The sequence below is a fragment of the Streptomyces pseudoechinosporeus genome (genome assembly GCF_054783935.1).
Genome location: NZ_BAAGPS010000050.1, coordinates 1 through 54,779 on the forward strand (window position 1 = coordinate 1; position 54,779 = coordinate 54,779).

A 54,779-nucleotide genomic window follows, 5' to 3' on the forward strand; every position below is an offset into this window, starting at 1 on the left:
TGGCCTGCGGCCCCGGCAGCGGCCCCGGCACCGGGCGCACCCCGCCCGCCACTGCGGCCGCCGCCGGACGACGACGGCTTCGCCGCCGGACGCCCCCCGCGCCGCGTCTCGATCAGGCTCACGGCCCGCTCGGGCAGCCACGCGGACGCCGTACCGCTGTCGTCGGAGCCGGAGCCGAACAGATGCGGTGCGAGTTGGGCCTGGAGGTCGGCCGGGTTGGGGCGGGCGGTGGCCTCCATCTGCATACAGGACTCGATCAGCGGGCGCAGTTCCTCCGGGAGGCCTTCGAGGTCCGGGCCTTCCCTGAGCAGCATGAAGACGGTCTCGACGGGGTTCGCGCCGTGGAAGGGGGCGTGGCCGGTGGCGGCGAACACGAGCATCGAGCCGAGCGAGAAGACATCGCTCGCGCCGGTCACGCTGCGTGAGTCCTTGGCCTGCTCGGGCGACATATAGGCGGGGGTGCCCACGGCGACATTGGTCATCGTCAGCCGGGTGTTGGAGACACCGGACGCGATACCGAAGTCGATCACGCGCGGTCCGTCCTCGACGACGAGGACATTGGACGGCTTGAGGTCCCGGTGCACGAGCCCGGCGCCATGGATGGACTGAAGCGCCTCCGCGACGCCCGCCGCCAGCCAGCGCACCGCCTGGGCCGGGAGCGGCCCGCACTCGGTCACTATCTCCTCGAGCGAGGGCGCGGGCACGAACGCGGTCGCGAGCCACGGCACGGCCGCGCGCGGGTCGGCGTCGACCACGGCCGCCGTGTAGAAGCCGGAGACGGCCCGTGCCGCCTCGACCTCGCGCGCGAAGCGGACCCGGAACAGCTGGTCCTCAGCCAGTTCCGTACGGACCGTCTTGATCGCCACCCGTCGGCCCGAAGCCGAGCGCGCCAGATAGACCAGCCCCATGCCGCCGGCACCCAGCCGTCCCAGCACCTCGAACGGCCCGATCCGCCGCGGATCGTGCTGCGTCAGCTGATCCACCACTTGCCTGCCACCTCCCCGTACGCGGCTGTGTTTCCAGCCACTGCGCAGCGTCTCACCACCGAACCGCTCCGGCGGCACGCACTCCGATTCTTCCTGGCCCGGCCGTCGGTTGCGAACCCGGGGCCGGACCTGGATGTCTCGGGGCGTTCCGGGACAAAAGCATCCTCAGCGTTGGAGCACCGCGAAAGACGCCCCTTGATTGTCGGTGACGACCGCCACACTTCCGTACGACGTGTCGAAGGGCAGCGCCTGGATTCGGCCGCCCAGTCACCTCACCGTACCGAGTGCGACGTCACAGTCCTCCACCTGGAAGTGGACGAGGAAGTGGGGCGGCATCTCGGCCGGGAAGACGTCGGCGACGGGCGCGCGGCCGGGCTGAAGAGAGTACCGTGGAAGAGCTCGCCGGAGAAGCGCTTGCCCGCCTCCGCATCGGGGAGCCGGGCGTCGAGCCGGCAGGGGACGCCCTCCCCGAAACCGGCGTCAATGGCGGACGGCTCGGATTCGGCCATACCGCCCAAGCTAATCGCCTCCCGCACATCCCGCAGAGCAGTCACACCCCATTTGCAGTCGGCCGAATCGCGCCCCGATCACCCCTCGGTAAGCTGACGTCATGACAGGACAAGTGCGTACCGTCGACGGCCGGGTGGCCGGACGGCGTGGGCAGGCGACTCGACAGAAGCTGCTCGACTGCCTAAGCGAAATGCTCAGCTCGTCGCCCTACCGGGATGTCAAAGTCATCGACGTCGCGCGGAAGGCGGGCACGTCACCGGCGACCTTCTACCAGTACTTCCCGGACGTCGAGGGCGCCGTCCTGGAGATCGCCGAGCAAACGGCCGCGGAGGGCGCCGGGTTGACCGAGTTGCTCGAGGGACGTTCCTGGACCGGCAAGGCGGGCTGGCAGACGGCTCAGGAACTCGTCGACGGCTTCCTCGACTTCTGGCGCAAAAACGATGCCATCCTGCGCGTCGTCGACCTGGGCGCCGCCGAGGGGGACAAACGGTTCTACAAGATCCGTATGAAGATCCTGAACTCCGTGAACAACTCCCTTACGAACACGGTCAAGGAGCTCCAGGCCAAGGGCAAGGTCGACAAGGACGTGAGCCCGGCGGCGATGGCCGGTTCGATCGTCGCGATGCTCGCGGCGGTGGCCTCACACCAGAAGGGCTTCCAGTCCTGGGGCGTCAAACAGGCCGAACTCAAGCCGAATCTGGCCCTGTTGGTGCATATGGGCGTGACCGGCAAGAAGCCGACGAGATAGGTCACTCAGGCACGAGATAGGTCACTCAGATATCTGTTAGTTGTTAGTACGGTTTGGTACCCCCCACTACCCACCCCCCACGCTTTCGTAGGCCCAAATCCTGTCAGGCAGACGGCAGTTCACTTCGGAGTCCGCTCCGGTGGACTGCCGTCCGTCGCGTTACGGGCCCGTCGGCGTCGTACGGCCGACCCCTCAGCGTCGTACGGAGCCCCTCAGCGTCGTACGAGCCGGAAGAGCCGTATCTCGCGAGCGACCCGTGCCTGGTACGTCGCGTACGGCGGCCAGAAGTCCAGCAGCGCCTTCCACACCGTGTCCCGTTCCTCACCCCGCAGGAGACGGGCGGTGACCGGGATGTCCCTGCCCTTCCAGTTGATCTCCGCGTCGGGGTGGGCGAGGAGGTTGGCGGTCCAGGCGGGGTGATCCGTACGCCCGAAGTTGGACCCGATGAGAATCCAGGTTCCGTCGCTTTCCGGCATGCAGGCGAGTGGCGTACGCCGGGGCAGCCCGCTCTTCGCCCCGCGCGCCGTGAGGATGACGCCGGGCAGCAGCTGGGCGCTGAGCAGGACCTTTCCACGGGTGAGCCGGTGTACCGCGCGGTCGAGCGCGGGAACGACGCGCGGAGCGATCCGTGCGAAGGCACGCGTCGAGGACACCTTCTGCACCACCCGGACTCCCACGGAAACGGCCATCAGACCGCCACCTCCCCGCCGCCGAACAGCCGCGCCTCCTGTGCCGCGTACGCCCGCAGCCGGTGCACGGGCCCGAAGAGCAGCTCGTCGCCGGACGCCCGCTTGAAGTACAGATGCGCCTCGTGTTCCCAGGTGAACCCGATCCCACCGTGCAGCTGCACCCCCTCGGACGCGGTGGCGCGCAACGCCTCCAAGGCCTGCGCGAGGGCGAGCGGGCCCACGCGCTCGTCGCTCGCGGCCGTCGCCCAGGCCGCGTAGTAGGCGGCCGAGCGGGCCGCCTGGACCTGCACATACAGGTCGGCCAGCCGGTGCTTGACCGCCTGGAACGACCCGATCGCCCGCCCGAACTGCTCGCGCTGCTTGACGTATTCGACGGTCCGCTCCAGTACGCGATCAGCGGCGCCGACGGCTTCGGCGGCAAGGACAGCGGCGGCGGTGTCGCCGACGCGGGCCAACGCGGACAGCACGGACAGCACGTCTGCGTCCTCCCCGCCCAGCAACTCCGCGTCCACATCCCGGAGTTGGAGGCGGGCCTGCGGGCGGGTCGCATCGAGGGACGTCTGCCGCATGCGTACGAGCCCGTCGGCCCCTGCCCGTACGAGGAACAACAGCGTGCGGGACCGGGAGAACCCACCGCTGTGCGCGGCCACGACCAGCACCCCCGCACTGTGCCCGTCCAGCACCTGATCGACCTGCCCGTAGAGCCGCCAGGTGCCGTCTTCCGAGCGCTTGGCCTGTACGCCCCCCGCTCGGCCCCCGCCCGCCCAGTCGCCGTGGTTGTCGCCGGTCAGGCCGAGGGCGGTGGTGAGACACGTGCCGGGTACGGCGAGGGCGGCGGTGAGGGCGCCGGAGGCGATGCGGGGCAGCAGCCCGGCCCGCTGGGCGTCCGTTCCGAGGGCGAGCAGCAGGGGCGCGGCCAGGACGGCCGTCGCGAGCAGGGGCGAGGGGGCGAGCACCCGGCCCGTCTCCTCGCAGGCGAGGGCGAGCTCGGTCGCCGAGCAGCCGACACCTCCGTACGCCTCCGGAAGCGCGAGCCCGGGCAGGCCGAGCTGTTCGGCGAGGACGGTCCACAGTGCGGGGTCGTGCCCGGCCGGGGTGTCGACGGCGGCCCGCAGTTCCTCCGCACCGCAGCGCTTGTGCAGCAGCTCGCGCAGGGTACGGCGGATCTCGTCCTGTTCGGCGGTGAAGCGGGCGTCCATGGCCACCTCCGGGACGACGACCTACGAGTGATGTGATCTGACGGGCCGTCATGTTAGGGCGGCGGGGCGGGGATGCCCAGAGGCGCGACGCCTGCCACTTCCGACCGTATCTGATGTACCGTCAGATTCATGGTCATGGGAGCCCGGAGGAAAGTGGCCGTCGTCGGCGTGGCCCTCTCGGACTGCGGCCGCGTGGACGACGCGACCCCGTACGCACTGCACGCCCAGGCCGCCCGCCGCGCCGTGGCCGACGCGGGCCTGGACCGGTCACTCGTGGACGGCTTCGCCTCGGCGGGTCTGGGCACCCTGGCCCCCGTCGAGGTCGCCGAGTATCTGGGCCTGCGCCCCACCTGGGTCGACTCGACCTCGGTCGGCGGCTCGACCTGGGAGGTCATGGCGGCCCACGCGGCGGACGCGATCGCCGCCGGGCACGCGAACGCGGTCCTGCTGGTGTACGGGTCCACGGCCCGCGCGGACATCAAGGCGGGCCGTCGTACCGGGAACCTGTCGTTCGGCGCACGGGGTCCGCTGCAGTTCGAGGTCCCGTACGGGCACACCCTGATCGCCAAGTACGCCATGGCCGCCCGCCGCCACATGCACCAGTACGGGACGACGCTGGAACAGCTGGCCTCCGTGGCCGTCCAAGCGCGGGCGAACGCCGCACTGAACGACGAGGCGATGTTCCGCGCCCCGATCACGGTCGAGGACGTCCTGTCCGGCCCGATGATCGCGGACCCCTTCACCAAGCTCCACTGCTGCATACGTTCCGACGGCGGCGCGGCTGTTCTTCTGGCGGCGGAGGAGTACGTATGCGACTGCCGTACACCCCCCGTCTGGATCCTCGGCACCGGCGAACACGTCTCCCACACCACCATGTCCGAGTGGCCCGACTTCACGGTGTCCCCGGCGGCGGTGAGCGGAAAGCTGGCGTTCGAGCGAGCGGGAGTCCGCCCGGAGGAGGTGGACGTGGCCCAGCTCTACGACGCCTTCACGTACATGACGCTCGTAACGCTGGAGGACCTGGGCTTCTGCGAGAAGGGCGAGGGCGGCGCGTTCGTCGAGAAGGGCCGGCTGTTGGTGGGCGGGGACCTGCCGGTGAACACGGACGGAGGCGGGCTCTCCGCCCAACACCCGGGTATGCGGGGGCTGTTCTTGCTGGTGGAGGCGGTGCGGCAGTTGCGGGGGGAGGCGGGGGCGCGTCAAGTACGGCGGAGGGATGGGGAGTTGCCCCAGCTGGCCGTCGTGTCCGGCACGGGTGGATGGTTCTGCTCGTCGGGGACGGTGGTGCTGGGGCGGGGGTAAGGGGCGGGCGAGCTCCTCGTTCGGGTGAACCGGGGGGTGATCCACACTCCGAGGGTTACCGCGTGCACCAACTCTGCCCATGGCTCAGTCGGCACCCGGCCGAGTTGGACACGAGGGAGGGCAAGTGAGCACGGTCAGCTGGGAGGAAGTCAAGCGCAGGGTGGACGAGCAGCGGAAAGCTGCGGGGATCCCGGTGCGGTCGCCCGAGGAGAAGCGGGCCGACAGGGAGCGGCTCCTCGCCGAGGTGTGGGCCTACAAGCTCGCCGAGATCCGTCGTGAGCAGGACCTCACCCAACGGGACATCGCCGACTCGATGGGGGTCTCCACGCCTCGGATCTCGGCGATCGAGCATGGAGAGATCGACCGTACGGAGGTGGCCACTCTGCGCGCCTACGTACGGGCCCTGGGCGGAGAGCTCCGGGTGGTGGCGGACTTCGGGGGCACCGCTTACACGGTTGGCTGAGCCACGCCTCGTGCCATATGGGATCACTAGTCCATCAACCGCTGCCGGTGGGCGCCGGCCGTACTCGCCTATCTGCAGGCGCGAGCCGGCCGTTGCGGCGCGTCGCGCTGTCGGAATACCGACCAGTACGGGGCACGCTGGCTCAGAGGAGCATCGTCCGCATTGTCCGCATCCTGGAAGGCTGAAGGAGACCGACATGGCCCTGAGTCGCGAAGAGCGTGAGCAGTTCTTGGCCGAGCCGCACGTCGCCGCGTTCGCGGTGGATGCCGGGGAGGGACGGGGTCCGGTCACCGTGCCCGTCTGGTACCAGTACGAATCCGACGGCACCGTATGGATCCTGATCGGGCTCGATTCCCGCAAGAACCAGCTGCTCGGCACGGCGGGCCGGTTCTCCCTGCTGGTCGACCGGATCGAACCCACCATCCGGTACGTATCGGTCGAGGGCCCGGTCATCGACACGACCCCCGCCACCATCGAGCATCTCCGGGAACTCGCCGCCCGCTACCTCCCGGCCGACAAGGTCGACGGCTATGTCGACTTCGCCTGGAAGGAGCACGGCGAGCAGGTGATCGTTCGCATGCGCCCAGAGCACTGGCTGTCGTCGGACCTCGGTTCGGTCTGAGACGCGTCGCGCGGGACATCACGTACGGAACGTCACGTACGAAACGTGTGCACGGCGAAGTCCCGTACCGGCCGATAGCCGATCCGCTGGTACAGCGCGTTGCTGGTCGGATTGGCGAGGTCGGTGAAAAGCAGCACCTCGTCGGCGCCCGCGGCGAGCGCGGCGCGGCTGACCGCGGCGGTGGCCGCGCTCGCGTAACCGCGGCCTCGCAAGGCGAGCGGGGTGTAGACGGGCGCGACGCGGATCTGCCCGGCGACCTTCGGGATGGCGCCCGCCATCGCGACGGGCGTGCCGTCCGGCGTCTCCCAGAACGTGATGCCGCCGTGGGCGAGGCGGCCCTCGGCCCAGCGGTCCGGGTCGCGGTTGGCCTTTTGGCCGGTCGCCGCGCCGAACTCGGTGTACCACCGCGCGACCAGCCCGTGGTCGTCCCCGGTGGCGAGCCTCGCCCTGCCGGGCGGGGCCGGCTCGGGTGGTGTGAGCGTGCCGAGCCGGTAGAGCCGCTGGTTCGTCGTGAGCTGGGCGGTGGCTCCGGTACGGCGCTCCCAGGCGGTCGCGAAGGCCGCGACCGTGTCCGCAGGGCCGTTGACGCCGGGGAGCGCATGACCTGTCTCCGAGAGTCGGGCGGCGAGCGCGTCGGCGGCCTCGGGGGTGGTGGCGGTCAGGTTCAGTGGGTGCGGAGGTGTCCGCAGGGCGGTGGCCCGCACGGCACCGTCCCGGTCCGCGAGCCATGCGAAGTACGGCGGCTCCGGCCCGAAGGTGGCCGAGCCCCCTCTGCCCAGCGCGTCGGTGACCGTCAACTGCACGGTGTGCAGGGCGGGTTTCGAGTGCAGGAAGCTCCCGGCTCGGTCGAGGAAGACCTCGAGGTCACGGGTTAGATGCCAGTCGGGCGAAACGGAAGCCATACGCAATGGTCCCGTGGACCGCTCCCGCCACGCACGCGATTTACCTCGGGCCCGGCCTGGCCCGAACCGCCGCTTGCCGGGCATGCAGCCGCCCGCGACCGGCAGGATGCTCCGTCGGGCGATACTCGCCGTATGGAAACGGATCTTCACGAGCTTCTGCGTTCCCTGCGCGTGTGGGACACCGAGTTGCCCGTCTTCGACCCGGCCGAGGCGCCCGAGGAGCCGCTGCCCCTCTTCGCGCGGTGGCTCGCGGAAGCCGTGACGGCCGGGCAGACCGAGCCGCACACGATGTCGCTCGCGACGTCGGACGAGGACGGCCTGCCCGACGTCCGTACGGTGATGCTGCACGGCGCCGACGCGAACGGCTGGTCCTTCGCCACCCACGCCACCAGCCGCAAGGGCCGCCACCTGGCCGCCCGCCCCTACGCGGCACTCGGCTTCTACTGGCCGGCACAGGGCCGCCAGGTACGCGTACGCGGCCCGGTGACGCCCGCCTCACCGGAGGAATCCCAGGCAGACCTGCACGCCCGATCGACCGGCTCCCTGGCAGCGGCTCTGGTCGACCACCAGAGCGAAGTACTGGACTCCGTCGGGGAGTTGGCGCAAGCGTCGGAGTCCGCCTGGGAGCGGGCGCAACGGGAGCCCGAGGCCCAGGTCCCGTCCTGGACCTTGTACCGCGTCCGACCGGACGAGGTGGAGTTCTTCCAGGGTGACGCCCGGCGACGGCACGTACGGCTCGACTATCGCCGTACGGACGGGGGTTGGGCCAGGCAACTGTTGTGGCCGTGAGGACCCGGGAGGCTGGTTTGTAAAAGTGTGACACTTCGCGCCGAAGCGTCACACTTTTACAAACCAGCCCCCGCCTCCCCTCCCCGCAGCCGCAGAGGTGGGGCCGGGCGGACGAGACCTCACCGGTCAGATGGAGACCACGAGCACCGTGCCCTCCAGCCCCTTGAAGTCCTCAGAGTTTCGCGTAAAGAGCGGCAGGCCCCTCACCGAAGCGATAGCAGCGATCATCAGGTCCATGCGCCGTGGGCGGGGATCCCTCTTGGCAACGATGGTCAGCGCCACCAAAGTGCCGTATCTGGCAGCAGCGTCCCCGTCGAACGGCAGGGGGTCGAAGTCGGCGACCGCGGCTCCCAGCTTCTCCATGCGGGCCGCCCTCGTAGCGGGGTCCTTGGCCATGGCCACACCCTGCTGCAACTCGGCGAATGTCACGGCGGTGAGCTCCGGCGCAACGGGAAGGTCCTCCGGGCTGAGCACACCCAGATCGATGTAGGTACAGGTATCGAGGACGCCCTGGGGGTGACGATCAGCCACGCTTGCGCTCCCATGGGTCGTACTCGACGAGTTCATCGCTCCCGAAGACCTCGTCCGCCTCCGCGCGCATCTGCGCGTAGTCCACATGCGGCAGCGTCCGGTGCCGGGCAACGAGTTCCTCGGCGCTCAGCCGGCGCCGACGCGCCAGCGGACGCAGTTCGGCGACCTCTATGCCGTTACGCGTGATGTGGTACGTCTCGCCAGCCTCGACCGCGTCCATGACGGCGGCGGAGTTGTTACGGAACTCCCGCTGGGTGATCGTCTTCATGACGTAATTGTAGCCCGCCGTGTCTCACTGCGCTACAGGCCGGAATCGCGTGGAGATGGGCCGGCGCGCCATGGAATCCCGTACGTCCCCACGCCTCACACCCGGGGCCGGAACACCGGCACCACGACCTCCCCCGCGCCTTCTCCCGCCTCCCGAAACGCCACCTCAAGCCCCATCCCGACCCGCAGCGCACCCTCCTCGCACTCCACCACCTCGGTCATCATCCGCGGCCCCTCGGCGAGATCGACGACGGCAGCGACGTACGGCGTACGACTCCCGAAGGGCGGGAGATCGTTGCGGTGGACGACGGACCAGGTGTAGAGCGTGGCTCGCCCGCTCGCCCGCTCCCAGGCCACGTCCTCGCTCCAGCAGTACGGGCAGAACTCGCGGGGGTAGTGGTGGGCCCGCCCGCACTCCCCGCACCGCCGCACGAGCAACTCGCCACGGCCGGCCGCCTCCCAGTACGCACGCGTGAAGGCATCGACTTCCGGCACATCGAAGCGCGCCGCCCCCATCAGAAGAGCCCCAGCGCGCTGTCCAGCGACCACGTCTGCCACGACATCCCGAACAGGGCCACCAGGGAAATCAGCGCCATCATCGAGTTCTGCCCCTGCTCGGCCCAGTCATGGATCATGAGAACGAGGTAGAGGAGGTTGAGGAGCAGGCCGCCGACCAGGGCGATCGGTGTCAGGAAGCCGACGATCAGGCCCAGCCCCAGGGCGAGTTCCGCATACACGACGACGTACGCCATGGCCCGCGGCCGAGGCGCGACGACGACGTCGAAGCCGCTGCGCACGGCGGTCCAACGGTGCTTCGCCGCGACATCCGCCGCCCACGCGATCCCCGTCCCCCGCTCGAACCACCCCTTCTTGTCCTTGTGCCGCCAGCTCTCCAGCCACCACAGCCCGAGCCCGATACGCAGCACGGCGACCCATTCCGCACCGGTGAGCCAGATCGTGTCCATGGACTTCCCTGCGGTCGAAGGAATCTGACGATACGTCAGTTCAGCGGATGCACGGCAACCGCGCAAGACATGAGAAGCCGAGACCTCTTCCCATGGTCGGCCGAGGAGGGGCCCAGTTCGCCGGTGTTAGCGTTCGGCCGCATGGACGACGGCGTGTACGTGGGCAATGCGGGCAGAGACGCGGCGCTGGACCGCGGATGGCTGCTCGGGCACTTCAAGGGCGAGGGTGATCCTCGTCAGAGCGACGCGGTGGAGATCAAGTGGGGCGTCCACCCAAGTGGTGACCAGCGAGCGCAGTGGGTGCGGGGCGAGAAACGCACGGCCCTGCTGGTTCTCATCAGCGGTCGCTTCCGGGTCGAGCTGCCCGGCCGCAGCGTTCTGCTGGAACGCCAGGGTGATTACGTCGTATGGGGCCACGGAGTGGACCACTCCTGGATCGCGGAGGAGGAGTCGGTGGTGTTGACCGTGCGGTGGCCGTCCGTTCCCGGGTACGCGGTGCCGGAGAAGGAGCGCACGGCTTCGCGTACATGAGCCTCATCGATCGCACACTCTGAGGCGTCTGCGCCACGAATCCCACCCACTCCTCCCACAGCCGTGATCGATTCGCAATCGATTCCGGGCTTGACCGACACCCATCAAGTGACGCGGTGAATACGCTCAGGCACATGGCCGACTCTCCCGACGCGACGCGTTCCCCGGCGCACCACGCGGTGCCCTCCCACGAAGACCGACCCGTGTACGTCATCGGCGGCGGCCCGGGTGGGCTCTCCGCGGCGTACGCCCTGCGCGCCCAGGGCGTACGAGCCGTCGTGCTGGAGAGATCCGAGCACGTCGGGGCGTCCTGGCGGCGGCATTACGACCGGCTGCATCTGCACACGACCCGGCGGTTGTCGTCCCTGCCGGGCCTTGCGATGCCGCGCTCGTTCGGGCGCTGGGTCTCGCGGGACAACGTGGTGCGGTATCTGGAGAAGTACGCGGAGCACCACGAGCTGGAGGTCGTGACGGGGGTCGAGGTTTCCCGCGTGGAGCCCGCCGCGGACGGCACCGGCTGGCTGTTGCGCGCCACCGGCGGTCGTGAGCTGACCGGCAGCGCGGTCGTGATCGCCACCGGCTACAACCACACGCCCCACGTGCCCGACTGGCCGGGCCGCGACGCGCACAAGGGCGAGCTGCTGCATGCCGGCCAGTACCGCAACGCCGCCCCCTACGCCGGCCGCGACGTCCTCGTCGTCGGCATCGGCAACACGGGTGCCGAGATCGCCGTCGACCTCGTCGAGGGCGGGGCCGCGCGCGTACGGCTCTCCGTGCGCACCGTGCCGCACATCCTGCGCCGGTCCACGGCCGGGTGGCCCGCCCAGCGCACCGGGATTCTCGTACGGCGGCTGCCGGTCGGCCTGGTGGACCGACTGGCCGGGCCGGTGGGGAAGATCAGCGTGCCGGATCTGTCGGCCCACGGCCTGCCCCGGCCCGACACCGGGCTCTACTCGCGCGTGAACGAAGGCTCGATCCCGGTACAGGACGTCGGCCTGATCGACGCCGTACGCAAGGGGCAGGTCGAGATCGTGCCCGCCGTCGACGCTTTCGAGGACGGCAAGGTCGTCCTCGCGAACGGCGACCGGATCGACCCGGACGTCGTCATCGCCGCGACCGGCTACCGGCGCGCCCTGGAGGACATCGTCGGCCACCTCGGCGTCCTGGACGAACGCGGACGCCCGGTCGTCCACGGCGCCCGCACCCCGAAGAACGCCCCCGGCCTCTACTTCACCGGCTTCACCAACCCCATCAGCGGCATGCTCCGCGAACTCGCCCTGGACGCCCAGAAGATCGCGAAGGCGGTTGCCAAGGCGGGGGCGCGGAGGTAGCGGGCGCGGGGGTAGCGCCCGCGTCGGTGCGGGCGGCAGCCCGCACGGCGAGTGGCAGCGGGCACGGCGGGCGGCGCGACCCTCGCTTCCGGAGGGCTGCACCGTCCGGGACGTCCGGGACGAGCCGACCCAGCCGACACTCCGGTCGGCCCGCGCACCCGGTATCCGGGGCCGTCTGGCGCCCCGGATACCAACCCGCCACGTTCCTGTGACGACCGTGGCGGGTACCAACCACGTGTCCGCCACAAGTTCTTTGCGTGCAGGCCGGTTCCTGACGTGGCGTCAGTTCAGTAATCTGACACTGCGTCAGTTATTGGCAGTCACACAGGAGCGGGCGGACCGATGCTTGGATCAACCCACGGCACCCTCACCACCGACTCCCGCCGGGCCCGGGTCATCGCCTGCGGCGAGCAACCGGCGCCTGCCGTGCACGGCAGGCCCGCCGCCACCGACGACCTCGACGTCAGCGGCCGGCCGCTGTACGCCGGCGTACCCGACCTCGACCGTTTCTTCCGCCCCGAGTCCGTGGCCGTCGTCGGCGCCTCGGACGCCGAGGGGCGGCCGAACACCGGCATCACAAGGCAGTTGCTCTCCTGGGCCGAGCGGGTCGGCGCCCGGCTGCACCCGGTGCACCCCACCCGTCAGTCCGTCTTCGGCATCTCCTGCGTCCCTTCTGTCGCGGACCTGCCCGAACAGGTCGATCTGGCCGTGCTGTTGGTCTCCGATCCCCTTCCCGTGATCGAGGAACTCGCCGAGGCCAAGGTGAAGTTCGCGGTCGCCTTCGCCTCCGGGTTCGCCGAGACCGGAGCGGAGGGCGCCGCCGCGCAGGCCCGCCTCGCCGCCGCCGTGGAGCGCTCCGGGCTGCGGCTGCTCGGGCCGAACACCAACCTCAACGCCTTCGAGAAGTTCCGCGACGACCTGGACGGGCCGGCGATCGCGCTGATCACCCAGTCCGGACACCAGGGGCGTCCCGTCTTCACGATGCAGGAGCTGGGCGTACGGCTCTCTCACTGGGCGCCCACCGGCAACGAGGCCGACCTGGAGACCGCGGACTTCATCTCCTACTTCGCCGAGCAGCCGGAGGTCGGCGCCATCGCCTGCTACGTCGAAGGGCTGAAGGACGGCCGCTCCTTCATGCTCGCCTCCGACCGGGCCGCCCGGCGCGGTGTCCCCGTCGTCGCGGTCAAGGTCGGCCGCACCGAGACCGGCGCCCGCACGGCCGCCTCACACACCGGCAAACTGACCGGCGCCGACGCGGTGGTGGACGCGGCGATGCGGCAGTACGGCGTGATCCGCGTCGACGGGCTGGACGAACTCCATGACACCGCGGCCCTGTTGGCCCGCGCCCGTCCCTTGAGCGCCGATGGAGTGGTCGTCTATTCGATCTCGGGCGGCACGGGCGCGCACTTCTCGGACCTGGCGACCGAGGCGGGACTGCGTCTGCCCCGTCTGTCGGACGCCAAGCAGGCCGAGCTGCACCAGTGGATACCGGAGTACCTCGACGTCGCCAACCCCGTCGACAACGGCGGGCACCCCGTGGGCGACTGGCGCGGCCGCAAGATCATCGACTCGATCCTCGACGACCCGGCGGTCGGCGTGCTGATCTGCCCGATCACCGGGCCCTTCCCGCCGATGAGCGACCAGCTGGCGCAGGACCTGGTGGACGCGGCGGAACAGACGGACAAGCTGGTGTGCGTGGTGTGGGGATCGCCGGTCGGCACCGAGTCCGCGTACCGCGACACCCTGCTGGGCTCCTCCCGCGTCGCCACCTTCCGCACCTTCGCGAACTGCATCACGGCCGTCCGAGCCCATCTCGACCACGCCCGCTTCACCGCCTCGTACCGCTCCCCCTTCGACGAGGCGCCGCGCACGCACTCGCCCTCCTTCCGCAAGGCGCAGGCGCTGATGCGGCCGGGACAGCAGCTGAGCGAGCATGCGGCGAAGCAGCTTCTGCGGGCGTACGGAATCCGCGTACCCCGCGAGCAGTTGGTGACCAGTGCGGCGGCTGCCGTGCGGGCGGCCGGGCTCGTCGGCTACCCCGTCGTGATGAAGGCCTCCGGGGCGCAGCTCGCCCACAAGACCGAACTGGGCCTGGTGAAGGTCGGGTTGACCTCCGCCAGTCAGGTCCGCGACGCCTACCGGGAGCTGACCGACATCGCCCGCTACGAAGGCGTCTCGCTCGACGGGGTCCTGGTGTGCCAGATGGTCGATCCCGGAGTCGAGATGGTCGTGGGCGTCACGCAGGACGATCTCTTCGGGCCGACGGTGACGGTCGGGCTCGGCGGCGTACTCGTGGAGGTGCTGCGGGACACGGCCGTACGCGTGCCGCCGTTCGGCGAGGAGCAGACGCGGGCCATGCTGGGCGAACTGCGCGGGCGGGCGCTGCTCGACGGGGTCCGCGGGCGCCCCCCGTCCGACCTCGACGCGCTGGTCGAGGTCGTGCTCCGGGTGCAGCGCATGGCGCTCGAACTCGACGGCGAGCTGGCGGAGCTCGACATCAACCCACTGATGGTGCTGCCCAGGGGGCAAGGGGCCGTCGCGCTGGACGCGATGGCGGTGTGCCGCTGAGGCAAGCGGCCCTCGCCACCTCCACCGCCATGCCACCGTGCGAACGGCGCCCACGATCCCGCGAACGGCGCCCACGATCCCGCGAACGGTGCCCACGATCTCGCGTACGGCACCGTCCGTCCCCCGTACGGCGCCCTTCACTCCCCGTACGAAACGGAGTACCCCCATGTCCGACTCCCCCCGTGATTCCCGCGAACCCTCTGACACATCCCGGAGCGCCGGTCCCGACCAGCGCTCCGGCCCCGAAATTTCCCTCGAGTCATTGGTACGGCACGCCACTGACAATCAGGTCGCGTGGATCACGCTCAACCGGCCCGAGGCAATGAACGCCATCACCTCTGACCAGCGAGAACGCCTGATCCAACTTTTTTTCGAGGCCTCCGCCGACCCGGACGTACGGGCCGTCGTCCTCACCGCGACGGGCCGCGGTTTCTGTGCGGGCGCCGACCTGCGCGGTGGACCACTCGCCGCGGAACGGGTCGCCGGCGACGTGGCCCGGGTCATCCGTCTCGGCGCCCAGCGCCTCATCGCCGCCGTCCTCGACTGCGAGAAACCGGTGATCGCCGCGGTGAACGGCACTGCGGCGGGCATCGGCGCGCACCTCGCGTTCGCCTGCGACCTGGTGATCGCCGCCGAACCGGCCAGGTTCGTGGAGGTGTTCGTACGGCGCGGTCTGGTCCCCGACGGGGGCGGCGCGTACCTCCTCCCCCGGCTGATCGGACCGCAGCGGGCCAAGGAGCTGATGTTCTTCGGCGACGCGCTGGGAGCTGCGGACGCGGAACGTCTCGGGCTCGTCAATCGCGTCGTACCGGCCGAGGAACTGGAGAAGACGGCCCGCGAGTGGGCCGAGCGCCTCGCCGCCGGGCCGACCCGGGCCCTCGCCCTCACGAAGCAGCTCGTGAACGTGTCCCTGGACGTCGACCGTGCCACCGCGTTCGCGGCCGAGGCCGCTGCACAGGAGATCAATATGACGACGGCGGACGCGAAGGAAGGGGTGGCGGCGTTCGTGGAGCGGCGCGGGGCCGAGTTCAGGGGACGCTGAGGGTAGCGGGCGCTGAGGGTTCAGAGGGTTCCTATCTGACGGGTCGTCAGGTTCAATGGAGGGCGTGATGGGACATGCAGGGATGGCCGCCGCTGCCGTCCGCTACCTCAGGTCGGCCGGGGCCTCCACCGTCGCGGGGCCCGTGGAGGCCTTGCCGCGGCCGGATCTGCGCGCTGTCGGGGACGACGAGCGGGCGCCGGTCGATCAGGGCGAATTCCGGCGCGTACTGGGGAACTTCGCGACCGGGGTGACCGTTGTCACCGCACCCGCCGCCGACGGCGAGGGCGGCCCTGCCGGTTTCGCCTGCCAGTCCTTCTCCTCCCTCTCCCTCGATCCGCCACTGGTCGTGTTCATGGTCGCGCGTACGTCGACGACGTGGCCGCGGATCGCTCGCGCGGGCGTGTTCTGCGTGAACGTACTGGGGGCGCACCAGGGTGAGTTGTGCCGTGGGTTCGCGGTGAGCGGGGCGGACAAGTTCGCGGGGGTTGTCCATGACGCGACGCCGGTGTCCGGGTCGCCGCGGCTGGATGGGGTGCTCGCGTGGATCGACTGCACGATCCATGCCGTGCACACAGGCGGGGACCATCTGATCGTGGTGGGGCGGGTGCAGGCGCTGGGGACGAGCGGCGGCGACGGTGCGCCTTTGCTGTTTCATCGGGGGCGGTTCGGACGTTTGAGCGACTGATGCGGGGATTCTCCGGAAGCCGTTCATCAGTGCGAGTGATTCGTAAGACCAGGGCTGTCACTGTGCGCAGTGACTGGCTTACCGTCGAGGTGTGAATGAACCAACACGGATCGATATGTCCGAGCTCTCCGAACCGAGCCGGGTGTCCCAGATCGTCGCCGGACCGTACCCGGTGGAAATCACCGACCACGGCGAGGTGGTCCATGTGATCAGCGGCAAGTCCAAGGGGATCACGGCAGAAGAGATGATCGCGTTCTGGGAGTCGGGCGGCGGAATCGACCGCGCGATGCTGGATGAGATCGACGCGATGTTCTCCGACACGGACGAGTACACGGAGCACGGCAGCGAGGACCCTCGGTGATTGCTTCCACCGCCCTCGCGGACACCTCGTTCTTCGTCGCCCGAGAGACGGGCCGCCCCATGGCCACTGCGCTGCCGCGCACGACCATGGTGTCATCGATCACCCTGGCCGAGCTGTCCTTGGGCGTCCAGGCGGCCCGCGACAACGCGACGCGCGAGGCCCGATTGGCCACCCTCATGCTCGCCACCGACCGTGAGATTCTGGCCGCGGACCGCATCGTCGCTTCCGTCTGGGCTCAGTTGATGACGGAGATCGCCAGATCGGGCCGCCCTCTCCCCAAGGCCCGCGTCAACGACGCCTGGATCGCGGCGACAGCCCGCAAACACGACCTCCCCGTCATCACCCAAGACGCCGGTTTCACCGCCTTCCCCGGCGTCCAGGTCATCCGGGTGTGACCGCGAGGCCGGCCCCCGCGGTCGGCCTCCTCCGGATCACCAACGCCATCAGCGCCGCCACCGCGCACAGTGCCCCCGACGCGTACCAGACCACGTCGTACGAGCCGAAGGTGTCGCGGGCGAAGCCTCCGAGGAAGGCGACGAGGGCGGCGCCCACCTGGTGGGAGGCCAGGACCCAGCCGAAGACGATCGCGCTGTCGTCGCCGTACTGCTCGCGGCACAGAGCGAGGGTCGGCGGGACGGTGGCCACCCAGTCGAGGCCGTAAAAGACGATGAAGAAGACCATCGGGAGCTGCACCGAGGGCGCCAGCAGCATCGGCAGGAACAGCAGCGATACGCCGCGCAGGGCGTAGTAGACCGCCAGCAGACGCCGCGGCTCGAAGCGGTCCGTGAACCAGCCGGAGGCGATCGTGCCGACGACGTCGAAAACCCCGATGACCGCCAGCAGCGAAGCCGCCGCCGTGATCGGCATGCCGTGGTCGTGGGCCGCGGGCACGAAGTGCGTCTGGATCAGGCCGTTCGTCGACGCGCCGCAGATCGCGAAGGTACCGGCCAGCAGCCAGAAGGGGCCGGTGCGGGCCGCCGAGAAGAGGACGTTCACCGTGCGGCGGGCGGCGCCGGGCACAGGGGGCGGCTTCTCCACGAACTCCGGTGATCCGTAGGGCTTCAGCCCCACGTCCGCCGGGTGGTCCCGCAGCAGCAGCCATACGAAGGGGACGACGGCGAGGGCCGCCAGTGCCACCGTCACGGCGGCGGGACGCCAGTTGTGCTCCGAGATGATCCAGGACAGCAGCGGCAGGAAGATCAACTGACCTGATGCCGAGGCCGCTGTGAGGATGCCCGTCACCAGTCCGCGCCGCTCGGTGAACCACCGGTTCGTGACCGTCGCCGCGAACGCCAGCGCCATCGAGCCCGACCCCAGCCCGACCAGCAGACCCCAGCACAGCATCAGCTGCCACGCCGCCGTCATCCACACCGTCGCGCCCGAGCCGATCGCGATCACCAGCAGCGCGACCGCGACCACCCGGCGGATCCCGAAGCGGTCCATCAGCGCGGCGGCAAACGGCGCGGTGAGCCCGTACAGCGCGAGATTGACGGACACCGCGAGTCCGATCGTGCCGCGCGACCAGTCGAATTCTTTGTGCAACGGATCGATGAGCAGGCCCGGGAGGGAGCGGAAGGCCGCGGCGCCGAGGATCGTCACGAAGGTGACGGCCGCGACGAACCACGCGCGGTGCACGCGCGAGCGGCGCCGCTTTCTCGCCCCCTCGGACTGCCTCTCGGACGTCCTCGCGGAGTCCTGGACTGCTGAAGCTTCGGTCGTCTCAGTCACGTCATAGAGCTTCTGTGCTGCGATGACCGCGATCGAGTGGCCCGAAAGACAGTATTCGTTAGGATCGGGCCATGAGTGGTTCTCAGGCTCGGCACCGCGTCGTCGTCCTCGCCATGGACGGACTCCTCCCCTTCGAACTGGGCATCCCGCAGCGGATCTTCAGCCGCGCGAGGACCGCCGAGGGACGGCAGCTGTACGAGGTCGTCACCTGCTCGATCCGGCCGCCCGGCCCCGTGGAGACGGACGCCGACTTCGCCGTGCTCGTCGAGAACGGTCCCGACGCGCTGGCCACGGCCGACACCGTCGTGATCCCCGCCTCGTACGAGCTCGGCCCGGTCTTCGAGGAAGGCGTACTCACCGACGAACTGGCCGCCGCCCTCGGCCACATCCGCCCCGGCACCCGCCTCGTCTCCATCTGCACCGGCGGATACGTCCTCGCCGCCGCCGGATACCTCGACGGCCGCCCGGCGACCACGCACTGGTTCCACGCCGAGCACTTCCAGCGGCTCTTCCCGAAGATCAAGGTCGACGCGGACGTGCTCTTCGTCGACGACGGGGACGTCCTCACTTCCGCCGGTGTCGCGGCCGGGATCGACCTGTGCATCCATCTCGTACGGCGCGATCACGGCACCGCCGTCGCCAACGACGTGGCCCGCCGCACCGTCGTACCGCCGCACCGTGACGGCGGGCAGGCGCAGTACATCCAGCGGCCGGTGCCCGAGCCGCAGGTGGCGACCACGACCGCCGCTCGCGCCTGGGCGCTGGCCCGCCTCCACGAACCGATCCAGCTGCGCGACATGGCCGAGCAGGAGTCCATGTCCGTACGCACCTTCACGCGCCGTTTCCGCGAGGAGGCCGGCGTCAGCCCCGGCCAGTGGCTCACCCAGCAGCGCGTCGAGCGCGCCCGCCACCTCCTGGAGTCCACCGACCTGTCCATCGACCAGGTGGCCCGCGACGCCGGCTTCGGCACGGCCCAGTCGATGCGGCAGCATCTCCAGGCGGCGCTAGGAGTCACTCCGACCGCTTATCGGCGGACGTTCCGCTCCTGGAGCGGCCACGGCCGGGCCGTCGGCAGCGGGAACGACCGTATCGGCAGCGGCAGTTGAGCGTACGGCGGAGACCTTCGCGAGCCTGCGCTCCCCCAGCGCACCGATCGCCGTGAGCGCCAGCGTGAGGACAACGCCCGCGAGGATCGCCGTCGACGGGGCGACGAAGTTCAGCAGGGCGCCAGCGAGGGAGCCCGTCGCCGCGTAGCCCGCGCCGGCGGCCGCGTACATCACCGAGTACCCGGCGGCCAGGGCGCTCGGCGGGAGCGCCTCGCCCAGGGAGAGGTTGCGGGTGACCATCGCGCCGGCCTGGAGGACTCCGGCGAGGGCGAGCGCGGCGGCGATCCACGCCGTGTCGGGTATGAGGGCGACCAGCGTCACGCACGCCGAGACGCCGCACATCAGCACCACGCTCCGGGTGCGCAACTGGCCCGGCCAGGAGCGCAGCCCATACAGGAACGCGCCCGCCCCGGAGGCCAGCGCGAACCCGGTGAGCAGCGGTCCCGACCAGCCGACGCCCGTGCCGCGCTGCTCCAGGAGGGCGGGCAGCATGAGTTCGGCCAGGCCGAGGATGCACAGAGAGGCCGCGCCCGTCACGTACACCGGCCAGGCCCGGGCCAGGATGCGGAGCATCGACGTGCCGTCGCCCTCCGCCTCGTCCGCGTCCCAGCCCGCAGGCAGCAGCCACAGGCCCGCTACGGACGAACCCATGAGGACAGCGGCGAGCAGCAGCGGGACCCAGGGGGCGACACCGAGCGCGAGACCGGTGACCGCGGCCGGGGACACCGCCCATATGCCGGACACCAGCATCGACTCGGTGGACAGCGCCTGGGCGACGGCCCGCTTCGGGACGATGCCGGTCAGCAGGGCCCGCAGGCCTCCTGTGGCCGCGGCGGGGGCGGCGCCTGCGAGGAAGGCGAACGCGGCGAGTATCAACGGGTGCGCGTGCGGGAGTACGCCCAGTCCGGCGAAGCCGACCGCTCCGCACGCCAGGCCCGCGGCGAGCTGGGGGCGGGCCCGCTCGGGACGCGTCCGCATGCCCAGCAGCGGGGCGCCCACGATCTCACCGACCACATACGCCGCCGCCAGCGCCGCTCCCAGCGTGTAGCCACCCGGGCGCTCGCGGACCAGGAAGACCACCGCGAGTGGGGCCATGGCGACCGGCATCCGGGCACCGATGGATACGACGGCCCAGGCCAGGACCTGTTTGGAGGCGACATCGCGGTAGGTCATACGAGGACCGTAGGCGACGGGACTGACAGTGCCCCAGGGGATTTCCGGGCCTGTGGAAAACGTCGAACCCGCCCGCAACTCAGGGCATCAACCAAGCCCCGCCGTCAGAACGTCAGCACCCCCCGCGCCACCCGCCCCGCCTCAGCGTCCGCCTTCGCCTTCTCGAAGTCCTCCACCGGATACGTCTCCGTCACCAACTCGTCCAGCAGCAGGCGCCCTTCGCGGTACAGCTGGGCGTACAGGGCGATGTCCCGCTGCGGCCGCGAGGACCCATACCGGCAGCCCAGGATCGACTTGTCCAGGTACATCGACGAGACGCGGAAGGACGCCTCCGCGGTCGCCGGCGGGACGCCCAGCAGGACCGCCTGGCCGTGGCGGTCGAGCAGGTCGATGGCCTGGCGGATGAGTTCGACTCGGCCCACGCACTCGAAGGCGTGGTCCGCGCCCGTCGGGAGGATGTCCCGGGCGCCCTCCGTCGACGTCAGGAAGTGCGTCGCGCCGAACTGCCTCGCCGCCGCCTCCTTCGCCGGGTTCGCGTCCACAGCGACGATCGTCGACGCGCCCGCGATCCGCGCCCCCTGGATGACGTTCAGCCCGATCCCGCCCGTACCGATCACCACCACGCTGTCGCCGTGGTCCACGCGCGCGCGGTTCAGCACCGCGCCCACGCCCGTGAGCACCCCGCAGCCGATCAGCGCGGCGGAGGACAGCGGGATGTCCTCGGGGATGCGGACCGCCTGGACGGCCTTCACCAACGTGCGTTCCGCGAAGGCCGAGTTGGACGCGAACTGGTACACCGGCCGGCCGTCCCTCGAGAACGGCTGCCCCGGCCGCCCGATCGCCTTGCGGCACATCGTCGGCCGCCCCCGGTCGCACTCCGCGCAGGCACCGCAGTTCGCGAGCGTGGAGAGCGACACATGGTCTCCGGGCCGGACATGGGTGACGCCCGCGCCCACCGCCTCGACCACACCCGCGCCCTCATGCCCGAGCACCACGGGAACGGGGAACGGAATGGTCCCGTCCACCACCGAGAGGTCGCTGTGGCACAGCCCCGCCGCCGAGATCGCCACCAGCACCTCGCCCGGCCCCACGTCCCGTATCTCCAGGTCGTCGACGACCTGGGCCTGCTTCCCGTCGAAGATCACGCCCCGCATTTGGCCACCTCAGCCCTTCGGTTCCCTCGGCAGGCCGAGCACCCGCTCGGCGATGATCGTGCGCTGGATCTCGTCCGAGCCGCCGTAGATGGTGTCGGCCCGGCTGAACAGGAACAGGTGTTGCAGGGTGTCCAGTTCGTACGGCTCTGAAGGCGCCCAGTCCACCGGACCGACTGTCGCCTCCGCGCCCCGCACCTGCATCGCCAGCTCCCCGAGCCGCTGATGCCAGCGACCCCACAGCAACTTGGCGATACTGGGAGCCCCCGCGTCCCCGGGTGCCTCCGGCTCCGAACCGCCCCAACTGCCCAGCGTCCGCAACGCATTCCATCGCATCGTCCGCAGCTCGGCCCACTGCCGCACAAGACGATCACGTACGACGGGATCGTCCGCCGCCCCCGTGGCGACGGCCGTCTCCAGAACCCGCCCCAACTCCTGTGCGAAGCCCACCTGCTGGGCCAGCGTCGAGACCCCCCGCTCAAATCCGAGCAGCCCCATCGCGACCCGCCACCCCTGCCCCTCACCCCCGACAACGTGCTCCACGCGCGCGTGCGCCCCGTCGAAGAAGACCTCGTTGAACTCGCTGGTCCCCGTCATCTGCCGGATCGGCCGCACCTCGATCCGCCCCGGCTGATCCATCGGAACCAGCAGAAAGCTCAGCCCGTGGTGCCGCCGCGACCCCGGCTCGGTACGGGCCAGCACGAAGCACCAGTCCGCCTCATGGGCGAGGGAGGTCCAGATCTTCTGGCCGGTCACCCGGTAGGAAGTCCCGTCGCGTACGGCCGTTGTACGTACGCCTGCGAGATCCGAGCCCGCCCCCGGCTCGCTGTATCCCTGGCACCACAGCTCCTCACCCCGGGCGACCGGCGGCAGGAAACGGTCCTTCTGCTCCTGAGAACCATGCGCGAGGAGCGTCGGGGCCAGCAGGTTCTCCCCGACGTGCCCCGACCGGGCGGGGGCGCGGGAGCGGACGTACTCCTCGGCCCAGACGACCTGTTGGATGAGACTCGCGGTGCGGTTCCCGTATCCGCCGACGCCCCATCCGAGCCCGATCCACCCGCCCCGCCCGAGCTCCCGCTCCCACTCCCGCCGGGGCGGGTCGCCGGCAAGGTGCGTACGCAGCCAGGCTCGTACCTCACTCCGGAAGGCCTCGTCCTCGGCGCCGAACCCGAACTCCATAGTCCCCAACCCTCTTAGGTGTTGCCTCTTATGCGTTCGGCCGCGCCTTCTTCGAAGCCGCCCGGGCCATCGCCTCCAACTGCTCCAGCATCGGCATCGGATCCACCCCCACCGTCCCCGGCAGAAAGTCCGCGATCCGCTCCGGAGTCCAGCCCGCGCCCTCCGCGTACGCCGCCCGCAGCTCCCTCGGCTGCGCCCACACCGCGATCTTGGGCCCGGCGATCGTGTAGACCTGCCCGGTGATCCCTTCGTCGCGGGCACGGGCCGACAGCAGGTAGACGACCAGTGCGGCAACGTCCTCGGGTTCGCCGATCTCCTTGAGCTCCATGGGTACGTTCGCCGACATCCGCGTACGGGCGACGGGTGCCACGGCGTTGGCGGTCACTCCGTACTTGTGCAGGCCGAGCGCGGCGCTCCGTACCAGCGAGATGATCCCGCCCTTCGCGGCGCTGTAGTTGGCCTGGGAGACGGACCCCTGGTGGTTGCCGCTGGTGAAGCCGATCAGCGTGCCCGAGCCCTGCTTCCGCATCACCGCCGAGGCCGCCCGGAAGACCGTGAAGGTGCCCTTCAGGTGTGTGGCGAGGACCGGGTCCCACTCCTCCTCGGACATGTTGAACAGCATCCGTTCGCGCAGGATCCCGGCCACGCACACGACTCCGTCGAGCCGCCCGTACGACGACAGCGCGGTGTCGACGACGCGCTGTCCGCCCGCCATCGTCGAGATGTCGTCGGCGACGGCGACCGCGTCACCTCCGGCCGCCAGGATCTCCTTCACCACGGCATCGGCGATGTCGCTGGTCGGTGAACCGCCGTCCACGGAGACTCCGTAGTCGTTGACGACGACCCGCGCTCCCTCGGCGGCTGCCGCGAGCGCGACGGCGCGTCCGATGCCCCGCCCCGCTCCGGTCACGGCGACGACCTTGTCTGCCAAGAAGTTCCCCACACCGGCCCCTTCCCGTCCCAGAGTTTCTGACGGACCGTTAGATTCAGAATTCAGTGAGATTCTACGACCCGTCAGATACCTAGAGACAAGCCCCGGGGAGGACCCATGTCACTGCCGGCCGAGTTCCATGAGATCGCCAAGCGCGTGAACAACTGGGGCCGTTGGGGTACCGACGACGAGATCGGCACGCTGAACCTGATCACCGACGAGGTCGTACGCGAGGCCGCCGCGACCGTCCGCACCGGCCGCCGCGTCCCGCTCGCTCTCCCGCTCCAGCAGGACGGCGTGCAGACCGGGATGATCCCGGGGCGCGTCAACCCCCTGCATGCCATGGTGCAGATCAACCAGGAGATCTTCGGTCCGGGCACGGTGGCGTGCAGCGACGACGCCGTGACGATGGGGCTCCAGGCGGCGACCCACTGGGACGCGCTCACCCATGTCTCGCACTCGGGGAAGATCTACAACGGCCGCCCGGCCGACACCGTCACGGCCCACGCCGGCGCGGAGTTCAGCGGTATCGACAAGCCCCGGCACATCGTCTCGCGCGGCGTCCTGCTGGACGTGGCTCGCGCGCGCGGGACGGATCGCCTGGCGGGCGATCACGCGGTGACACCGGAGGACCTGGAGGCGGCCGAGGAGTTCGCGGGCACCCGGGTCCGCTCCGGCGACATCGTCCTCGTACGCACCGGCCAGATCCAGCTCTATCTGGCGGGCGACAAGCACGCGTACGCGTACCCCTCGCCCGGACTGTCCGTCCGTACTCCGGAGTGGTTTCACGCGCGCGATGTCGCGGCGGTCACGAACGACACCATCACCTTTGAGATGTTTCCGCCGGAAATAGAAGGGTTGTGGTTGCCCGTCCATGCCCTCGATCTCGTCGAGATGGGCATGCTTCAGGGCCAGAACTGGAATCTCGAAGAGTTGTCCACAGCCTGTGGACAAGAATCCCGCTATACGTTCCTGCTGTCGGCGATGCCCGAACCGTTCGTCGGCGGCACGGGAACCCCTGTGGCGCCGGTCGCCATCCTCTGAGTCCGCACCGATGTCACACTGATCCGATGTCGCGTCGATCGGCTGGCGGCGCGCTCCGCTGCCCCGAGCACGGCACTGCGCGCCGCCATCCGGCTCCGGCGCACCCGCCCTGCCCCTCGGACGACCCCCGCACGAGCGAGGACACCCCGTGGCCCTGTAGGAGCCGACGCCGAATCACGACCCGCACTCGTCGAGGGCTCCCCGTCACCGAAACCCTCGTCGTCCCCTCACGGCGAATCGCTGTCCACAAGCGTGATCAAACGGACACGTCACGTCAACACCTGCTCGGGGATTCATCACTTACGACCGTTTTGTGAGCCCACGCACGGAAGCATTGACCGGCGCACTCGGCCTCACCGTCCATCCGGATCCCGGATGACATGCCTTCCGTGCGCTAGACCGCCTCGTACGCCAGGTCCTCGTACGCCGTCGCGCCACCCCGGTACGCCGCCGCGCCGCCCTCGTACGCCGTCGGAGCCGCGTCGGACGTCGCCGTGTCCGCGCTACAGTGCGAACTGCGGTCCACCTCGCACCAGATGCGCTTGCCGGCACCCTCGGGGCTCCAGCCCCAGCGGTCGGCGAGGCCGTCGACGAGCGCCAGGCCGCGGCCGTTGGTCTCGTCGCCGTCCGCGCACCGGGGGCGCGGTGGGCGGGCGCTGGTGTCGGCCACCTCCAGGCGGACGGTGACGGCGGCCTCTCTGTCGGCCTCTCCCGAAGTGCCCTCCTCCGTCGCCGCGTCGCCCGCCGCACCCGGCAGTGACAGACGCAGTACGGCCGGACGGCCGGTGTGCACCACGGCGTTGGTGACCAGTTCGGAGACGAGCAGGATCAGCGTCTCGGCCAGCGGCTCATCGGCTCCTATACCGGACCCGGCGATCCGCGAACGGACCCATCTGCGGGCACGTCCCACCTCTGCGGGGTCGGGCCCGATCTCCAACTGCACTTGAAGCACCTGCACCGTTCACACCATCCGAACCGGCGGACACATCGCCTCGCGGCCAAGGGCCACGATCATGGGCAAAACAGGGGTCACGGATCGTGATTCCCTTGCGTGACAGCATGGTTGACGTACAGTCACCCCAACAAGCGCTTCGGGCATATTCCAGCGCGAAGGAGTATGCGTACGGCATACTGTGCGACGCTCGCCGTGGGGGGCCGAACGGGCTGGACCGGGACTTGATCCCGCCCTGCGAGGGCGGCGCATCGCCGGGTCCGGAGCCGCCTCAGGGGCAACACCGGGATGGCTCGGCCTCAGAACCACTCGCATCCCACACAAGGTACCGGAGCACGCCGCCGACTCCAGGCCGTGACGGATCACACCTCGGACACAACCCGGTATCGACGCACGGTAATTCCGGTATGCCACATTCCGCGGCATCAGTCCGTTTCGGGATGCCACGATCGGCGACAAAGGACTCGCGCGGAGGCCGTTCAAGAGCTCGCCTAACGCGCCGCCGAGGACAGCAGATCCTCGGCGAGTGCCTCCTCTGCGTCCGCCGCGCTGTGGCCTCGCCGGGCCCGCACCCAGGCCCGTTTCAGATGAAGGTGCACGTCGGACTCCCATGTGAAGCCCATGCCGCCGTGCACCTGGAGGCAGTCGCGGGCGCCCTGTTCGGCCGCCTCGTCGGCGAGCAGTCCGGCTGCCACGATGTCGAGCGGGTCAGCCGTGACGGCGGCCGCGTACACCGCGCCGCGTGCCACCTCCACGCGTACCAGCATCTCCGCGCACAAATGCTTGACCGCCTGGAAGGCCCCGATCGGCTGCCCGAACTGCTCGCGCGTCCGGGCGTGTTGCACGGCCAGCTCGCAGGTGCGGGCTGCCGAGCCGAGCTGCTCGGCGGCCGTGAGCAGGGCGGCCACGGGGTCGGCCGGGGCGGCCCGCGGCACCCTGTGGAGGGGTGTCAGCGGGTCCGTCGAGCGCATCGCGACGGCTCCCGTCACGTCCCCGCGTACGACGTCCGCCTCGTCCAGCCACTCCACGAGGGTGCCGTCCACGGCCGCGACGACCCGCTCGCCGGTGGCGGCTCCGGGGACCTCGCCGGCCGCCAGGTGCGTGGCCACCAGAGGGCCGGGCAGCAGGGCGCGGCCCGCCTCCTCGAAGGCCAGGACCGCCTCGGGGAGCCCGAGTCCGACACCGCCGTCCGCCTCGGGGAGCCGCAGCGCGAAGAAGCCCGCCTCGCCCAGCTCGCGCCACAGGGCGCGGTCGAGGCCCGGGGTGTCCACCGCGGCCCGGAGCTGTTCGCGTCCGAAGCGGCCGGTGAGCAGTTCGCGTACGCCTGCCCGCAACGCCCTCTGGTCCTCGGCGAGTTGGAAGTCCATGTCGCCAGGTCACCGCCCCTTCGGGAGGCCCAGGATCCGCTCGGCCACGATGTTCCGCTGGATCTGTGAGGTGCCGGCCGCGATGGTGTACGAGAGGGACGACAGCCGGTCCAGGGTCCACTCGTGGGACAGGTCCAGCGATTCCGGGCCGAGGACCTCGGCGGCGGCGTCGTACAGCTTCTGCCGCGCGTGCGAGTACCTCAGTTTGAAAACCGAACCGCCTATGCCCGGGACCCCACCGGTCCGTTCGGACTCGCTGACGTTCCACTGCGTGAGCCGCCACAGGGCGCGGAACTCGGCGTTCAGCCGACCGAGCCGGCGTCGGAGTGCCGGGTCGCCCCAGCGGCCGTTCTTCCGTGCCTCGCGGGCCAGTTCGCCGAGGACGCGACGGCAGGCCACGACCTCGCCGACGAAGGCCGTGCCGCGTTCGAAGGAGAGAGTCACCATGGTCACGCGCCAGCCGTCGTTCTCGGGGCCGACCCGGTTGGCCACCGGCACCCGCACCTCGTCGAGGAAGACCTCCGCGAACTCGGTGGAGCCCGCGAGCGTACGCAAGGGGCGGACCGTGATCCCCGGAGCGTCCATCGGCATCGCGAGCCAGGAGATGCCCCGGTGTTTCGGCGCCTGAGGATCCGTACGCACCAGCAGCTCGCACCAGTCGGCGACTTCCGCATGGGAAGTCCAAATTTTGGACCCACTCACTACGTAGTCGTCGCCGTCCCGCCACGCGCGCGTGCGCAACGCCGCGAGGTCCGAGCCGGCGTCCGGCTCGCTGAACCCCTGGCACCACACCTCCTCGCCGCGCAGCACGGGCGGCAGCCAGCGCGCCCGCTGTTCGTCGGTGCCCTCGGCCGCGATCGTCGGCCCGGCGTGCAGCAGACCGACGAAATTGGCCCCTACGTAGGGGGCGCCCGCCTTTTCCGTCTCCTCCAGGAAGATCAGATGCTGCGTCGGGGTGGCTCCCTGGCCTCCCGCGTCGACGGGCCAGTGCAGGCCCGCGTACCCGGCGTCGTACAGCATCCGCTGCCAGCCGAGGTCGTACGCGCGCCGGGCCGGCCAGTCGTCGGGGGACGGCTTCGGGGGCAGCGTGGGGAGCACCTTGCCCAGCCACTCACGCAGCCGCGCCCGGAACTCCTCCTCTTCGGGCGTGTAAGCGAGATCCATTACTTGGCGCGGTCCAAGTCAAGGCCCAGCATGCGGATCGCGTTGCCGCGCATCAGCTTGTAGACCGTCTCGTCGTCGAGGCCCTTCACATGGTCGAGGGCGACCTCCTTGGTGTGCGGGAAGGTCGAGTCGACGTGCGGGTAGTCGGTCTCGAAGGTCGCGTTGTCGCGGCCGACCACGTCCAGCGAGGCGACGCCGTGCTTGTCGCGGAAGAAGCAGCAGAAGATCTGCCGGTAGTAGTACGTCGACGGGGGCTCGGGGATCAGGTCGCGCACCCCGCCCCAGGCGCGGTGCTCCTCCCAGACGTCGTCGGCACGCTCCAGGGCGTACGGAATCCAGCCCATCTGCCCTTCGGAGTAGGCGAGTTTGAGCTGCGGGAACTTCACCAGGACGCCGCTGAACAGGAAGTCCATCATCGAGGCCATCGCATTGTTGAAGCTGAGCGAGGCCTGGACGGCGGGGGGCGCGTCCGGGGAGGCGGCGGGCATCTGGGAGCTGGAGCCGATGTGCATGTTGACGACCGTTCCGGTCTCCTGGCAGATCGCGAAGAACGGGTCCCAGTAGCCGGAGTGGATGGACGGCAGCCCCAGGTAGGTGGGGATCTCGGAGAAGGTCACCGCCTTGACGCCGCGCGCCGCGTTCCGCTTGATCTCGGCGACCGCGAGGTCGATGTCCCACAGGGGGATGATGCACAGCGGGATGAGCCGGCCGCCGCTGTCGCCGCACCACTCCTCGACCATGAAGTCGTTGTACGCGCGCACACAGGCCAGGGCCACTTCCTTGTCGTGCGCCTCGGCGAAGGTCTGCCCGCAGAAGCGCGGGAAGGTCGGGAAGCACAGGCTGGCCTCGACGTGGTTGGCCTCCATGTCCTTGAGGCGCTCGACCGGGTCCCAGCAGCCCGGCCGCATCTCCGCGCGCGTGATGCCCTCCAGCGTCATCTCATCGCGGTCGAAGCCGACGGCGGCGATGTTGCGCTTGTACGGGAACTTGAGGTCCTCGTAGATCCACCAGTCGGTCGGCGGTCCTTCCGGGTCCATCGTGATCTGGTACTTGCCGCCCACGTACGCGAGCTCCCCGATGCCCGCGGTCAGCGGCTTGGGCCCGCGGTCCTGGTACTTCTTCGGCAGCCAGGTCTCGAAGAGGTGTGCGGGCTCGATCACGTGGTCGTCGACGCTGATGATCCGAGGCAGTTCGGTCATGGGTCCAGTCCCCTCCGGCGGGCGGATGCGACAGCCCGTATCTGATGGGGCGTCAGAAAGAAGGCTAGCTCCGCACCTCTGGACCGACAAGGCGGCGCGGCCTACGCTCCTGCGTACGATCTGACTAGTCGTCAGTTTTAGGCCTCTTGGGGGAGCCGTCGTGACTGCTGATACCGCGCATGCCCTCGGTACCTCGCGCACCTTCTGGGAGCTCGTCGAGCGTCGTGCCGCGCTCACACCCGGCCGTCCCGTCCTCCTCCAGGACGACCGCACCCTGACTTTCGAGGAGCTGCGTTCGGGGGCGGAGAGGGCCGCTGCGGGTCTGTACGGCCTGGGGGTGCGCCCGGGCTCGGTCGTCGCCTGGCAGCTGCCCACGCGGATCGAGACGGTGCTGCTGGCGATGGCCCTGGCGCGGCTCGGGGCCGTGCAGTCTCCGGTCATCCCGTTCTACCGGGACCGTGAAGTCGCCTTCGCGCTCCAGGAGTCGCAGGCCGCGCACTTCGCCGTGCCGGGCGAGTGGCGCGGCTTCGACCACACGGAGATGGCGCACCGCATCGGGGCGCGGGGCGTCTTCGAGGCGTACGAGACGCTGCCCGACGGCGATCCTGCCGTACTGCCTCCGCCACCCTCCGTCGGCACGGACGTGCGCTGGATCTACTGGACCTCGGGCACGACCTCCGACCCCAAGGGCGTGCTGCACACGGACCGTTCGCTGATCGCGGGCGGGTCGTGTCTCGCGCACGCGCTGCATCTGTCGGCCGAAGACGTCGGCTCGATCGCGTTCCCCTTCGCGCACATCGGCGGCCCGGACTATCTGGTGATGCTGCTGCTGTACGGGTTCCCGGCGGTGCTCTTCGAGAAGTTCGCGCTGCCGGAGTCACTGGAGGGGTATCGCAAGCACGGGGTGACGGTGGCGGGCGGGTCGACGGCGTTCTACTCGATGTTCCTCGCCGAGCAGCGCAAGCAGCCCGGCACTCCGGTCATCCCGACGCTGCGGCTGCTCGCGGGCGGTGGAGCGCCGAAGCCGCCCGAGGTGCACCACGCCGTCGTACGCGAGATGGGGGTCCAGCTCACGCACGGGTACGGCATGACCGAGGTGCCGATGATCACGATGGGGTCGCCGGACGACACCCCCGAGGACCTCGCGACGACCGAGGGGCGGCCTCCTGAGGGCATGGAGATACGGATCGTGGACGGCGAGGTGCGGCTGCGCGGGGAAGCCGTCTGCCAGGGCTACCTGGACGCGGCGCAGACCGCCGAGGCCTTCGACGAGGACGGTTTTCTGATCACTGGGGACCTCGGGCATCTCACGGAGAGCGGCCATCTGGTCCTCACCGGGCGCCTGAAGGACGTCATCATCCGCAAGGGCGAGAACATCTCGGCCAAGGAGATCGAGGATCTGCTGCACCGGCATCCGGACGTCGGCGACGCCGCGGTGATCGGGCTGCCGGACGCCGAGCGCGGGGAACGGGTCTGCGCGGTGGTCGAACAGCCGCCGGGGGCTTCGGCGTTGACACTGGAGACGGTGACTTCGTATCTCCGCGCGGAAGGGCTGTCCGTGCACAAGCTGCCGGAGCAGCTGGAGGTGGTGGACGCCCTTCCGCGCAACGAGACGCTGCGGAAGGTCCTCAAGTACAAGCTGAGGGAGCGTTTTTCGGGCTCTACAGGGGACGCGTCTTCTCCAGGGACCGCATCAGGGCGTACGGCCTCTACGGAGGCGACGAAAGCTACTCCGGCACCGTGAAGTAGCGGGCGAAGGCGGTCACGACCTCCGGCTCGGTGATGCGGCCGTCGGTGTCCGTGTCGAGTGCGCCGGCCGCGGTGGCGGCGATGTCCTCGGGTACGCCGAGGACCTTGAGAACGCGCGCCGTCTCGTCGACGGTCATCGCGCCGTCCTGGTCGCTGTCGGCCACGGCGAGTACCGCGTCCAGGAACGGGCGGGCGATCTCGGCGAACCGGTCCGGGTTGTCGCGCAGCCGCTTGACGGCGCCGTTCACGAACTCCTCGCGGGTGATCCGCTGGTCACCGTCCCGGTCCGCGATCCCGGCCATGCCCTGCCAGAAGGCCTCCGCGCCGACATAGAGGGCCTGTCCTCTCTCGGACCGGGCCGTCGTATCGAACTCGGCGAGCAGCGCCTTGGCCGCCGCGCTGAAGTCCTCGCGGTCTATATAGCCGTTGCCGTCCTGGTCGAAGGTGGCGAACCGGGCGGCGATCCGTCGCTCGTACTCGGTGCTGACCATGTCTTTTCAGGCCGCCTTACACATCAGATGGGGTGCGTCTGGCAGGGAGCGTACGACGCCGGGGGCTCCCGAGGAGCGGAAAACGACGCTTGTACCAAGACCGGGGTAATTCCGCGACAACGGCGTCGCGATGTCTCAAGGGCGATCAACGTTGGCGCGTGACAGAGATCACGCCGACAGGAACCGACCGGAGTGGATGGGTCCGGCAGGGATCGGCCCTGAGGGAATCGTTCCGAAGGGGTTCACGCCGACAGTGGGCTCGACTCGTCGTCCACGGCCGCGCCGACGTCCGGGTAGACGTCGAAGAGGCGGCGGACGCCGAGAGCGCCGAGGACGCGGTTGACGTGCGAGCCGTCCACAGCTCCCTGGGCGGGGAGGATGAGGCGGAGGCGGCCCTGGCAGGAGCGGATCAGCCGGCGGGTGGCTATGAGCACGCCGACGCCGCTGGAGTCGCAGAACAGCACTCCGGAGAGGTCGAGTACGAGGCTGCGTCGGCCGTCGGCCACGGCGTCGTGCACCCGCTGGCGCAGTACCGGTGACGTCACCAGATCCATCTCGCCCGACACCTGGAGCACGGCCCAGCCGCCCTGCTCGCCGTCGGTCACCCTGAGCGTCACGCGCCTGCCTCTCCCTCGACGATGCTGATCTCCCCTTGAGCCCGGACCGAGCCCCAAAAGGTCCCGATAGGTCCGCGAAGACCTGGGAAGGGAAGCGGAAGCGGTTCCTACATTTCCCTGGGTGCGCGGCTGCCCCGCCCTCGCTCCGCGAAACTCTCGGATCCCGAAACGAATTGCGTCCCGGGCGCCCTGTTTCGGTCGTACTCGGTCTACTTCGATCCTGTCTGATCAGACCGAGAAAGGGTAGGCGCATGCACAGCGTGAGGAGGTCACTACCATCCGCGGCCCTCCCAGGGGCGCGCATTGCGGCAAAGGGGCGTGCGCTGCCAGGGGCGCCGACTACATTCGAGAGTATGCCGGAGACAAGAATCCGGTGAACAAGGGACAGGTGCCGGGCACGACCGGGGGTGAGGGGGCCGCATGGCCGACAGGGACGCGCCGCCCCGCTGGGACCGCAAGATGCAGCAGCGGCTCGCACGGGGAGAGGCTGCCGCGCTCGGCGAGCTTTACGACCGCTTCTCTTCACTTGTGCACGCACTTGCCCATCGCGTACTCAATGACGAACAGGCCGCCGACAGCATCACCCGCGAGGTCTTCACCCACGTCTGGGAGGACCCGGAGGCGTACGACCCCAGGCAGGGCCCCCTCCGCTCCTGGATCGCCACGCTGACCCACCGCCTCGCCGTGCAGCGCCTGCGCCAGACCGAGACCGCCGCCCTCGCCCGGGGCGGCGGTGGCAGCACGGAGGAGTTGGAGCGCAAGGTGCGCCGCGCCTCGGTGGCCGCCCGCGCCGACTACATCGTCACGGCCATGCCCGCCCCGCTGCGCGCGGCTCTGGACCTGGCGTACGTCCAGCGCCGCGACTACCGCCAGGCCGCCGCCGACCTGAACGTCACCGAGGACGAGGCCCGCCGCCGGCTGCGTCTCGGCCTCCAGTTGCTGGCCACCGCCCACGACAGCGGACCGTCCGGGGCCCCGCCCGAACACGGGGGTGGACGGTGAACGACGCGGACCACTTCGGGGCGCACGACGGCGACGAGAAGGACGACGCCCACGACGCGCCCGGGGAGAAAGCGAAATCGGAGGAGGAGCACCACGGCCCTGTGGGTGCCCAGGGCAACGGCCCACCCGGCCGGGACGGTGGGGATGGCCGGGACGGCGGGGACTTCGGGAACGGACCGCAGGGACCGGGCGACGCCAAGGGCCCCGGCAGCGGTCAGAAACCCGACGGGCCGCCGCGCATCCCCATGCCCCGTTCCTCCGTGGAGGACACCGGGCTGCCGCTGCCCGATCCGCCGCCGACGCCGCTCCTGCTCGAACACCGGGTGCTGAAGTCACTGCTCGGCGCCTGGGCGCTGGCCGCGTGCTCGCCGCAGGAGACGGCGGCCGTGGAGGAGCACCTCGGCGTCTGCGGAGCCTGCGCGGACGAGGCGCTGCGGCTGCGCGAGGCCGTCGGGCTGCTGCACAAGCCGGAGAGCCTCGACCTGGATCCGACGCTGCGCACCCGGGTCCTCGAGGTCTGCCTCGGCCGGCGCCCGCCCCGTATCCCGGTGCCCGAGTGGGCGGCCCCGTACGACGCGGAGGCCGCCCGGCTCGACGCGCTGCTCCAGGACTTCGGCGACGCCGAGTGGCACGCGCCCGTACGGCTGCACTGGTTCGAGGGCGACAAGCCCACGAACCGGCGTACGACCGTCGCCAAGGTCATCGCCCACCTGCTGGCCGTCGACGGCTTCGTCGCCCTCGCCCTCGGCCTCGACGACCCGCTCGGCGACATCACCGCCCCCGCGCAGAACCCGGCGGGCCGCACCGAGGCCTTCTGGCACGCGGCACACTTCCCGCACACCCGTTCCGTACGCGGACCGTGGCGCGAGCAGAGCCACGACCTCGTGCGTACGGTGTCGTTCGCGGCCGGAGGTTCCGGGCAACTGTCCGTGCCGTACGGCGACTTCGAGCTGCCGCTGCGGGACGCGATGCTGGACCGGGCCTTCGAGTGCTGGGTGCACGCGTGGGACATCGCGGAGGCCGTGGACTATCCGTACGAGCCGCTCGCCCCGCGGCAGTTGCACCGCATGATCGACCTCGGGGCACGCATGCTGCCTGGGGCGCTGGCCGCCCGCCGGCGGGCGGGGCTCGCCAGGCCCGGCCGCGCGCGGCATCTCGTCCCGGCCGGTGCGCCGGGCCGCAGCCTGCGTCTGGAGATCGAGGGTTCCGGCGGCGGCGAGTGGCTCATCCCGCTCGACTCCCCCGGCGCGCTTCCCTCCGCCGACCACGAAGTGGCCCATGTGGCGCTCGACGGGGTCGAGTTCTGCCGTCTGGCGGCCGGCCACGTCTCGCCCGAGGAGGCGGCGGCCGGGCAGAACGGGGACCGGGCGGCGATCAGGGACGTACTGTTCGCGGCGGCTTCGATGAGCCGGATGTAGGGCGCGTACGCCCAATGGTCAGGCCTCAGGTCGCTTCTGAAGCGCGCTGAGCGGACTTACCGAAGTCCGGTGCTATCGCGCCCCGTAAGGGGCGCGGGGCTGTATCGATTTGCGGCTCCGCCGCGATGGGGGTCCCCGCTCGAGCGAAGCCGAGAGTGGGGAGGAGCCGAGAATGGGGGAGCGACCAGCCACGACGGACCCGCAGCTTCGAACCGCATTTCCAGCGGAGCGCTTACGCGAACACGACCGTCCGCCGCCCGTTCAGCAGAATCCGGCGCTCCGCATGCCACTTGACCGCCCGTGCCAGCGCCTGGCACTCCACATCGCGCCCCACGGCGACGAGTTGGTCCGGCGTGAGTTCGTGGCCCACGCGCTCGACCTCCTGCTCGATGATCGGCCCCTCGTCGAGGTCGGCCGTCACATAGTGCGCGGTGGCGCCGATGAGCTTCACCCCGCGCGTGTGCGCCTGGTGGTACGGCTTCGCGCCCTTGAAGCTCGGCAGGAAGGAGTGGTGGATGTTGATGATCCGGCCGCTCAACTGCTTGCACAGGTCGTCGGAGAGGACCTGCATATAGCGGGCGAGGACGACCAGCTCCACCCTCTCCTCGCGCACGATCTCCAGGAGCTGCGCCTCGGCCTGCGGCTTGTTGTCCCTGGTGACCGGGAGGTGGTGGAAGGGGATGTCGTACGAGGCGACGAGTTCGGCGAAGTCGGTGTGGTTGGACACCACGGCGGCGATCTCCACGGGCAGCGCACCGGTCCGGGCGCGGAAGAGCAGGTCGTTCAGGCAGTGGCCGAACTTGCTGACCATGAGGACGATGCGCATCTTGTCCTCGGCGCGGTTGATCTGCCAGTCCATCTGGAAGGAGTCACCGATGGCGGCGAAGCTGGCGCGCAGCTTGTCCAGGCTGACCGGCGGTTCCGCGGAGAAGTGGACCCGCATGAAGAACAGTCCCGTGTCGTGGTCGCCGAACTGCTGGCTGTCCTCGATGTTGCACCCGGTCATGAAGAGGTAGCTCGACACGGCGTGCACGATCCCCTTCCTGTCCGGGCAGGAGAGGGTCAGGACGTACTGGTCGGCGGCGGGCTCGGCCCCGCGGACGGACTGCTCGGTCATGCAGGCCAGGGTCCCATACCGGTACGACGCGGAGAGCGCACGTCCCACTCCACGGACGTACGGCCGGACGTACGGTCAGGCCGACCGCGTCATGATGCGGAGCACCTCGAGCGTGCGCGGTGGTGCGTCCGGGTCCTCCCCGTCGCTCGCCGCCATCCGCACATGCGCGTCCCGGGCGGCCCGCACGGCCTCCGGCCACGCCTGGTGCTCGAGGTACGCGGAGACGGGCGCGTCCGGCCCCACCTGGTGCATGATCCGCAGCACGCGCAGTACGGCGCTGTCGACGAGCGCCGCCTCCTGCGAGTCCCGGAAGATCGTGCCGACGTATTTCTCGGCGGACCAGTTGTCCAGCCAGGTGTCCTCGACGAGGCGGTAGACGGCGTCGGTGACGTCGCCGTATCCGTCCACGCCCGCGAGCCAGACGTTCTGCTGGAAGCCGGGGTCGGAGAGCATGTGCAGCGCGGAGCGCACATTGCTGCGCCAGCGCCACCACGGCATGTCGTTGAGTGGCATGCCGCCCATGGTGGATGAGCGGCGGCCATGACGGGAAGAGTTCTCCGAACCTTGCACAGTCACCGATCGTACGTTCCCACCCGAATCCATCCGCGTGGACCCCTGCTATTCACCTTGGCGTCACCGAATGTTGAGCAAGGATCACACGAGCATTTGGAATGTGGCGGAATCGTGCGTGTTCATGACCGGCAGGCGTAGCACCCCCACCTCTCTCCGCCCCCGAAGCATCAGGGCCACCATGCTGTCCGCGGGCGCGCTGGTGGCGTGTGCGTCCCTGGCCGTTGGTTGCGGGGTCGTCTCCGGGGTCACGGGGGGCTCCGGAGACGACCCCGTGACCGTCATGACCATGGCCCCGGAGAAGACCAAGGCGACGAACAAGCCCGGTATGCCCGCCATGGCGAAGACCTACGCACGCTGGGTCAACAAGGGCGGCGGCATCAACGGCCGTGAGCTGAACGTGATCACCTGCAACGAGCGCAACGACTCGGTGGGCGCCGCCGAGTGCGCCCGGCGCGCGGTCGAGGAGGACGTCGTCGCGGTCGTGGGCTCGTACAGCCAGTACGGCCGTTCCTTCCTCTCCCCGCTGGAGGCGGCCGGCATCCCGTACATCGGCGGGTACGGCCTCACCGACGACGAGTTCACCAGCCCGCTCTCCTATCCCGTCAACGGCGGCCAGCCCGCGCTGCTGGCCGGCCTCGGCCGGGAGCTCGCCAAGAACTGCGGCCCCGTCACCCTCGTACGCCCGGACACGATCGCCGGTGACGAGCTGCCGGTGCTGCTCGACTCCGGGCTCTCCGCCGGAAAGCACGCGGAGGCCGCCGACCTGCGGGCCGCCGACGACGCCACGGAGTACTCACGGCATGCCGAGCAGGCGATCGAGCGGGCTTCGTCCGACCCCACGGAGAAGGGGTGTGTGGTGCCCGCGCTCGGCGACCGCACCAGCACCTTCATGGACTCCTTCCGGCGCATCACCGACGACTACCCGGCGGTGCGGACCGCGACCGTGCTCGGCAGCGTCGACCAGTCGGTGATCAACGCCACGGGCCGTACGTACGAGGGGTCGTACGTCACCGGCTGGTACCCCGCGTCGAGTGACGCGCGCTGGGATGCGATGCGCGATGTAATCCAGAAGGAAGCCTTCGGCGACAACCGGATCGACGCCTCGGACGCGGGCGTGCAGACCACGTGGATCGCGTACACCGTCCTGAGGAAGACGATCGAGTCTCTGGGCGACGGTGAGGTGTCCGCGCGCACGGTGCGGCGGGCGCTCGATGACGGGCTGAAGATCGAGACGGGCGGGCTGACGCCGACGCTGAGCTGGGCCTTCTCGGATCTGATCGCGGCGAGCGGGTTCCCGCGGGTGATCAACTCGAACGTGACCTTCCAGGTGGTGCGCGACGGTCAACTGGTCGCGGCTCGGAAGGGGTTCACGAATGTGTCTCGGATTCTGGAGAACGCGAGTTAGCTCCGCTGGTTGTGCGGTTTTTGGGTGCGGGTGCGTTGTGGTTGCTCGCGCAGTTCCCCGCGCCCCTGGGTGCGTGGTGGGTCGGGGCCGTGGGCCGGTGCGTCAGCCCGTCGCAGGCCGGGCGTACGGCCCTTTGCTGGTACAGGGTGCGGGTGGCCTGAGACAGAACCTACGCGACGGGCATACGACGCACCGGCCCACGGCCCCTCCCGCCGGTGGGAGGCTGCGGGTAGTTGGGGGTGCGGGCTTGTTCGGGGCGCGTGCTTTTCGGGGCGCGGGTAGCCGCAGGCTTTTTAGGGGCGCGGGGAACTGCGCGACAAGCCACGACGGGCCTGCAGTCGCCCATGGACCGAACCCACCCACCCCGGTAGGCGCCCCCGTCAAAGCTGGGTCGGCTGGCGTTCTGTCAGGCCGTAGGTCTGGGCTATGGCGTTCCACAGCGGAGCGGCCTTCGCCTTCTGGGTGGTTGCGGTGCCGCTTTCGCGGTTGCCTGCGCGAGTCTGGGGCGTGGTGCGGGCCTGGCCCTTGGGGCAGCCCTTCTTGGCTGCGACCTGGTCGGCCCAGGCCGCGTAGTGGGTGTCCGCCGAGGCGGAGGCCTTCCAGGCGCTGTTGAGCGCGGCGGTCAGCTGGGCGTGGTTCGGCAGCTTGTCGACGGGGAGGCCCGCGAGGCTGGTGACCAGTCCGTTGCGCTGCTTGGCGGCGTTACGCAGGTCGGTGGCGGCCTGGCCGAGGTTGGTGCACGCCCGTACGTTGGATACGGCCCTGATCACCGCGTCACGGCTGTCGTTGCTGTCCGCCAGGAGCTTGTCGAGAGCTACGGCTTGCGCTTTGGCCGGGTCGGCGGAGGCGGACGAGGATGCGGACTCCTCGGCGGTGGGGGCGGTGGCTGCCACGGTCTTGTTCTCGTCGCCGCTGTCGTCGCCTCCGCCGCCGCTGAGCAGGGCGCCCGCTCCGATGCCGAGCACGGCGATGCCGACGCCTACGGCGGCGATGAGGGGTATGCGACCGCGGCTGCTCTTGCCGCCGCCGTTGCCGTGGCCGCTGTCTGCCGCCTCGCGCTCGCGCCTGGCGGCGCGTCCGCCGGGCGCCGACTGCAGGTCGAACTGCGGCAGCTGTTGCGTGGCGTCCGGGCCGTCCGACGCCTCCCGGAAGAGGTTGTCGAACTCGGCCGGCGGCTGCCGGTCGCCCGGCGCGCCTGGGCGTATCCCGTACGCCGCGCCTCCGCCTCCGGGCTGCGCGGGAATCGGCGGGATGTACTGCGTGGCCTGGGCGTCCGGGTCGGCGGCCGGAGGCATGGGCCCGGCGCCCGCCCCTGCGGCCGTGGCTCCTGCGGCGGGCATCGGCCCGGGACCGCCCTGCCGAACCCGGCCGAGGAACCGTGTCGCCTCGGCGTCGGAGGGTGCGGGGGCCTCCGGCGGCAGAGCACCCGGGCTCACGGGAGGGATGTACTGGGTGGCGCCCTCATCCCCGGACGCTCCGGTCGGGACGGGCGGCAGGTATTGGGTGACGCCTTCGTCTCCACCGGCTGCGGGAGGCAGGGGCGCGGAGTGCCTGCCCTGCCCGGAGGGCTGCGACTGCGGCTGCGCCGCGCGCTCGGCCGGGGGAAGGGGCGCCGCGTGACCGGCTGAGGGCTGGGAGGGGCCGTCGTACGCGGCTGGCGTCCGGGAGGCTGCGGGGTCGCCGACCCCCTGTGGGGTGGCGTAACCGCCTTGGGCCTGTGGGGCAGCAGGACCGGCGGGCCCCTGCGGGGCACCATGCCTGCCGGATCCCTGCGGGGTCGCTTGGCCGGCGAAGTCCGGTGAAGCGCCGTATCCGCCCTGCGCCTGCGGCCCTGCGGAGCCACCTGGCGCCTGCGGCGTGCCGAATCCGGCCGTCCCCTGCGGCGGCCCGAATCCGTTCGTCCCCTGCGGCGCGCCGTACCCCTCCGCCCCCTGTGGTGGCGTGGTCGGGCCCTCCGGGGGGAGCCCTCCCGTGTCAGGCGACTGGTGCGGTTGTGGGGCCGGTGCGTTGGCCGGAGGGGGCTGGTGGCCCTCTCCTCCGCTCGGCGCCGACGGAGCGCCCCACTGGGGCGGGGCGTCGGCGCTCTGCGTGCCGTACTGGGGTGCCGTGGCGGAGCCCTGCGCTCCGTACCCCGTGCCCTGGTCGCCGTTCCAGCCGGACGTGGGGTCGGGCGGTGTGCCCCAGGACGGAGCAGGGGCATGCCCGTCTTGTGCCGGATCCTGCCAACCCTGGCCCTGGCCTTGGTCCTGGCCCGGCGGAGCCTGCGGTGGCTGGCCAGGGCCCCAGGGCTGGTCCCAGGACTGGCCGCCCGCCGGCGTCGTGTGGTCCGGTGGGGTGCCCGGCAGGAGGGGTGCGCTGCCGTCGGACGGCAGCACGATGCCTTCGCGCGCGGGGCGCGGCGAGGGCTCCTCGCCCTGTCCGTTCTGCGTCACCGGGACTCCTACTAATGGGGGACCTACGGAATCATCGGTTCACGCTACCGGGTCCCCACAACCCGATGCCACGCAGCTCAGGACGTGACTCTCGCCCCACCGCGCGCGCGTAACAGAATCGCCGCGCGGGACGCTGTTAATGGCCCCGTTACGCCGCGGCCTGTAGATCCAGCCGCGCCCCGAACTCCCGTACCACCGGCTCGTCCTGGTACGGCTCCAGCCGCTGCTGGAAGTCCTCCAGGTACTCGGCGCCACGGTTGGAACGGAGCGTGTTGAGGAGTTCGACCGCCTTCATCCCCGTATGGCAGGCCTGTTCCACCTCACGCTGCTGCACCTGCGCGGTGGCCAGCAGGACGAACCCGATCGCGCGCCGCCGCGCGCGCGACTCCGGATGCCCGGCGAGGGACTCCTCCGCGCACCGCGCCGCCGCCTGAGCCTGCCCGAGGTCCCGATGACAATGCGCCAACTCATCGGCCAGATACGCCTCATCGAAGTGCGCGATCCACCGCGGATCGTCCCCGGAGGCACCGTCGGCCGCCTCCATGGCGTTCACGGCCCGCCCCGACGCCACCTGGGCCGCCCGCGCGTCGCCCATGAGCGCGTGCCCGCGCGCCTCCGCGGCGTGGAACATCGCCTCCGCGCGCGGAGTGACCCGCCCGCGCGCGCCTTCCTGCGCCGCCCGCGCCAACTGCGCGATCTCCCGCGGATTCCCGAGCTGCGCGGCCAGGTGGCTCATGGACGCGGCCAGTACGTATCCGCCGTATCCGCGATCCCCTGCCGCCTGCGCGAGCCGCAGCGCCTGGATGTAGTAGCGCTGCGCGAGCCCCGGCTGCCCTGTGTCGACGGCCATATAGCCCGCCAGCTCCGTCAACCGCGCGACCGCCGCGAACAGTTCGCGCCCGACGGCTTCCCGGTACGAGCCCGCCAGCAGCCCGGAGACCACGCTGTTCAGGTAGTGCACGACCACCGGGCGTACGTGCCCGCTGCCGTACTGGTGATCCAGATCCACCAGCGCCTGCGTCATCGCCTTCACGGCCGCCACGTCGGCCGACCCGACCCGCGGCCCCGTCGAGCGCGCCACCTGTGCGTCCGGCGAGGAGATCAGCCAGTCGCGGCTCGGCTCGACGAGCGCGGAGGCGGCGACGGACGAGCCGGACAGGAAGTCCCGCCGCCCCACGTCACTGCGCCACAGCTCGCAGACCTGCTCTATGGCGCCGAGCACGGTCGGCGAGAACTGCAGGCCCACCCCGGAGGCGAGGTTCTTGCCGTTCGCCATCCCGATCTCGTCGATCGTGACCGTCCGGCCCAGCTTGCGGCCCAGCGCCTCGGCGATGATGGCCGGCGCCCGCCCGCGTGGCTGCTGTCCGCGCAGCCAGCGCGCCACGGACGTCTTGTCGTAGCGCAGATCGAGACCGTGTTCCGCGCCGCACATGTTGACCCGGCGGGCCAGCCCGGCGTTCGAGCAGCCCGCTTCCTGGATGAGCGCTTGCAGCCGTTCGTTCGGCTGCCTGGCGACGAGAGGCCTTGCGGCCATGGCGTACCCCCTGTGGCTGCGGTGCCTGCCCACGCACCGAGTTGATGTGTCCTCAGCGGCCGGAACCTCCTCCGGCTTCCGTGAAAGGAACGAAAAGATCCGGCCTCGAAGAGCAATGCCCCGCGGACATACCGAAGATGCGAGACATGCGAGGATTGCCGGGGTAAGAACTGTTGCCGTACCCCACACCTGGCTACCCAGCCCCCGCTGCCGTTGCCCGTGCGCGCCCCCACCCATGCATCCATGCGCCCCACATGCGAAAACGGTGCTCCCCCACCGCGCACGTCGGGGCCGTAACGCCGGGTGGGTGCGGGAGTTGAGTTGTGCATGGAAGAGACCATCACCAGCACCGAAGCCGCGCGGATCCCGAAGCAGCGCGGGGAAGCACTGGAAACACTGCAGGACATCGCCGTGCGCTATGCCGAAGAGCGCCACTGGGACGTGTTTCCCGGCACTTGGCTGGAAGCCGTCGACGGGGTGCAGCGCTGCTCGTGCGGCGAGCCCGCGTGCGCCGCACCCGGCGCGCATCCGGCACGTGAGGACTGGCCGACGCAGGCCACGGGCAGTGCGACCGTCGCGCGCCGACTCTGGGCGAAGCAGCCGGCGGCGTCGATCCTGCTGCCTACGGGGCGTACGTTCGACGCGATTTCCGTCCCGGAGACCGCGGGGTTTCTTGCGCTGGCCCGGCTGAAGCGGATGGAGCTGTCGCTGGGGCCGGTGACCTGTACTCCGGATCGGCGGGTGCAGTTCTTTGTGCTGCCGGGGGCGACTGCGAAGGTGCCGGATCTTGTACGGAAGTTGGGGTGGTTGCTTGCCTCACTTGATCTGGATGTGCTCGGGGAGGGGGCGTATGTGGCTGCGCCGCCCACGCGGTTCGGGGCGCACGGGCGGGTTCAGTGGGCCTGTCGGCCCACGCCCGCTAATCGGTGGCTGCCTGATGCGGAGGAGTTGATCTCGCCGATCGCTTACGCGTGTGGGCGAGACGTTCGCCGTTCGCTCCGCGGGTAGGCGGTACGAAGCGCTCCGCGGGTAGGGCGGTACGAAGTCTGCGGGTTTGTATGTGGCTGGTCGCTCCCCCACTCTCGGCTCCTCCCCCACTCTCGGCTTCGCTCGAGTGGGGGGACCCCCATCGCGGCGGAGCCGCAAATCGACAACAGCCCCGCGCCCCTACGGGGGCGCCTCCCCGTATCGTGCCCCCCTATGACGGAGGGAGCCGACGTGGGCGCTGTTGCCGTGCGCGTGCAGGGGTTGTGGAAGCGGTTCGGGGAGCAGGTCGCCGTCGCGGGAATCGATCTGGAGTTGCCCGCGGGGCGGTTCATCGGGCTGGTCGGGCCGAACGGGGCCGGGAAGACCACCACCCTGTCGATGGTGACCGGTCTGCTGCGGCCCGACCAGGGGTCCGTCGAGGTCGTCGGGCATGACGTGTGGCGTGATCCGACTGAGGTCAAGGCCCGTATCGGTGTCCTGCCCGAGGGGCTGCGGCTGTTCGAGCGGCTTTCGGGGCGGGAACTCCTCGCGTACACCGGGCGGTTGCGGGGGCTGCCCGGTGCCGAGGTCGACAAGCGGGCCACCCAGCTCCTGGACGTACTCGACCTGGCCGGTGCCCAGCACAAGCTCGTCGTCGACTACTCGACCGGGATGCGGAAGAAAATCGGGCTCGCCTCCGCGCTCCTCCACAACCCCGAAGTCCTCTTCCTGGACGAGCCGTTCGAGGGCGTCGACCCCGTTTCCGCGCAGACGATCCGTGGCGTCCTGGAGCGCTACACCGCCTCCGGCGCCACCGTCGTCTTCTCCTCCCACGTCATGGAGCTGGTCGAGTCGCTGTGCGACTGGGTCGCCGTGATGGCCGCGGGCCGTATCCGCGCCCACGGCACGCTCGCCGAGGTGCGCGGCGCGGAGCGCTCCCTCCAGGAGGCGTTCCTCGAACTCGTCGGGGCGAACGGCCGCGACACCGCCTCCGACCTCGACTGGCTGGGCGGCGGCGCCCGATGAGCACGGCCACCTCCGTCGGCTCGGTCACCCCCGTCGTCGTACGCCTGAAGCTGTCCCTGCTGCGCAACGGTCTGCGGCAGTCGGCCGGGCGGCGGGCCGCGTACGTCGCGTCGATCGTCGTCGTCCTACTCTTCGCCGCGCTCCAGCTCATCGGCCTGATCGCGCTGCGCGGCAACACGCACGCGGCGAGCGTCACCGTGCTGCTCACCGCCATCCTGGCGCTCGGCTGGACCGTGATGCCCCTGTTCTTCGCCAGCGGGGACGAGACGCTCGACCCCACCCGACTGGTGATGCTGCCGCTGCGCCCGCGCCCGCTCGTGCGTGCCCTGCTGGTGGCCTCGCTGGTCGGTATCGGGCCGCTGTTCACGCTGTGCATGTTCGCCGGTTCCGTGATCGCGATGGCGCACAGCACGGCCGCGTACGTCACCGGGGTCGTCGCGATCGTCCTCGCGCTGCTCGTCTGCGTGGCCCTCGCGCGTGCCGTCGCGACGGCCAACATCCGGCTGCTGACCAGCCGTAAGGGCCGCGATCTCGCCGTACTCAGCGGACTGGTGATCGCCGTGGGCGCCCAACTCGTCAACTTCGGGGCGCAGAAGCTCGGTTCCTCGGGCCTGTCCACGCTGGACCCGGCAGCCGAGGTGCTGCGCTGGGTGCCGCCCGCCTCGGCGATCGGCGCGGTGGACTCGGTGAACGAGGGTTCGTACGCCACTGGAGTCGCCCAACTCGCCCTGAGTGCCGGGGCTTTGGTGGCCCTGCTGGCCCTCTGGCAGCGGAGTCTGACCCGGCTGATGACCTCGCCGGACGGCTCAACGCTCCAGGCCGCCGAGCCCACGCGGGACAAGGCGGGCCGCTCGTCCGGCCTGTCCCGGCTGCTGCCCGCGGGACGCACGGGCACAGTCATGGAGCGCAGCCTGCGCTATGTGTGGCGCGACCCGAAGACGAAGGCCGCGTGGGTGACGTCGCTCGCGATCGGGCTGATCGTGCCGGTGTTCAACGCGCTGCAGGGCACCGGCTCGATCTACTTCGCCTGCTTCGCCGCCGGGATGCTCGGGATCCAGATGTACAACCAGTTCGGGCAGGACACGTCCGCGTTCTGGATGGTCGCGCTGACCATTTCGTCCACGCGGGACGCGTATGTCGAGCTGCGGGGGCGGGCGCTGGCGCTCCTGCTGATCACGCTCCCGTACGCGACGCTCGTGACCGTCCTGACGACGGCGATGCTCGGCGACTGGCCCGCCCTGCCCGAAGTCCTGGGCCTGTCCTTCGCGTTGCTCGGCGCGATGCTGGCGACCGGGGCCTGGTCCTCCGCCTGCTTCCCGTACTCGATCCCGCAGGAGAGCTACAAGAACGTGGGCCCCGGGCAGGCGGGCCTGGCCGGGTTCTCGATCTTCGGCGGCATGGTCGCGGCGGCCCTGCTGTGCGCACCGGTCATCGCGATCGCCATCTGGCTGCATGTGTCGGCAGGCGGGGAGGAGTGGACCTGGCTGCTGCTGCCGCTCGGGACCGCGTACGGCGCGGGGATCACCCTGCTGGGGCTACGGCTCGCCGCACCGCGGACGGCACGGCGGCTGCCGGAGATTCTGGCGGCGGTCAGCAAGGGGTGAACCCCGCGAGAGCGTGTCTCGCGGGTGAGCCTCGCGGGTTCGGGTGCTCGGCGCTCGCTTTTCACCGCGCCTCCGGCGGAGCGAGCCCGTCCAGGAACGGCTCGATCGCCGCCCGCCAAGCGTCCGGCTGGTCGTAGTGCACGAGGTGGCCGGCGTCGGCGACCTCCGCGTACTGGCCCTGGGGCAGGACGCGGACCATCTCCTGGGACTCGGCGCGACCGAGCTCGCCGTCGAGGCCGCGTACGACGAGGGCGGGGCAGCGGACCTGGGCCAGCTCCTCCCAGTGGGCGTCGTACACCCAGGTCTCGCGGGACTTGAGCATCTGCTCGGGCTCGAAGACGGGGCGCCAGCCGTCGTCGGACTCGGCCATGACCTCGGCGTAGAACTCGCCACGGGAGGGGTTCGGGCGCTCCACCCAGGGGTCGTCCTCGCCGAACCACTTGCGGACGTCGGCGAGCGTGGCGAAGGGGACGGGCCAGGACTTGAACCACGCCTCCCATTCGCGCTGTGAGGCCGCGCCGAGTGCGGAGGCCCGCATGTCGCAGATGATCAGGCCGCTTACGAGGTCGGGGCGCTTGGCGGCGAGCTGCCAGGCGGTCAGCGCGCCCATGGAGTGGCCGATCAGGACGGCGGGGGCGAGACCGAGTTGTTCGAGCGCGGCCTCGGCGTCGTCGACGTACGCCTCACGTGTGTACGGGCCCTCGGGGGGCTTGTCGCTCTGGCCGTGGCCGCGCTGGTCGAGTGCGACGGCGCGATGCCGCTCGGAGAGCCAGCGGGCGGTGGACGCCCAGTGTGAGGCACGGCCCATCAGGCCGTGCAGTAACAGCACGCCCGGCGTCCGCTCGACCTCCCCGGTCTTGGGAGGATCGGCGAACTCCCAGGCGGCGAGGCTTACGCCGCCCGCTCCGGTCACGTCGATGCGCCGCACCATACGTTGGCACCCCCCTTGATCCACTCGGCCCGCTCGTCCCGCACGAGTCGGCCGTCGCGTTCGTACTGGCTCGTCGTACCGCTGCTCCTGCTGGTTGTTGCCGCTGCTGTGCTCGCTGGTTGTGCCTGTTGAATGTTCCTGCGTCCTGTGCGGTGGTTCCGTCACTCCTACATTATCGAATGCCCGTTCGAAAGCGGGGTCCTTGCACGGTAACACCCCTCGTTCGAGTGACCTCCTTCAGGGATTGATCGCCGCCGCTGAGGGGAGATCTTCAACGGGAGGCGGGCCGCTCGGGGAAATCGGTCCGAAGGGGATGACCCTGGGAGCTCGGGGCTCCGGGTCAGCACAGGGGAGGACAGGCCCCGGCGCCGCAGGGCGCCGGGGCCCTCGAACGTTCCGCGATGCATATGCCTCCCCCTCCCAGGGACAGACTTACACGCAACCCGTGAATTCGCTGCGCTTCGGATTGGTCAACTGCCCGAAAAGAAAGGCGAGTTGGCAGTCGGGTCATCGATGGCTTCGATGAACGTGGTGCGTCCGGTCACCACAGTGGCCGGGGTGAGAGACCGGGCCCCGCACCTCCCTGATGGGCGCCCGGGGCAACCGCCCCATGCCGGAGTCGCCCCTTCGACGACCCCTGCAAGGAGGTTGGAACCCTAACCCGCCCGATCACTCGCCGTCAGCGCTTCGCTACGAAAACATGTGAGGCGGTGTCCGCCTCCAGCTCTGCCGCCTCGCCGCCGCTGCCCACCAGGACGCCGCCCGCCGACTCCGTCACGCTGACCACCGAGCCGGGCTGCACGCCGGCCCGCCGCAGCGTGTACATCAGCTGGGCGTCCGTCTGGATGGGCTCGCCGATGCGGCGTACGACGACCGTCTTGCCGTCCATCCCGGGGTCCAGGTCGGCGAGCGAGACCATGCCCTCGTCCAGGAACGGGTCCGCGCCGTCCTTCTCGCCCAGCTCCTCCAGACCCGGGATCGGATTCCCGTACGGCGACTCGGTCGGGTGGCGCAGCAGCTCCAGGACGCGGCGCTCGACCGCCTCACTCATCACGTGCTCCCAGCGGCAGGCCTCGGCGTGCACCTGCTCCCACTCCAGACCGATCACGTCGACGAGCAGGCACTCCGCGAGACGGTGCTTGCGCATCACGCGCGTGGCCAGCCGACGGCCCTCCTCCGTGAACTCCAGGTGCCGGTCGCTGGCGACCGCCACCAGGCCGTCGCGCTCCATCCGCGCCACCGTCTGGCTGACGGTCGGCCCGCTCTGGTCGAGCCGCTCGGCGATACGGGCGCGCATGGGGACCACACCTTCCTCTTCCAGCTCGAGGATGGTGCGGAGATACATCTCCGTGGTGTCGATCAGTCCGGACATACGTGCCCCTCGATGAGATCTGCCGGAGGCTGAGTGGCTCACCGGCGTGTGCGCTGGCCCTGACGTCAATTCTGACGCATCCCGGTGACAACCGTGCCGCGCGGCAAGAACCCATGACGGAACCGCCCCACCGCAGTACTGGGACCGCCTCCGAGCCCGCCCCCGTGGCCGTATTGACAGCGCACTGGTCCAGACCGCAACGTGATCCGCGGCACGACGGGAGTACGGCTGGGGCGGGGCGCCGGTTCAGTGGCTCCCCGAAGGGTTCACCGACGCGACTTCGAAGGGGCTTCGCCGATGAGCGGGAGCGAGCTGGCCGGGCGGTTCTTCGACGCCGCGATCGGCCTGCTGGAGCGGGTGCGGGACGAGGAGGCCGAGGCCATCACGGCCGCCGGCACGCTGATCGCCGACACCGTCGCCGCCGAGGGGCGACTGTTCGCCTTCGGCGCCGGGCACTCCTCGCTCGCCGCGCAGGACGTCGTCTACCGGGCGGGCGGCCTCGCGCTGATGAACCTGCTCGCCGTACCGGGTGCCGTCGGCGTGGACGTCATGCCCGCCACGCTCGGCTCCGCCCTGGAACGCGTCGACGGCCTCGCGACCGCCGTCCTCGATACGAGCCCCGCGCGCGCGGGCGACGTACTCGTGATCATCTCCCTCTCCGGCCGCAACGCCCTCCCCGTCGAGATGGCCCTGCACGCCCGCGAACTCGGCCTCAAGGTCATCGGGGTCACGTCCGTCGCGTACGGCTCCGAGACGAAGTCCCGGCATTCCTCGGGCACGTACCTGAAGGACCACTGCGACGTCGTACTCGACTCGAAGATCGCGGTCGGCGACGCGGAACTCACCCTCGACACCGTCCCCGCCCCCTTCGCCCCCGCCTCCACGGTCGTCACATCGGCCCTGCTCCAGGCGATGATGGCCACGGCGGCCGGCACCCTCGCGGACCGTGGCATCGAGCCCCCGCTCCTGCGCTCGGGGAACGTCGACGGGGGCCACGAATGGAACGGCCGCGTCTTCGAGGAGTACGCGGACCGGATCTTCTATCGGCAGTAGGGGCACCGGCGGTGACGTACCAGCGGTGAGGCGGGCGGTGGTGCGCCGCGGCTTCTGGATGGCGGCGCGGCTCAGCCCTGCTCCCGCCGCTCCTCCGCCAGGTCCAGCAGCGTGGCGATCCGTACCGCCACATCCTCCGCGTACATCGCGTCGGCCCGCTCGAACTGCGTACGGCTGGCGCCCCGCAGGAACGTCACGACGCCCAGAGTCCGGCCCCGGCTGCGCAGGACCGTGCACAGGGCGTGCACCGCGTCGGCAGGCCACTGCCGGGCGATGGCCCACTCGCGGATCTGCTCGGGATCGGACGCGCCCGCGCTCGCCCGTACGGGACCGATCCGCTCCACGCACTGGAGGGCGGGATGCCCCTCGGCGTACCGCACGGGCAGTCCGGCGCGTCCGTCGGCGGGCAGGCTGGGGCCCGGGGCGCCCGAAGGCGTGGCGGCGACCCGTACGAGCCGTACCGTCCCCTCGCCGTCGGGCACGGTGGCACCGGACACCCGGTCGATCAGCGCATGGTCGGCGAACCCGGCCAGCGAGAAGTCCAGGTGGACGACCGCGGCCTCGGCCGGGTCCTCGCACTCGGCCGCCGCGCGCGCGGCACGGTGCAGCTGGTTGGCCCGGAACCGCAGCTGCGACGCCTCCTGCTCGCTCTGCTTGCTCTCGGTCACGTCCTGGAAGAGCCAGCCGACACCGAGCGGAACGGGCTCTTCCGCGAGCGGCGAGGACAGCCGCAGGAAGCCGCTCCGCCAGCACCGCCGCTTCTCGCCCTCCGGCGTGCGCACGGCCACCCACATCTCGGCGGGCGCGGGCGGCGCCCCCTCGGCGAGCACATGCGTGAGCGCGCTCTCCAGCTCCTCGACACCCTGCGCGAGCAACTCGCCCAGGGGACGCCCCAGTACGGCCGTACGCCCTATGCCGAGCGCGCGAGCCGCGTGGGCGTTGACGACGGCGGGCCGCAGATCGGCGTCGACGAGCACGACACCCCAGGACGCGTCCTCGAGCAACGCCTCGCTCAGGGCGATCGACCGCTCCAGATCGATCTGCGCGTGCACCTCGCTGAAGGCGCAGTAGACGCCCGCGGGCTTCCCGTCCGGTCCGCGTACGGCCGCGGACTGGGTTCGTACGAGGACCCGTCCGCCGTCCTTGGTGAGCAGCGCGAACTCGTTCACCTGCCGGCCCGGGGCGTGCATCACCGACATCAGCCGGCTCTCGACCTCCTCGGCGTCCGCGGTCCGTACGGCCCAGCCGGCGAACCCGTGCCGCCCGACCGCTTCGTCCGCGCTCCACCCGAGAATCCGCTCCGCTTCACGGTTCCAGTGGGTCACAACCCCGTCGGCGTCAAAAGCGCACAACGCGGCGTCCATCCCGTCCAGCAAAGCGGCAAGCAGATCGGACCCGTCCCGCTCGGGCTCCTGCGGCCCCAGCTCGTCCGTGGTCCCACTACGCCGGGAAGCACTCACCTGGCACCCCCTGCAGGCCGTGTCGGCGTGTCGTGCGCGGTACACCCGCGCGTCAGTTCCCTCACTGCGAATCACTCACTAGGAATCATTCAACTCGAACGTGACGCAGCACACACCGGGTTCCCACAAGATTGAAGAAAATCGTTGCACGCCAGAAACGGAAGCGCTCCGCTGGGAGGGCAGTTCGAAGCTGCGGGTTCGTTGTGGCTGGTCGCGCAGTTCCCCGCGCCCCTTCGGGGCGCTGCCGAACCGCACCGGACTTCGCCGGACCCACTTATTAGGTCGAGTCCCCAAGCCGCCGCTGCCACCACTCAGGCGCCTCCGAAGCGGCCCACGTCCAGTACAGCCCCAACTCGTCCGCCAGCCACTCCGCGAGGTTCTCCCCACCACAGGCCCACACCTCCTGCAGCCCGACCACATCCGGCCGCAAGTCCCGCAGCACGGCCAAGATCGCCTTCCGCCGCTGCTCCCACGGCCCGAACCGCCACCACACGTTCCACGTCACCACGCGCATGCGCTGCCCGCCTTCCAAGAGTCCGCAGATTCGTGGCGTCCCCAAAAACCGGTTGAACGAAGTCCGACCGGTTCCTAGGGTGTGGCTAATCCAGAAGGGAGGTGGTTCGGCAGATGTATCAAAACCGGACAGGAGAGGTGGCTGCGGGCTAGCGGCCCGTCACCACACCCAGTGCGGTGCCGGACCAGCGCGGGATAGATACGCGCAGCCGGCCCAATCTCAAGCAGTCACCCGACCCGCGAGCTCGCCGGTAAGTCCGGCCGGCTCCCTCCTCGGAGGGGACCAGAGCTCGCGGGTCGTCTGCGTTCCAGCGCTCCAGGTACGCGAGGGCTCAGTGCGCGATGTCCTCGTAGCCCTCGATCTCGCGCGGGTCGCGCGTGCCGGGGCCCACGTAGCGGGCCGATGGGCGTACGAGGCGGCCCGTGCGCTTCTGTTCCAGGATGTGTGCGGACCAGCCGGCCGTGCGGGCGCAGGTGAACATGGATGTGAACATGTGGGCCGGGACCTCGGCGAAGTCGAGGACTATGGCGGCCCAGAACTCGACGTTTGTCGCCAGGACGCGGTCGGGGCGGCGGGCGTGGAGTTCGGCGAGGGCGGCCTTTTCCAGGGCTTCGGCGATTTCGAAGCGGGGGGCGCCGAGTTCGCGGGCGGTGCGGCGGAGGACTCGGGCGCGGGGGTCTTCGGCGCGGTAGACGCGGTGGCCGAAGCCCATGAGGCGTTCGCCCTGGTCGAGGGCCTGTTTGACGTATGCCTCGGCGTCTCCTGTGCGCTCGATCTCCTCGATCATGCCGAGGACGCGGGAGGGGGCGCCGCCGTGCAGGGGGCCGGACATCGCGCCGACCGCGCCTGAGAGGGCGGCTGCCACGTCCGCGCCCGTGGACGCGATCACGCGCGCCGTGAAGGTGGACGCGTTCATGCCGTGTTCGGCGGCCGACGTCCAGTACGCGTCGACCGCGGCGACGTGCTTGGGGTCGGGTTCGCCGCGCCAGCGGATCATGAAGCGTTCGACGACGGACTGGGCCTTGTCGATCTCGCGCTGCGGGACCATGGGCAGGCCCGGGCCGCGGGCGGACTGGGCGACGTAGGAGAGGGCCATGACGGCGGCGCGGGCGAGGTCTTCGCGGGCCTGCTGCTCGTCGATGTCCAGTAGGGGTTTCAGGCCCCAGACGGGCGCCAGCATGGCGAGGGCCGACTGGACGTCCACGCGGATGTCGCCGGAGTGGACGGGGATCGGGAAGGGCTCGGCGGGCGGCAGGCCGGGGTTGAAGGCGCCGTCGACGAGTAGGCCCCAGACGTTTCCGAACGAGACGTGGCCGACCAGATCCTCGATGTCGACGCCCCGGTATCGCAGGGCGCCGCCCTCCTTGTCCGGTTCGGCGATCTCCGTCTCGAAAGCGATGACTCCCTCGAGTCCGGGTACGAAGTCGGACATCAGGCGGCTCCTCATGATGTGGGCGACAGATTGGCGGGGGTGCGTTGTGGGGGTTGCGTTGTGGGGGTGTGCGTACGTCGGTGATGGGCGGGGGCCGACGTGCGGTTCCACGGTCGCTGGTGGACTCGCGGTCCGCACGTGCGTGCGTACCCCCGTGATGCCCGGTCCGGCGGGCGGTCACCCGTTTCAGCAGCAGGACGATATCCCTTGGTGCCATCTTTGGGGAGAGTTCGCGGCACTCAGTGCCACGTGTGACGAAGCACACGCCCGCCGGGTAACCCTCGGTATGCGGCGATCGGGATACGGCAAGATGACCGCGTGACCGACCATGACCATGACCCTGTCCTCGACCCGGCTCTGATGCGCAAGCAGTACCGGGCCGAGGGACTCGACGAGACCGAGCTGGCCGACGGCCCGATGGAGCAGTTCGCGCGCTGGTTCCGGCAGGCGGCGCAGGCCGCGCTGCAGGGCGCGGTGTACGAGCCGAACGCCATGGTCGTGTCCACGGCGGACGCGGAGGGCCGGCCGAGTTCGCGGACGGTGCTGCTGAAGCAGTACGACGAGCGGGGCTTCGTCTTCTACACGAACTACGAGTCCCGCAAGGCGCGCGACCTGGCGGAGAACGCGTACGTCTCGCTGCTGTTCCCGTGGCATGCGCTGGCCCGCCAGGTCGTCGTCAGTGGTGTCGCGCGGCGTACGGGGCGTGACGAGACGGCGGCGTATTTCCGGACCCGCCCGCACGGCTCCCAGCTCGGCGCCTGGGCCAGCGCGCAGTCCGCTGTGGTCGCCTCGCGGGCCGAACTGGACGCGGCGTACGCCGAGTTGGCCGCACGTTACCCGGAGGGTGAACAGGTTCCGGTGCCGCCGAACTGGGGTGGTTTCCGTGTCGAGCCGCAGGCGGTCGAGTTCTGGCAGGGGCGGGAGAACCGGCTGCACGACCGGCTGCTGTATGTCGCGACGCCCGGGGGCGGGTGGCGGGTGGAGCGGCTCAGTCCCTGAGCGGTCGAGGTCTGTGAGCGGTCGGGTCCGTCCGCGGTCGGTCAGTCCAGTACGTCGTCCAGGAGCTTCGCCCACTGCGCGACGATCCGCTCCCGCCTCACCCCGTCGTCCGTGAGCAGGTTCGCGAGGCCGAGGCCGCGGGCCATGTCGAGGAAGCCCTGGACGGTTTCGCGGACGCCGGGGCGGGATTCGTCGGCGCCGAGGAGGTCCACGGCGATGTGGTGGGTCTCGCGGCCGACGCGGGCCTCCAACTCTGTGACGCGGGGGCGGAGTTGGTCCTCGTTGGAGGCGGCGACCCAGAGGTGGAGGGCAGCTCGGAAGAGTGGGCCCGTGTAGAGGTCGACCAGGGCGCAGACGACGGCGCGGCGGTCCGCGGGGCCGTCGGGGAAGAGGGCGCGCAGGGCGGTGGAGCGCTGTTCGGCGACGTACTCGACCGCTGCTGTGAAGAGGTCCTCGCGGGTCGGGAAGTGGTGCTGGGCGGCGCCGCGTGAGACGCCGGCGCATTCGGCGACGACGGAGACCGTGGAACCCGCCCAGCCGTGCTCGGCGAGACAGGCCACGGCGGCTTCGAGCAGGCGTTTCCGGGTGGCGCGGCTGCGGTCCTGCTTGGGGGCGCGGTCCACGACGCCGGTGTTCACAGCACCCATGCGGGATCCCGTCGTTCGAGGAAGGCCGTCATTCCCTCGCGGGCGTCGGCGGAGGCGAACAGCCGGGCCGAGAGCCTGGCCAGTTCGCCCGCCTCCTGGTCGAAGGATTCCAGCACCTTAGCCGTGAGCAGCCGCTTCGTCTCCCGCAGACCTTGGGGGGAGGCACGGCGCAGGCCGTCGAGGACGGGTTCGAGCACCTCGTCGACGTCGCTGCCGGCTGCCGTCAGCAGGCCGATGCGGGCCGCTTCGGCTGATCCGAAGTCCTCGCCTGTGAGGTAGTAGCGGGCCAGGGCGCGCGGGTCGGTGCGGGGCAGGAGCGGCAGCGAGATGACGGCGGGCGCGACGCCGATGCGTACCTCCGTGAAAGCGAAGGTGGCCTCGGCGGAGGCGACCGCGATGTCGCAGGCGCCGAGCAGGCCGAGGCCGCCCGCCCGTACGTGCCCGGTGATCCGGGCCACGACGGGTTTGCGCAGCTCGATGATCTGCCTGAGCAGCCGGACCAGCGCCTTCGGTTGTGGAGGGTCGCGCAGGTCGGCGCCCGCGCAGAAGGTGTTCCCGGTGTGAGTGAGGACGGCGGCGCGTACGTCGCTGTCCTTGCCGCACTGCTTCAGCGCGTCCGCCAGTTCGGCCACGAGGGCGGCCGACAGGGCGTTGCGGTTGGCCGGTGAGTCGAGGGTGAGGGTGGTGATGCCGCGCTCGTGCGAGCGTCGCACGAGGGTCATGCGCGCTCCCTCAGTTCGCGCCGCAGGATCTTCCCGGAGGCCGCCCTGGGCACGCCTTCTATGAAGTCGACGTGCCGGATCTTCTTGTACGGGGCGACGCGTTCGGCGACGTACTGCATGACCTCACCTTCGGTGAGGTCGCCTGCCGACGGCTGGCGCACTACGTAGGCGTGCGGGACTTCGTTGTTGTCGGAGTCGTAGACCCCGATGACGGCGGCGTCGGCGATGCC

Annotated in this window: 53 protein-coding genes and 2 pseudogenes (1 of these 55 running past the window's edge); 23 read left to right on the top strand and 32 right to left on the bottom strand. The window is 70.5% G+C overall.

Features of this window, described 5'->3' with window-relative positions:
• Together ACYVO6_RS34015 and ACYVO6_RS34020 are read right to left on the bottom strand one after the other, a co-directional pair.
• The coding region (locus tag ACYVO6_RS34015; protein ID WP_461068014.1) for a serine/threonine-protein kinase at nucleotides 1–986 on the bottom strand (986 nt) is incomplete at its 3' end.
• 165 nt (nucleotides 987–1,151) lie between these two features.
• Nucleotides 1,152–1,417, bottom strand: a pseudogene (locus tag ACYVO6_RS34020) (VOC family protein); the annotation flags it as partial.
• Between the two features lie 179 nt (nucleotides 1,418–1,596).
• Between ACYVO6_RS34020 and ACYVO6_RS34025 the strand changes: the two are divergent.
• Entirely contained in the window at nucleotides 1,597–2,244 is a 648-nt protein-coding gene (locus ACYVO6_RS34025) for a TetR family transcriptional regulator (protein ID WP_461068016.1), read from the top strand.
• A gap of 212 nt (nucleotides 2,245–2,456) precedes the next feature.
• Here the strand turns inward: ACYVO6_RS34025 and ACYVO6_RS34030 are convergent, their stop codons facing one another.
• A complete protein-coding gene (locus ACYVO6_RS34030) occupies nucleotides 2,457–2,933 on the bottom strand; it encodes a nitroreductase family deazaflavin-dependent oxidoreductase (protein ID WP_461068018.1) in 477 nt (158 codons plus the stop codon).
• Entirely contained in the window at nucleotides 2,933–4,132 is a 1,200-nt protein-coding gene (locus ACYVO6_RS34035) for an acyl-CoA dehydrogenase family protein (protein WP_461068020.1), read from the bottom strand. The genes ACYVO6_RS34030 and ACYVO6_RS34035 overlap by 1 nt, the downstream gene beginning before the upstream one ends.
• A gap of 135 nt (nucleotides 4,133–4,267) precedes the next feature.
• On the opposite strand from ACYVO6_RS34035, the gene ACYVO6_RS34040 reads away from it, so the two are divergent.
• The 3 genes from ACYVO6_RS34040 to ACYVO6_RS34050 all read left to right on the top strand — a co-directional run bounded on the left by ACYVO6_RS34040 (nucleotide 4,268) and on the right by ACYVO6_RS34050 (nucleotide 6,519).
• Complete coding sequence (locus ACYVO6_RS34040; protein WP_461068594.1) at nucleotides 4,268–5,434, top strand: thiolase C-terminal domain-containing protein; 1,167 nt, start codon at nucleotides 4,268–4,270, stop codon at nucleotides 5,432–5,434.
• A 124-nt stretch (nucleotides 5,435–5,558) separates the two neighbouring features.
• Entirely contained in the window at nucleotides 5,559–5,897 is a 339-nt protein-coding gene (locus ACYVO6_RS34045) for an XRE family transcriptional regulator (protein WP_461068022.1), read from the top strand.
• Nucleotides 5,898–6,093: 196 nt separating this feature from the next.
• Complete coding sequence (locus ACYVO6_RS34050) at nucleotides 6,094–6,519, top strand: pyridoxamine 5'-phosphate oxidase family protein (protein WP_461068024.1); 426 nt, start codon at nucleotides 6,094–6,096, stop codon at nucleotides 6,517–6,519.
• 32 nt (nucleotides 6,520–6,551) lie between these two features.
• Here ACYVO6_RS34050 and ACYVO6_RS34055 read toward each other — a convergent pair whose 3' ends face one another.
• Nucleotides 6,552–7,421, bottom strand: a complete 870-nt coding sequence (locus ACYVO6_RS34055; RefSeq protein ID WP_461068026.1) for a GNAT family N-acetyltransferase — start codon at nucleotides 7,419–7,421, stop codon at nucleotides 6,552–6,554.
• A 132-nt stretch (nucleotides 7,422–7,553) separates the two neighbouring features.
• On the opposite strand from ACYVO6_RS34055, the gene ACYVO6_RS34060 reads away from it, so the two are divergent.
• Nucleotides 7,554–8,210, top strand: a complete 657-nt coding sequence (locus ACYVO6_RS34060) for a pyridoxine/pyridoxamine 5'-phosphate oxidase (RefSeq protein WP_461068028.1) — start codon at nucleotides 7,554–7,556, stop codon at nucleotides 8,208–8,210.
• Nucleotides 8,211–8,336: 126 nt separating this feature from the next.
• On the opposite strand, the gene ACYVO6_RS34065 is transcribed toward ACYVO6_RS34060, so the two are convergent.
• The 4 genes from ACYVO6_RS34065 to ACYVO6_RS34080 form a co-directional block, all read right to left on the bottom strand.
• Nucleotides 8,337–8,741 (bottom strand): type II toxin-antitoxin system VapC family toxin, encoded by a 405-nt coding sequence (locus ACYVO6_RS34065; RefSeq protein ID WP_461068030.1) that lies wholly within the window; start codon nucleotides 8,739–8,741, stop codon nucleotides 8,337–8,339.
• Nucleotides 8,734–9,009, bottom strand: a complete 276-nt coding sequence (locus tag ACYVO6_RS34070) for a type II toxin-antitoxin system Phd/YefM family antitoxin (RefSeq protein ID WP_461068032.1) — start codon at nucleotides 9,007–9,009, stop codon at nucleotides 8,734–8,736. The genes ACYVO6_RS34065 and ACYVO6_RS34070 overlap by 8 nt, the downstream gene beginning before the upstream one ends.
• Nucleotides 9,010–9,104: 95 nt before the next feature.
• Nucleotides 9,105–9,524 (bottom strand): Zn-ribbon domain-containing OB-fold protein, encoded by a 420-nt coding sequence (locus tag ACYVO6_RS34075; protein WP_461068034.1) that lies wholly within the window; start codon nucleotides 9,522–9,524, stop codon nucleotides 9,105–9,107.
• Nucleotides 9,524–9,973 (bottom strand): DoxX family protein, encoded by a 450-nt coding sequence (locus tag ACYVO6_RS34080; RefSeq protein ID WP_461068036.1) that lies wholly within the window; start codon nucleotides 9,971–9,973, stop codon nucleotides 9,524–9,526. Before ACYVO6_RS34080 ends, ACYVO6_RS34075 begins: the two co-directional genes overlap by 1 nt.
• Nucleotides 9,974–10,114: 141 nt before the next feature.
• Between ACYVO6_RS34080 and ACYVO6_RS34085 the strand changes: the two genes are divergently transcribed.
• The 7 genes from ACYVO6_RS34085 to ACYVO6_RS34115 all read left to right on the top strand — a co-directional run bounded on the left by ACYVO6_RS34085 (nucleotide 10,115) and on the right by ACYVO6_RS34115 (nucleotide 16,886).
• On the top strand, nucleotides 10,115–10,504 hold the full coding sequence (locus tag ACYVO6_RS34085; RefSeq protein WP_461068038.1) for a cupin domain-containing protein: 390 nt from the start codon (nucleotides 10,115–10,117) through the stop codon (nucleotides 10,502–10,504).
• Nucleotides 10,505–10,638: 134 nt separating this feature from the next.
• Nucleotides 10,639–11,835 carry a flavin-containing monooxygenase gene (locus tag ACYVO6_RS34090; RefSeq protein WP_461068040.1) on the top strand — a complete coding sequence of 399 codons (1,197 nt, stop codon included), beginning with the start codon at nucleotides 10,639–10,641 and terminating at the stop codon, nucleotides 11,833–11,835.
• Nucleotides 11,836–12,177: 342 nt separating this feature from the next.
• Nucleotides 12,178–14,403 (top strand): acetate--CoA ligase family protein, encoded by a 2,226-nt coding sequence (locus ACYVO6_RS34095; protein WP_461068042.1) that lies wholly within the window; start codon nucleotides 12,178–12,180, stop codon nucleotides 14,401–14,403.
• A gap of 166 nt (nucleotides 14,404–14,569) precedes the next feature.
• On the top strand, nucleotides 14,570–15,445 hold the full coding sequence (locus ACYVO6_RS34100) for an enoyl-CoA hydratase/isomerase family protein (protein WP_461068044.1): 876 nt from the start codon (nucleotides 14,570–14,572) through the stop codon (nucleotides 15,443–15,445).
• Nucleotides 15,446–15,512: 67 nt separating this feature from the next.
• Nucleotides 15,513–16,130 carry a flavin reductase family protein gene (locus ACYVO6_RS34105; RefSeq protein WP_461068046.1) on the top strand — a complete coding sequence of 206 codons (618 nt, stop codon included), beginning with the start codon at nucleotides 15,513–15,515 and terminating at the stop codon, nucleotides 16,128–16,130.
• A 91-nt stretch (nucleotides 16,131–16,221) separates the two neighbouring features.
• Nucleotides 16,222–16,491, top strand: a complete 270-nt coding sequence (locus ACYVO6_RS34110) for a hypothetical protein (RefSeq protein ID WP_461068048.1) — start codon at nucleotides 16,222–16,224, stop codon at nucleotides 16,489–16,491.
• Entirely contained in the window at nucleotides 16,488–16,886 is a 399-nt protein-coding gene (locus ACYVO6_RS34115; protein ID WP_461068050.1) for a PIN domain-containing protein, read from the top strand. Before ACYVO6_RS34110 ends, ACYVO6_RS34115 begins: the two co-directional genes overlap by 4 nt.
• On the opposite strand, the gene ACYVO6_RS34120 is transcribed toward ACYVO6_RS34115, so the two are convergent.
• Complete coding sequence (locus tag ACYVO6_RS34120; RefSeq protein WP_461068052.1) at nucleotides 16,873–18,219, bottom strand: MFS transporter; 1,347 nt, start codon at nucleotides 18,217–18,219, stop codon at nucleotides 16,873–16,875. The genes ACYVO6_RS34115 and ACYVO6_RS34120 overlap by 14 nt on opposite strands.
• 71 nt (nucleotides 18,220–18,290) lie before the next feature.
• Here ACYVO6_RS34120 and ACYVO6_RS34125 point away from each other — a divergent pair, with 71 nt between their 5' ends.
• Nucleotides 18,291–19,325, top strand: a complete 1,035-nt coding sequence (locus tag ACYVO6_RS34125) for a GlxA family transcriptional regulator (protein ID WP_461068054.1) — start codon at nucleotides 18,291–18,293, stop codon at nucleotides 19,323–19,325.
• Here the strand turns inward: ACYVO6_RS34125 and ACYVO6_RS34130 are convergent.
• The 4 genes from ACYVO6_RS34130 to ACYVO6_RS34145 all read right to left on the bottom strand — a co-directional run bounded on the left by ACYVO6_RS34130 (nucleotide 19,224) and on the right by ACYVO6_RS34145 (nucleotide 23,771).
• Nucleotides 19,224–20,498, bottom strand: a complete 1,275-nt coding sequence (locus tag ACYVO6_RS34130; RefSeq protein ID WP_461068056.1) for an MFS transporter — start codon at nucleotides 20,496–20,498, stop codon at nucleotides 19,224–19,226. The two genes, ACYVO6_RS34125 and ACYVO6_RS34130, sit on opposite strands and share 102 nt — an antisense overlap.
• Before the next feature lie 104 nt (nucleotides 20,499–20,602).
• The gene (locus ACYVO6_RS34135; RefSeq protein WP_461068058.1) at nucleotides 20,603–21,652 is read right to left on the bottom strand and encodes a Zn-dependent alcohol dehydrogenase; all 1,050 of its coding nucleotides are present in this window, start codon (nucleotides 21,650–21,652) and stop codon (nucleotides 20,603–20,605) included.
• A 9-nt stretch (nucleotides 21,653–21,661) separates the two neighbouring features.
• A complete protein-coding gene (locus ACYVO6_RS34140) occupies nucleotides 21,662–22,828 on the bottom strand; it encodes an acyl-CoA dehydrogenase family protein (RefSeq protein WP_461068060.1) in 1,167 nt (388 codons plus the stop codon).
• A gap of 28 nt (nucleotides 22,829–22,856) precedes the next feature.
• Nucleotides 22,857–23,771: an SDR family oxidoreductase gene (locus ACYVO6_RS34145; protein ID WP_461068062.1), complete on the bottom strand. Its 915-nt coding sequence runs from the start codon at nucleotides 23,769–23,771 to the stop codon at nucleotides 22,857–22,859.
• Between the two features lie 105 nt (nucleotides 23,772–23,876).
• On the opposite strand from ACYVO6_RS34145, the gene ACYVO6_RS34150 reads away from it, so the two are divergent.
• Nucleotides 23,877–24,803, top strand: a complete 927-nt coding sequence (locus ACYVO6_RS34150) for a cyclase family protein (protein ID WP_461068064.1) — start codon at nucleotides 23,877–23,879, stop codon at nucleotides 24,801–24,803.
• A 394-nt stretch (nucleotides 24,804–25,197) separates the two neighbouring features.
• Here the strand turns inward: ACYVO6_RS34150 and ACYVO6_RS34155 are convergent, their stop codons facing one another.
• The 4 genes from ACYVO6_RS34155 to ACYVO6_RS34170 form a co-directional block, all read right to left on the bottom strand.
• The gene (locus tag ACYVO6_RS34155) at nucleotides 25,198–25,761 is read right to left on the bottom strand and encodes an ATP-binding protein (protein WP_461068066.1); all 564 of its coding nucleotides are present in this window, start codon (nucleotides 25,759–25,761) and stop codon (nucleotides 25,198–25,200) included.
• A gap of 485 nt (nucleotides 25,762–26,246) precedes the next feature.
• Entirely contained in the window at nucleotides 26,247–27,122 is an 876-nt protein-coding gene (locus ACYVO6_RS34160) for an acyl-CoA dehydrogenase family protein (RefSeq protein WP_461068068.1), read from the bottom strand.
• 9 nt (nucleotides 27,123–27,131) lie between these two features.
• Complete coding sequence (locus ACYVO6_RS34165; protein ID WP_461068070.1) at nucleotides 27,132–28,286, bottom strand: acyl-CoA dehydrogenase; 1,155 nt, start codon at nucleotides 28,284–28,286, stop codon at nucleotides 27,132–27,134.
• Nucleotides 28,286–29,485: an amidohydrolase family protein gene (locus ACYVO6_RS34170; protein WP_461068072.1), complete on the bottom strand. Its 1,200-nt coding sequence runs from the start codon at nucleotides 29,483–29,485 to the stop codon at nucleotides 28,286–28,288. The genes ACYVO6_RS34165 and ACYVO6_RS34170 overlap by 1 nt, the downstream gene beginning before the upstream one ends.
• A gap of 160 nt (nucleotides 29,486–29,645) precedes the next feature.
• On the opposite strand from ACYVO6_RS34170, the gene ACYVO6_RS34175 reads away from it, so the two are divergent.
• Nucleotides 29,646–31,229 (top strand): class I adenylate-forming enzyme family protein, encoded by a 1,584-nt coding sequence (locus ACYVO6_RS34175; protein ID WP_461068074.1) that lies wholly within the window; start codon nucleotides 29,646–29,648, stop codon nucleotides 31,227–31,229.
• On the opposite strand, the gene ACYVO6_RS34180 is transcribed toward ACYVO6_RS34175, so the two are convergent.
• Together ACYVO6_RS34180 and ACYVO6_RS34185 are read right to left on the bottom strand one after the other, a co-directional pair.
• The gene (locus ACYVO6_RS34180; protein ID WP_461068076.1) at nucleotides 31,213–31,725 is read right to left on the bottom strand and encodes an EF-hand domain-containing protein; all 513 of its coding nucleotides are present in this window, start codon (nucleotides 31,723–31,725) and stop codon (nucleotides 31,213–31,215) included. The genes ACYVO6_RS34175 and ACYVO6_RS34180 overlap by 17 nt on opposite strands.
• Before the next feature lie 242 nt (nucleotides 31,726–31,967).
• Entirely contained in the window at nucleotides 31,968–32,342 is a 375-nt protein-coding gene (locus ACYVO6_RS34185; RefSeq protein WP_461068078.1) for an STAS domain-containing protein, read from the bottom strand.
• 420 nt (nucleotides 32,343–32,762) lie between these two features.
• On the opposite strand from ACYVO6_RS34185, the gene ACYVO6_RS34190 reads away from it, so the two are divergent.
• Together ACYVO6_RS34190 and ACYVO6_RS34195 are read left to right on the top strand one after the other, a co-directional pair.
• Nucleotides 32,763–33,344, top strand: coding sequence for a sigma-70 family RNA polymerase sigma factor (locus ACYVO6_RS34190; protein WP_461068080.1), 582 nt, complete (start codon nucleotides 32,763–32,765; stop codon nucleotides 33,342–33,344).
• The gene (locus ACYVO6_RS34195; RefSeq protein WP_461068082.1) at nucleotides 33,341–34,762 is read left to right on the top strand and encodes a zf-HC2 domain-containing protein; all 1,422 of its coding nucleotides are present in this window, start codon (nucleotides 33,341–33,343) and stop codon (nucleotides 34,760–34,762) included. The genes ACYVO6_RS34190 and ACYVO6_RS34195 overlap by 4 nt, the downstream gene beginning before the upstream one ends.
• Before the next feature lie 232 nt (nucleotides 34,763–34,994).
• Here ACYVO6_RS34195 and purU read toward each other — a convergent pair whose 3' ends face one another.
• Nucleotides 34,995–35,879, bottom strand: a complete 885-nt coding sequence (gene purU, locus ACYVO6_RS34200) for a formyltetrahydrofolate deformylase (protein WP_461068084.1) — start codon at nucleotides 35,877–35,879, stop codon at nucleotides 34,995–34,997.
• Between the two features lie 75 nt (nucleotides 35,880–35,954).
• Nucleotides 35,955–36,455: an SCO4402 family protein gene (locus ACYVO6_RS34205; protein WP_461068086.1), complete on the bottom strand. Its 501-nt coding sequence runs from the start codon at nucleotides 36,453–36,455 to the stop codon at nucleotides 35,955–35,957.
• Nucleotides 36,456–36,573: 118 nt separating this feature from the next.
• Between ACYVO6_RS34205 and ACYVO6_RS34210 the strand changes: the two genes are divergently transcribed.
• Nucleotides 36,574–37,857 carry an ABC transporter substrate-binding protein gene (locus ACYVO6_RS34210; RefSeq protein ID WP_461068088.1) on the top strand — a complete coding sequence of 428 codons (1,284 nt, stop codon included), beginning with the start codon at nucleotides 36,574–36,576 and terminating at the stop codon, nucleotides 37,855–37,857.
• Between the two features lie 380 nt (nucleotides 37,858–38,237).
• Here ACYVO6_RS34210 and ACYVO6_RS34215 read toward each other — a convergent pair whose 3' ends face one another.
• Nucleotides 38,238–40,289 (bottom strand): hypothetical protein, encoded by a 2,052-nt coding sequence (locus ACYVO6_RS34215; RefSeq protein WP_461068090.1) that lies wholly within the window; start codon nucleotides 40,287–40,289, stop codon nucleotides 38,238–38,240.
• Between the two features lie 148 nt (nucleotides 40,290–40,437).
• The gene (locus ACYVO6_RS34220; protein ID WP_461068092.1) at nucleotides 40,438–41,823 is read right to left on the bottom strand and encodes a transcriptional regulator; all 1,386 of its coding nucleotides are present in this window, start codon (nucleotides 41,821–41,823) and stop codon (nucleotides 40,438–40,440) included.
• Nucleotides 41,824–42,150: 327 nt separating this feature from the next.
• Here ACYVO6_RS34220 and ACYVO6_RS34225 point away from each other — a divergent pair, with 327 nt between their 5' ends.
• The 3 genes from ACYVO6_RS34225 (at nucleotide 42,151) to ACYVO6_RS34235 (ending at nucleotide 45,419) form a co-directional block, all read left to right on the top strand.
• Nucleotides 42,151–42,831, top strand: a complete 681-nt coding sequence (locus ACYVO6_RS34225) for a bifunctional DNA primase/polymerase (protein ID WP_461068094.1) — start codon at nucleotides 42,151–42,153, stop codon at nucleotides 42,829–42,831.
• Nucleotides 42,832–43,023: 192 nt separating this feature from the next.
• Nucleotides 43,024–43,815 carry an ABC transporter ATP-binding protein gene (locus ACYVO6_RS34230; protein ID WP_461068096.1) on the top strand — a complete coding sequence of 264 codons (792 nt, stop codon included), beginning with the start codon at nucleotides 43,024–43,026 and terminating at the stop codon, nucleotides 43,813–43,815.
• Complete coding sequence (locus ACYVO6_RS34235; protein ID WP_461068098.1) at nucleotides 43,812–45,419, top strand: transporter; 1,608 nt, start codon at nucleotides 43,812–43,814, stop codon at nucleotides 45,417–45,419. Before ACYVO6_RS34230 ends, ACYVO6_RS34235 begins: the two co-directional genes overlap by 4 nt.
• Nucleotides 45,420–45,480: 61 nt before the next feature.
• On the opposite strand, the gene ACYVO6_RS34240 is transcribed toward ACYVO6_RS34235, so the two are convergent.
• Nucleotides 45,481–46,350 (bottom strand): alpha/beta fold hydrolase, encoded by an 870-nt coding sequence (locus ACYVO6_RS34240; protein WP_461068100.1) that lies wholly within the window; start codon nucleotides 46,348–46,350, stop codon nucleotides 45,481–45,483.
• A 679-nt stretch (nucleotides 46,351–47,029) separates the two neighbouring features.
• Entirely contained in the window at nucleotides 47,030–47,722 is a 693-nt protein-coding gene (locus tag ACYVO6_RS34245) for a metal-dependent transcriptional regulator (RefSeq protein ID WP_461068102.1), read from the bottom strand.
• A gap of 297 nt (nucleotides 47,723–48,019) precedes the next feature.
• Here ACYVO6_RS34245 and ACYVO6_RS34250 point away from each other — a divergent pair, with 297 nt between their 5' ends.
• Nucleotides 48,020–48,775, top strand: coding sequence for an SIS domain-containing protein (locus ACYVO6_RS34250; protein ID WP_461068104.1), 756 nt, complete (start codon nucleotides 48,020–48,022; stop codon nucleotides 48,773–48,775).
• Nucleotides 48,776–48,846: 71 nt separating this feature from the next.
• Here the strand turns inward: ACYVO6_RS34250 and ACYVO6_RS34255 are convergent, their stop codons facing one another.
• From ACYVO6_RS34255 to ACYVO6_RS34265, 3 genes and pseudogenes are all read right to left on the bottom strand, one after another.
• A complete protein-coding gene (locus ACYVO6_RS34255; RefSeq protein WP_461068106.1) occupies nucleotides 48,847–50,235 on the bottom strand; it encodes a PAS domain-containing protein in 1,389 nt (462 codons plus the stop codon).
• 286 nt (nucleotides 50,236–50,521) lie between these two features.
• A pseudogene (locus ACYVO6_RS34260) lies at nucleotides 50,522–50,749 on the bottom strand (endonuclease/exonuclease/phosphatase family protein); the annotation flags it as partial.
• 331 nt (nucleotides 50,750–51,080) lie between these two features.
• The gene (locus tag ACYVO6_RS34265; RefSeq protein ID WP_461068108.1) at nucleotides 51,081–52,181 is read right to left on the bottom strand and encodes a citrate synthase 2; all 1,101 of its coding nucleotides are present in this window, start codon (nucleotides 52,179–52,181) and stop codon (nucleotides 51,081–51,083) included.
• 360 nt (nucleotides 52,182–52,541) lie between these two features.
• Between ACYVO6_RS34265 and pdxH the strand changes: the two genes are divergently transcribed.
• Nucleotides 52,542–53,180: a pyridoxamine 5'-phosphate oxidase gene (pdxH, locus tag ACYVO6_RS34270; protein ID WP_461068596.1), complete on the top strand. Its 639-nt coding sequence runs from the start codon at nucleotides 52,542–52,544 to the stop codon at nucleotides 53,178–53,180.
• A 41-nt stretch (nucleotides 53,181–53,221) separates the two neighbouring features.
• Here the strand turns inward: pdxH and ACYVO6_RS34275 are convergent, their stop codons facing one another.
• The 3 genes in view from ACYVO6_RS34275 to ACYVO6_RS34285 are tightly spaced (each overlapping or abutting the next) and all read right to left on the bottom strand, a layout consistent with a single transcriptional unit that may run on beyond the window.
• Nucleotides 53,222–53,827, bottom strand: a complete 606-nt coding sequence (locus tag ACYVO6_RS34275) for a TetR/AcrR family transcriptional regulator (RefSeq protein WP_461068110.1) — start codon at nucleotides 53,825–53,827, stop codon at nucleotides 53,222–53,224.
• Nucleotides 53,815–54,549 (bottom strand): enoyl-CoA hydratase family protein, encoded by a 735-nt coding sequence (locus ACYVO6_RS34280; RefSeq protein ID WP_461068112.1) that lies wholly within the window; start codon nucleotides 54,547–54,549, stop codon nucleotides 53,815–53,817. The genes ACYVO6_RS34275 and ACYVO6_RS34280 overlap by 13 nt, the downstream gene beginning before the upstream one ends.
• Nucleotides 54,546–54,779: the 3' end of a 4-coumarate--CoA ligase family protein gene (locus tag ACYVO6_RS34285; protein ID WP_461068114.1), read on the bottom strand. 1,332 nt of this gene lie beyond the right edge of the window; the window shows 234 of its 1,566 coding nt (coding positions 1,333–1,566); its start codon lies off the right edge, out of view — the gene reads right to left on this strand; it ends in the stop codon at nucleotides 54,546–54,548. The genes ACYVO6_RS34280 and ACYVO6_RS34285 overlap by 4 nt, the downstream gene beginning before the upstream one ends.

Excerpts from the sequence above, each read along its gene's own strand:
- ACYVO6_RS34040 (WP_461068594.1), top strand. The coding sequence starts at position 4,268 with ATGGGAGCCCGGAGGAAAGTGGCCGTCGTCGGCGTGGCCCTCTCGGAC.
- purU (WP_461068084.1), bottom strand. The coding sequence starts at position 35,879 with ATGACCGAGCAGTCCGTCCGCGGGGCCGAGCCCGCCGCCGACCAGTAC.
- ACYVO6_RS34090 (WP_461068040.1), top strand. The coding sequence starts at position 10,639 with ATGGCCGACTCTCCCGACGCGACGCGTTCCCCGGCGCACCACGCGGTG.
- ACYVO6_RS34055 (WP_461068026.1), bottom strand. The coding sequence starts at position 7,421 with ATGGCTTCCGTTTCGCCCGACTGGCATCTAACCCGTGACCTCGAGGTC.
- ACYVO6_RS34075 (WP_461068034.1), bottom strand. The coding sequence starts at position 9,524 with ATGGGGGCGGCGCGCTTCGATGTGCCGGAAGTCGATGCCTTCACGCGT.
- ACYVO6_RS34250 (WP_461068104.1), top strand. The coding sequence starts at position 48,020 with ATGAGCGGGAGCGAGCTGGCCGGGCGGTTCTTCGACGCCGCGATCGGC.
- ACYVO6_RS34165 (WP_461068070.1), bottom strand. The coding sequence starts at position 28,286 with ATGGATCTCGCTTACACGCCCGAAGAGGAGGAGTTCCGGGCGCGGCTG.
- ACYVO6_RS34085 (WP_461068038.1), top strand. The coding sequence starts at position 10,115 with ATGGACGACGGCGTGTACGTGGGCAATGCGGGCAGAGACGCGGCGCTG.
- ACYVO6_RS34275 (WP_461068110.1), bottom strand. The coding sequence starts at position 53,827 with ATGGGTGCTGTGAACACCGGCGTCGTGGACCGCGCCCCCAAGCAGGAC.
- ACYVO6_RS34245 (WP_461068102.1), bottom strand. The coding sequence starts at position 47,722 with ATGTCCGGACTGATCGACACCACGGAGATGTATCTCCGCACCATCCTC.
- ACYVO6_RS34240 (WP_461068100.1), bottom strand. The coding sequence starts at position 46,350 with ATGGTGCGGCGCATCGACGTGACCGGAGCGGGCGGCGTAAGCCTCGCC.
- ACYVO6_RS34105 (WP_461068046.1), top strand. The coding sequence starts at position 15,513 with ATGGGACATGCAGGGATGGCCGCCGCTGCCGTCCGCTACCTCAGGTCG.
- ACYVO6_RS34210 (WP_461068088.1), top strand. The coding sequence starts at position 36,574 with ATGACCGGCAGGCGTAGCACCCCCACCTCTCTCCGCCCCCGAAGCATC.
- ACYVO6_RS34130 (WP_461068056.1), bottom strand. The coding sequence starts at position 20,498 with ATGACCTACCGCGATGTCGCCTCCAAACAGGTCCTGGCCTGGGCCGTC.
- ACYVO6_RS34265 (WP_461068108.1), bottom strand. The coding sequence starts at position 52,181 with ATGTCCGACTTCGTACCCGGACTCGAGGGAGTCATCGCTTTCGAGACG.
- ACYVO6_RS34220 (WP_461068092.1), bottom strand. The coding sequence starts at position 41,823 with ATGGCCGCAAGGCCTCTCGTCGCCAGGCAGCCGAACGAACGGCTGCAA.
- ACYVO6_RS34060 (WP_461068028.1), top strand. The coding sequence starts at position 7,554 with ATGGAAACGGATCTTCACGAGCTTCTGCGTTCCCTGCGCGTGTGGGAC.
- ACYVO6_RS34125 (WP_461068054.1), top strand. The coding sequence starts at position 18,291 with ATGAGTGGTTCTCAGGCTCGGCACCGCGTCGTCGTCCTCGCCATGGAC.
- ACYVO6_RS34140 (WP_461068060.1), bottom strand. The coding sequence starts at position 22,828 with ATGGAGTTCGGGTTCGGCGCCGAGGACGAGGCCTTCCGGAGTGAGGTA.
- ACYVO6_RS34230 (WP_461068096.1), top strand. The coding sequence starts at position 43,024 with ATGACGGAGGGAGCCGACGTGGGCGCTGTTGCCGTGCGCGTGCAGGGG.
- ACYVO6_RS34035 (WP_461068020.1), bottom strand. The coding sequence starts at position 4,132 with ATGGACGCCCGCTTCACCGCCGAACAGGACGAGATCCGCCGTACCCTG.
- ACYVO6_RS34050 (WP_461068024.1), top strand. The coding sequence starts at position 6,094 with ATGGCCCTGAGTCGCGAAGAGCGTGAGCAGTTCTTGGCCGAGCCGCAC.
- ACYVO6_RS34160 (WP_461068068.1), bottom strand. The coding sequence starts at position 27,122 with ATGGACTTCCAACTCGCCGAGGACCAGAGGGCGTTGCGGGCAGGCGTA.
- ACYVO6_RS34170 (WP_461068072.1), bottom strand. The coding sequence starts at position 29,485 with ATGACCGAACTGCCTCGGATCATCAGCGTCGACGACCACGTGATCGAG.
- ACYVO6_RS34235 (WP_461068098.1), top strand. The coding sequence starts at position 43,812 with ATGAGCACGGCCACCTCCGTCGGCTCGGTCACCCCCGTCGTCGTACGC.
- pdxH (WP_461068596.1), top strand. The coding sequence starts at position 52,542 with ATGCGCAAGCAGTACCGGGCCGAGGGACTCGACGAGACCGAGCTGGCC.
- ACYVO6_RS34225 (WP_461068094.1), top strand. The coding sequence starts at position 42,151 with ATGGAAGAGACCATCACCAGCACCGAAGCCGCGCGGATCCCGAAGCAG.
- ACYVO6_RS34280 (WP_461068112.1), bottom strand. The coding sequence starts at position 54,549 with ATGACCCTCGTGCGACGCTCGCACGAGCGCGGCATCACCACCCTCACC.
- ACYVO6_RS34190 (WP_461068080.1), top strand. The coding sequence starts at position 32,763 with ATGGCCGACAGGGACGCGCCGCCCCGCTGGGACCGCAAGATGCAGCAG.
- ACYVO6_RS34025 (WP_461068016.1), top strand. The coding sequence starts at position 1,597 with ATGACAGGACAAGTGCGTACCGTCGACGGCCGGGTGGCCGGACGGCGT.
- ACYVO6_RS34070 (WP_461068032.1), bottom strand. The coding sequence starts at position 9,009 with ATGAAGACGATCACCCAGCGGGAGTTCCGTAACAACTCCGCCGCCGTC.
- ACYVO6_RS34135 (WP_461068058.1), bottom strand. The coding sequence starts at position 21,652 with ATGCGGGGCGTGATCTTCGACGGGAAGCAGGCCCAGGTCGTCGACGAC.
- ACYVO6_RS34080 (WP_461068036.1), bottom strand. The coding sequence starts at position 9,973 with ATGGACACGATCTGGCTCACCGGTGCGGAATGGGTCGCCGTGCTGCGT.
- ACYVO6_RS34180 (WP_461068076.1), bottom strand. The coding sequence starts at position 31,725 with ATGGTCAGCACCGAGTACGAGCGACGGATCGCCGCCCGGTTCGCCACC.
- ACYVO6_RS34095 (WP_461068042.1), top strand. The coding sequence starts at position 12,178 with ATGCTTGGATCAACCCACGGCACCCTCACCACCGACTCCCGCCGGGCC.
- ACYVO6_RS34100 (WP_461068044.1), top strand. The coding sequence starts at position 14,570 with ATGTCCGACTCCCCCCGTGATTCCCGCGAACCCTCTGACACATCCCGG.
- ACYVO6_RS34030 (WP_461068018.1), bottom strand. The coding sequence starts at position 2,933 with ATGGCCGTTTCCGTGGGAGTCCGGGTGGTGCAGAAGGTGTCCTCGACG.
- ACYVO6_RS34150 (WP_461068064.1), top strand. The coding sequence starts at position 23,877 with ATGTCACTGCCGGCCGAGTTCCATGAGATCGCCAAGCGCGTGAACAAC.